The sequence below is a fragment of the Cryobacterium cheniae genome (assembly GCF_004403395.1).
Taxonomy (GTDB): domain Bacteria; phylum Actinomycetota; class Actinomycetes; order Actinomycetales; family Microbacteriaceae; genus Cryobacterium; species Cryobacterium cheniae.
In genome coordinates, this window is the sequence record NZ_SOGN01000026.1 from 1 (window position 1) to 56431 (window position 56431).

Sequence of the window (56431 nt, forward strand, 5' to 3'; positions counted from 1 at the left end):
CCGGCCACGCCGGGCACGCCGGCCACGCCGGCCACGCCGGCACCCGCCGCCTCCACGGGCGCGGGTTCGGGCCAGGGCGGTCTCGCCCGCACCGGAGTCGAGCTGGCACCCCTGGTGGCCGGTGGAACGCTGATGCTGCTCCTCGGCGGGCTGCTGCTCGCACGCCGTCGCCGCGCGGAATTCGGAGAATCGTAGCCGACACGCACAGCATTGCCGGCGGCGCCGGTACACCTCGCTAGCCTTGGGTCATGTCGACGATCAAACATCCGGTCGGCTCCCAGCCCAGCAAGGTGTACCGGCGCCGTCGTCTCGTGGTGGGCCTGGGCCTGCTCCTCGTGCTTGTCCTCCTCATCCTGATCGTCCTGAACATCGTGCGCCCGGCCGCCGGTGACGGCGAGCCGAGCGGCACGCCGACGGCTGAGGCCACGTCGGCGGCAGCGAAAGCCTCCGCCTCCGCACCGGCGGCCGACCCGCTCAAGTGCGACCCGGCATCCGTGCAGGTCGAAGCGACCACCGACAAGGTCAACTACGAGCCGGGGGCTCAGCCGATGCTCTCACTCAGCGTCACCAACATCGGCGACGAACCGTGCGTGCTGAACGCGGGCACGGCGACGCAGGTCTTCACGGTGTCGAGCGGTCCGGATGTCTACTGGACGTCGACCGACTGCCAGCAGGAGGCGAGCGACGCCGACATCATCCTGCAACCGGGCAAACCCCTGAGTTCCGGGGCGGCGATCGCGTGGGACCGCACCCGCTCGGGCCCGGAGACCTGCGGCGACGCCACCCGCGATGCGGCGCCGGCCGGGGGAGCGGCCTACAACCTGAGCGTCACCGTCGACGGCATCGATTCGGCCACCCCGAAGCAGTTCTTCCTCTCCTGAGGGTGGTCGAGACCCCGACGTTCGCTCGTGGCGCGCCGTCCGGAGGCCCGGTGTGTCGAGACCGCGCCGGGTCAACTGGTTGAATGGAAGCCGTGACTGACGCGACTCCACCGACGAATTCCCCGGCCCTCGCCGCCGCTCTGGCCGCACAGGATGTGGTCGCCGTGGCCTATGCCCTCCGCAATGAGGTGATGATCGTTCCGCAACTGGTCGTCAACGGCAAGGCGGAACAGGTGCGTGTCTTCGGCCGTGAGGGCACCGAACGACGGATGCTGCTGCTCTTCTCTTCGGCCGAGAACTACGCCCGCATGGTGCCCGACGAGGTCGATCCGCAGGTCATGGTCGGTGACGCGCAGTGGCTCCGCGAGTTCCTCACCGTGCACCAGCAGGTGCTCGAAATGGTGTTCTTCGACATCGCCGGTCCCCACGTGATGCAGGCCGCACCGGCAGACCTGATGCGCGCCCTCGGCCCGCTGCCCGGCGAGGCAGAGCCCGGCCAGTAGCCGCCCGACCGGGCGCACGCGGCTAAAACGCGCGGTCGAGCTCGGAGTCCCATGAGGACTGGCCGGTCGCGATCGCCGCGGCCACCGCGGTGCCGATCGCCCCGGCCTCGGCATCGAGGCGGATGGTGAAGCCGAGACGGGCGGCCTCGGCCGCGCGCAGCTTGGCCGCGGACACCGGCCGCACCTCGCCCGCGAGGCTGATCTCACCGAATGCCACTGCCCCCTGGGCGATGGGCTTGTCCTTGAACGCCGACGCGATGGCGAGGGCAATGGCGAGGTCGGCGGCCGGCTCCGTGAGACGGATGCCGCCTACGGTCGACACGTAGACATCCATGCTGCCCAGCCCCGACAGGCTCGCCCGGCGCTCCAGCACGGCGAGGAGCATCGCCACCCGTGAGGAGTCCACCCCGTTGGTGACACGGCGGGGGTTCGGGGCCTGGGTCTTGATCACGAGAGCCTGCACTTCGACCGGCATCGCCCGCCGGCCCTCGAGTGCCACCGTGACGCAGGTGCCGGACACGGGGGTGGAGCCGCGGCTGAGGAACAGTGCGCTGGGGTCGGGCACCTCGGCGATGCCGTCGCCGGTCATCTCGAAGCAGCCCACCTCGTCGGTCGAGCCGAACCGATTTTTCAGCGCGCGCACGAAGCGCAGCGCCGTCTGCCGGTCGCCCTCGAACTGGCACACCACGTCGACGAGGTGTTCGAGCAGTCGGGGCCCGGCGATCGAGCCGTCTTTGGTGACGTGCCCGACGAGCAGGATGGGCAGGTTGCGGTCTTTGGCGACCCGGATCAGCGTGGAGGCCACCTCTCGGACCTGGCTGGGCATGCCTGCGAGGCCATCGGAGAGTGAGCTGGCCACCGTCTGCACCGAGTCGACGATGACGAGGTTGGGTTGCACGGCGTCGATCTGGCCGAGGATGGTGGCCAGGTCGGTCTCGGCGGCGATGTAGAGCTCGGGCTGCAGGGCCCCGGTGCGCTCGGCGCGCAGGCGCACCTGGCTGACCGACTCCTCGGCGCTGACGTAGAGCACGCGCGACTTGGCGGCCGCAGCCTTGGAGGCCACCTCGAGCAGCAGCGTCGACTTGCCGACGCCGGGCTCACCGCTGAGCAGGATGACCGAACCCGGCACGATTCCGCCGCCCAGCACCCGGTCGAACTCGGCGATGCCGGTGGGCCAGTGCGAAACGGCCGTGGTGTCGACGTGCGTGATCGGGCGGGCGATGCCCGCGCCGCTGACGCTGGCCGGCTTGAGCGCGCGCGCCAGGCTCGCCTTCTCGGTGGTGTCCACCACGGTGCCCCACTGCTGGCATTCGCCGCAGCGGCCCGCCCATTTCAGGGTGGTCCAGCCACACTCGGTGCAGCGGAAGGAGGAAACGGGTCTGGCCATTCTGCGAGCCTAGCTCGGGCCGCCGACACCACCCGTTTCCGGGGTGCCGATGACCGGCGCCGGCGCCGGTTCCGGAGCGGGGGAGGACAGGCCGGCAGGCGCGGACGAGCGCAGGATGGGAGCGGAGGAGGCCAGATCGGCAGGCGCGGCGGCGGCGGCGTCGGCAGGCGCGGCGGGCCGGATGCCCCGCACCAGATGGGTGCTCAGCGCCGGCAGAAACGCATCGGCCCAGGCCCGGTAGCCGCGGTTATTGGGGTGGAACAGGTCGCCCGCGACATGCGTGGCGACGCTGCGCAGCCCGAGCCGCTTCGTCGTGGCGTGCAGCGGCACCACGGTCAGCCGGTGCTCCGCGGCCACCTGGCGGATGATGCGGTTGGCGACGGCGACCATCCGTTCGTTGCGGGGCAGGTGGAAACAGGGCAGCTCGGCCACCAGCGCGTGCGGGGGCAGTGCCTGGAAGATCTGCCGGATCCCGGACTCGAAGACGACGGCGTCCCAGAGGGCGATGTCGTTGGCTCCGATCGCGACCGTGACGATGTCGGGAGTGAGCTTGACGAAATTGGGCAGCTGGTCGCGCACGGCCAGCTCGACCGTCGCGCCCGACACGCTCAGGTTCACCACGCGCACCGAGCGGCCGGTGGCCAGACGGATGTGATCGGTCAGGATTCCGACATACCCGCGGTGCGGGGAACTCGCCCCGATGCCCTGCGCGGCGCTGTCTCCGATGACGACGTAAAGCAGCTCGCCCTTGTCTTTGGCGCGGGTGCGCCACCAGAGCGAGTGCACCGGCAGGGTCTCATTGAGCATCACCGAGCTCTCGGCGATACGACGCTGAAAGCCCCGGTAGTTGAATAGGGCGGCGGCGCCGATACCGGCCGCCGTGGCCAGGGCGCCGGCTGTCAGGGCGAGGGAACGGGGCCAGTGGGTCGCGGTTATCACCCGGTGAGAATACCGCTCCGCGCTGGGTTCCCGCTGGTCAGGGGGCGTTCAGGGCTATTCAGGCACGGATGTCCGCATCGCGATTCGCGCAAGGCCCCCGATCTCAACTAAACTCTCCCTCGGTACCGTGTCCGAGCGGCCGAAGGTGCAACTCTCGAAAAGTTGTGTGGGGGAGACTCCACCGTGGGTTCAAATCCCACCGGTACCGCCACAGGGTTGTTCTTGGAACTGGCTGATTCTGTTCCTAGAACTCGTTCCAAAACGAATGGCCTCCGAGATTTCGGAGGCCATTCGTTGTTTCCGGGGCTGTTTTCGTTGTGGGGACGGGCGGTTTCCCCTCGGAAGTACTCGGGACTGTCGCCGAAGCGAGAATTCGCGACTCTGATCCTGTGGTTGACCGTTTTTCAGCGCTACGGATTGCCCGGGCTTGCTTTGGTTTGCTATGTCAGGCAGACCCTTGCGGCTAGGTTCGCAAGGGTACCGAGAGTTCTGCGCCGTCGGGGGAACCGGGGAGTAGCTTGAGCGGCCAATTCGCCTTGTAGTTGGAATGGCCTTCGCGGTCGCGGCGTCTCGCTGTCTTTCTGACGGGGCCCATGCCCTTGAGCGCGGCGGACGTCCGTTGCGCTACCGGTTCTGCGCGATCGGTCAGGAACTTGATGATTTTTCTGATGTTGCCGGAGACCAGCAGCATCGTGGCCAGGACTTGTTGGGCAGCGAAGCCGCGGATGCGACGGCGCGAGGAGATGTCAAGCGATTCATGTCCGGCGTCCTTCACGTATCCGTGGTAGCTCTCATCAGTGTTGCGACCGATGCGGTAGGCGTCGGACCATTCCACGGACGACTATGGATCCTGCGTGGAGGGCTGCCGCGCTGAGCGTGAGTGCACCGCCGTGCGCGAGGCCGCCGGATTCGGCGTCGGTCTTACGGCAGGACGGTGATCCGTCCCTCCGTCGTCGCGTTGACGACGCCGAGCGACTTTGCGTGGGCCATGATCGCCTCGGCGTCGCTTGGCGCTCCCGAAGCTGGGACCAGCACTGATCCTCCCGAGAACCCGGCCACGCCGTCGCCGCCACCGACGACGTAGTTTGTTACCGCCACCGAGTACGTGGATGCGACGTCGATCGGTTCCCCGGCGACCCGGACGTCGCTTACGCGTGAGCCGACGGCAGCACTGGGGGAGTAGGAGTAGGAAATCCCCGACACCTGGGGGAAGCCGCCTCCCAGAATGTCCACGTGTCCAACGCCCTGCTCGAGTGCTGCGACGATTCCGGCCCCGGACGCCTGCACCACCATGACTTTGTTATCGAAGGGTGCGATGGAGTACGCGTCCCGCGTGGTGAAGTCCGGCCCTGGTGCCTCTGCGCGCAGGCCACCACCATTCATCCACCCGATCTGGGTGCCGTGGTACGCGCGGAAGGCATCCGCTACCCAGTTGCCGAGAGCTGTTTCCTGGCGGCGGGCGGCGTTATCAGGGTTGAGCAGCGGGGTCTGGACAGTGGCGAGGACCGTGGAGAGGTTGGCCGCCATATCGGCCTCGTAGAATTTCTCGAGCTGGCGCAGACTCGGGTCCGGGGTGACCGTGTGGTCCACCTCGATCACGGACGGGGTGACGATGTACTCGCCGCCCTCTTTGGTGATGTCGAGCCGGATGAGCGAGCCGATGTTCCCCTCGGGCGCCATCAGAGGGACTCTGCCGGAGTAGGAGATGACGGACTCGTACTCAGCCATCTCCTCGCCGAAGATGGCATCGATCTCCGGTACGGCCTGCGCCAGCACCCGGTTGTCGTCCATCGAGTGCTGAGTCACTGCCACCACGACGTCCACCTTCTCTGTCGCTGTCATGTCGGCCACGGCGGCCCGTGCGGCTTCGACGGGATCGGTCTCGTCGAGTTGGTCGCTGGCCAAGGTCGTATCGATGGCGTCGGTCAGGCCGATGAAGCCCACTCGCACCTTGCCGATGCGTTGGACCTCCCACGTGCCTCCCGCCACGAACGGCTCGCCCTCAGCGTCGACCAGGTTGGAGGTGATCCACGGAAACTCCGACGCGGCAACGAGCTCGCGGGCGTTATCGATCCCGAAGTCGAAGTCGTGCTGGCCGAAGTTGGCGAGGTCTACGCCGATCTTGTTGAAGGCGTCGACCATCGGGAACCCCTTGTAAAGCCCGCCGAAGAGCGTGCCTCCGGCCAGGTCGCCGCCGAAGACGACGGATGTCGCCGGGTTGTCTTCACGCACCGTGTCGATCGCAGTGGAGAGACGGGCGACACCGCCGCGGTCCTGTCCGCCGGAGAGTACCGGGCCGATCTCGTGGGCGTCGTTGAAATACAGCAGGGTCGCGGAATTCGACGCGCGCGGGTTGTCGGCATCTGCGGCCTGATCGGGCGGGGCGGCCTGGGCCTGGGCCGGTGCAGACGCCGACAGCACTATCGCAAGGGCCGGAATGGACAGGAGCCGGATCAGTGGGCGAGGCAAGGTGTGGTCCCTTCGAATTCGGAGCGTGCGTACCCGACCAAGGTCCCCGCAGGGTGTTAACGTGACCTGTCCTGCCAAGGTCATTTCAGCGTTCTACTGATTAACAACTGACTGCACACTTTCGAGCGCGGCGGCTTCCAAAATAGCGGAACTCCTGATGGTCCGGTCGTTACTACACGGTGCAAGAACGGTGACGCCGACCGCGGACTTTCAACGACGCTTCAAACCACAAGAGCCACAGGAAGCGCATCGGAATCGACGAAGCAGGAGATCAAGGCGTGATCGTCGAGAAGTTGGAAGACGCCCCTGCGCTTCAAGAGGCAGTTCTCACGCCGTATCACGTTCTGACTATCGTGATCGAGCAGACCCCAGTCGCAAAAATCATCACCAGCGGATCTGGACAAAACTGGGATAAGCAATGGGTCGGTGCCACCGCGTAACCCCTGTCAGCCTCAAAAGTCCCCTATGGCCTGCTGAGCACCTTGAGCGGCCATTTCGCCTTGTAGTTGGAGTGACCGTCGCGGTCCCGGCGTCGAGTGGTCGCCCGTACCGGGCCCATGCCCGTTGGTGCGGTCGGTTTGCCTTGTGTTGCCTGCGTGGCATGGTAGGCAAGGAACTCAGGCCGACCTCTGATGCGTTGCCACTCGCGTTCACGGAGTTCTCCCGCCCGTGAACAGATACGCAATCATGGGTACGCTCGATGAGGCGCGTGTGCGGAACTAGTTCACGCGCCGCGCGGCGGGCAATGTCCCGTCGCGCTCGGCTCGAACGTGAAGGAAACACCGTGTCTGATCACGCAAGAATCAAGGGCCACACCGTGACCCGCACCGTGCACATCGAGGCCTCGCGCACGCGCGTCTGGAAGGCACTGACCGACCCCGAGGTGATGGTCCAGTGGTTCGGAGACGGTGTGGTGTTCGCCGCGCTCGAGCCCGGTGCTACTGGCAGCATCGACTGGGATGATTACGGCAGCTTCCCGATCGAAATCACCGAGGTGGTGCCCGACGGCTCGTTCGGTTTCCGTTGGTCGGGCATCCCCGCCGAAGAACTCGACGAGTACTCGACGCACGTGCGCTTCACCATCGCCGATGCTGGTACCGGGACGGATGTCACGGTGATCGAATCGGGCTTCGACACACTCCCCGGCGGCACCCGCTACCGTCGCGAACGTCTTGAGCAGAACCGCGAGGGCTGGGACGTCGAACTCGACGAACTCGCGCTCCTACTCGAGGGTGTCACCCAGTAGTTCACGATTACGGGGGAGTCGCTCGACGAGTGGGCCAGCCTGACTCAGGGCATCAGGGATTCAACGGCCGTCTTCAATTCCGGGTCCGACGTGAACGTTTGCGGCAGCGGCACGCGAACCACCGGGCGCAGGAACCGTCCAGTAAGAACCTGGTGAAGTGCGTTCCTTCTGGATTCCCGAAATGACCCCGACGCAGATGCGTTCCTTCACCCACGCTCCCGCACGCCCGGACAACTGGAGCCTCTTTGGAACGTCGTCCTTGCCCACGTGTTGAATGAATCCACTGCGTCGTCCGAGACTGAGGCATCGAATGAAGAAACCGATGGACAGTGCGGTGTACGGCTCGGAGCGAAGGTAGGCCAACGCGGTGACGGCGGCATGGCCGCCCATCGGAGCAGCTACCGCGCACCCCATGCGCAGATGATTCCCCGCGCCGCCTTGCACGCTGACGGAGTCTCCGGCTCCGATGATGTTGGGATACTCCTGGTGCTGCAGAGTTTCCGAGACCAGCAGCCTCCCCGCGGCATCCACAGCCAGAGCGCTCTCGCACGCCAGCGCGGGCACCGTGAAGGACCCGGCCCAGATCGTCAGGTCGCTTCGAATCTTCCGCCCGCCTTCAAGCCCCACGAAGCCCACGCCCACGTGAACAACGCGCTCGTTCTCGGTGACCTTCACGTTGAGGGACGCCAATTTCCTCTTGACGTACTTCCGGCCTCGCTGCGGCATCGAACTCAGCAACTGTCCCGCTGAAAGAAGACTTATGTCCAGCTGAGGGTTCTGTTCCGAAAGTTCCGATGCCACTTCCACTCCAGTGGCACCGCCGCCGACGATAACAATTCGATTGCCCGGTTCAAGTTTCCGAACGACTTCCCGCACCGCAAAAGCGCCCGCGTGAGTTCCCACCGAATGGGAGAAGGCGCCTCCCGGGACCGACGGGGGAGCGCCGCTGCCGACGGCGTAAATCAGGACGTCGTACGCCAGGTCGATTGAGCCTTCGGATGCTGCGATCACGATGCTGTTCCGAAGCGGCAGGATTCGGGCGACTTCACCCACGATGACATCGACGTCACGGTGGAGAACGTGGTCCAGGGGGATAGCGGCAGCGTCCGTGGTTCCGGCTGCCAGTTGGTGGAGTCGGATCCGGTCGATGAAAACCGCCCGCGGGTTGACCATCACTATGCTCACGCCGAGTCGTTCAGCCGCTGTGAGCGATGCTTGCAGGCGGTTGGCTGCCAACACGCCGGCATACCCGGCCCCGATAATGGCAACTGTTTTGGTGGTATTCATGTCGTCCTATCTTTGGCGGCGGATGCCGGGATGAGCGGGGTAGTGCGCCGACAGTCCCGGCCCTTATCGCGCGGCTGCGAGCGGAGTGGCGGGAGTGGCGGGAGTGGCGAGGATGCTCACCGGCTTGAAGCCCTTGGCGATGAGCCACACGGCGAGAGACAACTCCCACGCGAATACCGGAAGCGCTACGACGAGGCCGAGGGTGGAGAACTGGCCATAGAGGCCGAGCATCACGGCGATCGCGGAGAGGCTGATCAACGACCCGCCGACGAGCCCGAGCACGGCGATGCCACGGGGCACCAGGCGGGACGTGTACATGAGCCAAGCGAGGAACAGTGAAGCGGCACCGAGGGCGAAGTTCGGTCCGAGCAGGTAAGTCCAGTCGCGCAGGGCCACGAGCGTGGAGCCGATGGTGGAGAGTGTGGCGGGGTCGGCGTCCAGGCTTCCAGCGAACTGCTGGCGAAGCGAAACAATTGTCAGAAGGCTCAGAGTCCCGACCAGGATGATCGCTGCCTCCAGCACGCGGGCGGCGACGAACGCCAGCGCTAACCCCTCATGTTGCCGCTTCAGAATCGGGTACAGCGTGACGGCGGTCCCGACGGCGGCAATCACCAGGAGCAGTTCGAAGAGCAGGCCGAGGAGGATCGAGCCATCCGGGCCGGCGCCGGTGATGTAATCGCCGACATCTCGGATCGGACTGTAGAGGGAGGCTCCTACAATTGCGCCCACTTCGGTGAGCAGGAAGAACACACCGGCGATGACGGCGGTCGGTCTGTATAAGTTCATGACGTTCCCTTCGGATTGGAGTGGGTGGTAAGCAGTCGGAATGAAGTGTACGACGTACGCCTCTTCGTGGCAGTGTAGGGTGTACCCCGTACACTTGTCAATAAATGACGGTCTGCGGCATTGGAAGGACTCATTGGGCCAGCAAACTGAAGTCCCGAGGCGGGTGCGGTTGAACCGCGAGCGTGTGCTCGAGGCGGCCGTCACCCTTGCGGATGAGATCGGCATCGATGCGCTGAGCATGCGTCGACTCGCACAGGAGTTGGGCGTCGTGCCCATGGCGCTGTACAAACACGTCGCCGACAAGGAGGACCTGCTCGATGGAATGGTCGAGGACATCGTTCGAGAGATCGACCCTCCCGCTCTCGACACCGGCTGGCAGGACGCCATCCGGCGACGTGTGTTGTCTGCCAGGAGCGCCCTCCAACGTCATCGCTGGGCACGCCAGGCCATCGAGTCGCGGATAAAACCGACGCCCGCCGTGTTGGAATACCAGGACTCGTTCGCTGGCATCTTCCTGGCCGGTGGGTTCACCCCCGACCTGGCCCACCACGTGATGCACGCGCTCGGCGGCCGGATGTGGGGATTCACACAGGAGCTGTTCGATGGTTCAGCCAATCCGAAAGCCGATGCCCAACCGCTGGCGAGCCCCGACGCTCAGGCGGAGCTGTTCGCGCACATGGCCGCGCTCTACCCAAACATCGTGACGATCGCCAGAGCGACACCGCACGACAACGACTCTGTTGTCGGACGCGGCTGCGATGACCAATTCGAGTTCGAGTTCGCGCTCGATCTGCTGCTGGACGGATTTGAACAACTTCATCGGCGGGGATGGACGTCCGCGCGATAGCTCGATGGTGCGGGCGACGCCCGAGCCGACGTCGGCAAAGGTCAACTCGTTCCACGATGAATGGCCGCCGAGATTTCGGAAACCATTCATCGTTTTCCGGGGCAGGCAACGAGAGCTTGTGGCGCCCGGTCCGCCCGCCGAACCGTGAGTTCGGCCCCCTTTCCGTGAGTTTTCAGGGGCGTTACTCACAGTTCGGCGAATCTTCAGGTCGCCGCGGGGCGGGAGCGACCGCTGGCGGGCGCCTAAACGTGGCCGCCTGCACACGGGCGCCTAGACGCGAGCGCGCTGCAGGGACTGGGTGATGCGGCTGGCTTCCTCGAGTAGCAGCTGGCCGAGCATCTCGCGTCGATCCGGCGTGAAACGACGCTCAATTCCGGTCAGTGACAGCGCCCAGCCGGGCTGGCCGGACCGGTCGAAGATCGCCGCGCCCATGCCCCAGCTGCCCTCCAGGATGAGCCCCGGGTTGACCGAATAGCCGGTGATCCGGATCTGCTCCAGATTGGCCCGGATGGCCTGGGGCGAGTGGTTCTCGCCCCAGCGTTCGACGAAGGCGGCGTCCTGCACGAGGAGCTGCTCGATCTCGGGCTCCGGCAGGTAGGCGAGAATGGCCAGCCCCGCCGACGCGACCCCGAGCGGCAGACGGAGCCCCTCGTGCAGCACGAAGGACCGAATCGGAAAACTGCCCTCCTCGCGCAGCAGACAGACGGTTTCCGCGCCGCGCCGGATGGAGAGGAACGCGCTTTCGCCGGTCTCCTCCGTGAGTCGGAGCAGGCTCGGCCGCGCCAACTCCTCGATCGGGTAGCGGTGTGCGGCGACTGTGCCCATCACGAAGATCTCCGGCCCGTAGTGCCAGGTGTGCCGGACCGGGTCATGGTCGAGCAGGCCCGCGGCGGCCAGAGAACTCAGCAGCCGGTGCACGGTAGGGCGGGTCAGCCCGGAATCCCGCACGATCTCGGCCAGGGGAGTCCCGGCGGGATTGCGCCCCACGAGCTGCAGGATGCGGGCGATCCGGGTGACCACCTGGGCTCCCTGCACGGGCACGGACTGATGACGTGTGATGCCGGTCATGGGCGACTCCTGTCCATAATGTGGATGAAAGCAAGACTAGTGTTCATGCCGTGGATACCCAATGAATCAGGCCTGATCGCCGTGATTGACAGCTCCGCGGGAAGCCACCTAACATGACGGACAGATGTCCTGTCCACAAAATGGATAAATTCACGGATGCTCAACGAGGAGAATTCCATGACCAAGGTCCGGTCCAGCGCAAGCGAAGCTCTCGGCGACGTCCTCCGCGACGGCATGACACTGGCCGTCGGGGGCTTCGGTCTCAGCGGCATCCCGGCCGACCTGATCGACGCCGTGCGGGCATCCGGTGTGAAAGATCTCACCGTGGTGTCCAACAACATGGGCGTCGACGGCAAGGGCCTCGGCGTGCTGCTCGAGGCCGGGCAGGTGCGACGCGTGATCGCCTCCTATGTGGGCGAGAACAAGCTCTTCGCCGAGCAACTGCTCGACGGCCGGCTCGAGGTGGAGTTCAGCCCGCAGGGCACCCTGGCGGAGCGGCTGCGCGCCGGCGGGGCCGGCATCCCCGCGTTCTACACGAAAACCGGCGTGGGAACCCTGATCGCCGAGGGCAAGCCGCTGGCCGATTTCGACGGGGAGACCTACCTGCAGGAACGGGCGATCATCGCGGATGTCTCCCTCGTGCACGCCTATCGGGCCGACACCGAGGGCAATCTCGTCTACCGCTACACCGCCCGCAACTTCAACCCGGTGGTGGCGACCGCCGGCCGCGTGACGATCGCCGAGGCGGAGGTGATCGTGCCGCGTGGCGAGATCGATCCGCACGACGTGGTGACGCCAGGGGTGTTCGTGCAGCGGCTGGTGCAGGCCTCGAATCGGATCAAGGACATCGAGCAGCGCACGGTGCGCCCGCGCCCCGCGGCCGTGCCGTCCTGACGGTCCCGCGCCTCCGAAACCCACCGACTTCACCGACGACCCACCGACTGCAAGGAGTCAGACCATGGCATGGACGCGCGATGAGATGGCCGCGATCGCGGCCGAGGAACTGAGCGACGGCGACTACGTGAACCTGGGCATCGGCATCCCGACGCTCGTCGCGAACAACCTGCCGGAGGGCGTGCAGGTGACGCTGCAGAGCGAGAACGGGCTGCTCGGCATGGGCCCGTTCCCGTTCGAGGGCGAGGAGGATGCCGACCTCATCAACGCCGGCAAGCAGACCGTCACGGTGCAGCCCGGCGGTTCGATCTTCGACTCCTCGGCCTCGTTCGGCATGATTCGCGGCGGTCACATCCAGGTGGCCATTCTCGGCGCCATGCAGGTCTCGGGCCGGGGCGACCTGGCCAACTGGACCATCCCGGGAAAGATGGTCAAGGGGATGGGCGGCGCGATGGACCTCGTCGCCGGAACGCCCCGCGTGATCGTGCTCACCGAGCACACGGCGCGGGACGGCTCGGCGAAAATCGTCGACGAGTGCACCCTCCCTCTGACCGGTCTGAAGGTCGTCGACCGGATCATCTCCGACATTGCCGTCTTCGATGTGACGGATGCCGGACTCCTGCTGCGGCGGCTGGCTCCCGGCGTCACCGTCGAGGAGGTCCGGGCCACGACAGAGCCGGACTTCACCGTCACCGTCGACGTCGACCTGAACGCCGACCTGAACGGGGCGACCGCCTGAGCCGGACCGGCACGGAGTTCCGCTCCTGAAAGGCCCCAGGCGCGCGTTACCCCGCGTGAGCGCGGGCGAAGGCGGATGCCGCGGCAACCTGCTCCGGCGTCGGGCGCACCCCGGTATAGCGCTCGAATTGTTCCGCCGCCTGGAGCGCGATGACCTCGGCTCCCGTGATCACGGTTTTCCCTGCCGCACGCGCGGCGAGGATGAGCGGCGTCTCGGCGGGCAATGCCACAACGTCGAACACGGTGGTCGCGTCGGCGATCGTCTCAGCGGAATAGGACAGGTCGTTCGCCTCGGCCCCGCCCGTCATCCCGATCGGGGTGACGTTGACGAGCAGCGGCGCGGTGAGACCGGCCGGCTCGGCCGCCCAACGGTAGCCGAGCTCGGCGGCGAGCGCCTGCCCCCTGGCTTCGTTCCGGGCGATCAGGGTGCCGTGCTCGAACCCGGAATCGCGAAAGGCGGCGGCGACGGCCTTCGCCATCCCGCCGCTGCCGCGAAGCAGGAACGGGGTGGCCGGATCGATGCCGCGCGCTCGAATCAGATCGGCGGCGGCGATGTAGTCGGTGTTCGAGGCCCGCAGACATCCGTCGTCGTTGACGATCGTGTTGATCGACGCGATGGCGCTCGCCGAGGCGTCCATTTCGTCCACCAGCGCGATGACGTCTTCCTTGAAGGGCATCGAGACGGAGCAGCCACGGATGCCCAGCGCACGCACCCCGCCGATCGCGGCGGCGAGATTCGTCGTGGTGAACGCCTTGTAGACGAAATCGAGCCCCAGCTCCGCGTAGAGGTAGTTGTGGAAGCGCGTGCCGAAATTGCTGGGCCGGGCGGCGAGGGAAATGCACATGCGGGTGTCTTTGTTGAGCAGGGGTTGCAGGGTCATGGTTTCCAGCTTAGGAGCGCGAACGGGAACCCCTGCAACCCTGAACTCCTGCGGGGCCGCTCACGCCCACAGGCTGATGCCGAGCTGGAGGCGCGCGTCGCGGCCCAGCACAGCCTGCCCCATCAGCGGGATGGGGACCGGCAGCTGCCACTGCCCGTCGGCGGACTTTCCTGGTGCCCAGTCGAGCTCGTTGGGCAGTTCTGCCTGTTCGGCGATCCGGCCGACCAGGGTGCTGTTCCACTCCCAGGTCACGCTTCTGGCCGCGCCGTTGTCGTTCACCTCGACGTCGACGATGAGCGTGTCCTGCCAGTCCGCGATCTGCTCGAGATGGTCCCCGAATCCGAGGATGCCGCCCGTTTCCTTGAGCGAGATGATCTTGAGGTCGAGGGCGTAGCGGCATTTGCGCACGTTCTTCGGCTGCAGGAAGATCGTCAGCAGCGGCAACGGTGACATGGGCCCGGAAATGCCCTTCTCCGTGGCGTTCAAATCAATCGGGCAATAGTGATCGGCCGTTTGCTCATGAATCAACACGGGCACGCCACGGATGGCCAGCCTGGCCTCGCCCTGCCAGATACGGTCCTTGCGATCGAGCTCCAGCCCGTGCAGGCCGACCTCCACCCGCAACCCGCCGAACAGGAAGCGGGAGAGATTCTGGTACGTTTCCTCGGAATTGACCAGGCCGTATCGACCCGAGTGGGAGCGGTGGATGTAAGCCCGTGCGGCCCCGTAAACGTAGGCGTTGCGGACCGCGACCAGGCCATCGCTCTGCACGCCCATGACCGCGGACGACAGCCCGGCGGCCACGGAATAGTCCCGCGAATTCGTGCCGACGATGCTCAGGATGCGGGAGGGTGGGAAAGTGCCCACCATGCGCCTGGGGTCCCACCGGCCCGTCTTCGGGTCGGTCTCCCGGGCGAAGTCGTGGCCGTCCGGAAGCATGTATTCCTGCATGTGCCGGGGGGCGAAGATATCGCTGCCCAGCGGGCCGAACCGGTCCATGATCCAGCCGCCGATCGGCCCACCCAGCTCGGGGGAGATGCCTCCATGCGGGGTTCCGATCGTGCAGAGCTTCGACACGGCTTCGGCGGGGTCGGCCAGTTCGCGCTGCAGGGCGGTGCGGCAGATCAGCCCACCCATGGAGTGGGCCACGAGGTAGACCGGTGGTGCGCCGCGGGTCTTGGCCCGCACCAGGTCGATGAAATCGACGAGCCCCTTGGCCGCGCGGCCGATGTCGTACGATTGCGGCTCGACGCCGAATGTGCCCGCCGCGGCGTCGTAGAACCGGTAGATCCAGACGGAGTCCGGTTCCAGCGAGCCAGGATCGGCATTGATCAGGACGTTCTGCTGGCTGCCGGCCACTTCGATCCGGTACTGCTGGTCCTTGACCAGTCGCAGCAGCGGACCCTCGTACTGATAGAACCTCGGCTGCCCGCCGGCCCCCACCCGCACATGGGTCGAGCCCTCGTTGAAACCGTAGAACGGATCATCTGCCGCGTCGTCCATGGCATTCTGGCCGCCGGCAAAACCACGCACATAGATGACGGGGTAGCGCTCGCTCATCGGGTCTCCATTCATGTCACGCTTTGCGGCAGGGCCCAGTGCCGGTCAGGGTGACACGACCGGAGGCGGACGGCAAGAGTGCGACGGTTCTGCGCCAGACAACAACCGCACTGCGCGCTGGGACAAACGGGCCGGGCATCCGCTGGATAGGTTCAGAGAACTACCGGACTCAAAGTGGAGGACCCATGGACACCTACGACAATCTCCTTGCGACGATCACGCCGGCTTCGGGCCCGACGAGAGAAATCCTCGATCCCGCAACGGGAGCGGTGGTGGGCCTGGCCCCCGTGGACACCGCCCGGGACCTCGACCGCGCGGTCACCGCCGCCGGGGCGGCTCAGCCGGCCTGGGCGGCCCTGGGCCACGCGGCGCGCAGCGACATCCTGAACCGAGTGGCGGATGCGATCGACGCCGCTGCCGAGCCGCTCGCCGAACTGCTCTCCCGCGAACAGGGCAAGCCGCTGAACGGGCCGAACGCCCGTTTCGAGGTCGGTGCGTCATCCGCCTGGCTGCGTGCCACTGCGGCGACGCCGCTCGAGGCCGAGGTGGTCGTCGACGACGGCCAGGTCCACGCCGAGGTGCACTATCGCCCGATCGGCGTCGTCGCCGCGATCGGCCCCTGGAACTGGCCCATGATGATCGCGGTCTGGCAGATCGCGCCGGCGCTGCGGATGGGCAACGCTGTCGTGGTCAAGCCCTCGGAGCACACCCCGCTCAGCGTGCTGGGCCTCGTCGCGGTGATGAACCAGGTGCTGCCGGCCGGCCTGTTGACGGTGGTGTCGGGCGACCGCGAAATCGGTGCGCGCCTGTCCACCCACCCGGGTGTGGGCAAGGTGATGTTCACCGGTTCGACCGCCACCGGCAAGGCGATCATCCGAAGTTCCGCCGACACCGTCAAGCGACTCACCCTGGAGCTCGGCGGGAACGACGCCGGCATCGTATTGCCCGACGTCGACCCGAAGGCCATCGCCCAGGACTTGTTCTGGGGCGCTTTCATCAACACCGGACAGACCTGTGCCGCACTGAAGCGCCTCTACGTGCACGACGACGTCTACGACGCTGTCTGCGAGGAACTCACCGCCGTCGCCGCTGCCATGCCGATGGGGAATGGGCTCGACGAGAAAAACGTTCTGGGTCCGCTGCAGAACCAGGCGCAGTTCGACATCGTGTCCCGCCTCGTCGAATCGGCGAAGGAGTCCGGCGCCCGCGTGCTGATCGGGGGGAACCCCGACCGCGACCAGCCGGGTTACTTCTACCCGACCACTCTCATCGCCGACATCGACGGCGCCAACCCGCTCGTCGTCGAGGAGCAGTTCGGGCCGGCGCTGCCGATCATTCGGTACACCGACCTCGACGCGGTGATCCGGGAGGCGAACAGCCTGGATGTCGGCCTCGGCGGTTCGGTGTGGTCGGCCGATCTCGGAAAAGCCCGGGAAGTCGCGGCCCGTCTCGAGACCGGCACTGTCTGGATCAACGGGCACGGCGGCGTGCACCCGATGATTCCGTTCGGCGGCTCCAAGCAGTCGGGCTACGGCCTGGAATTCGGCGTTGAAGGTCTCAAGGCGCTCGGGGTGCCCCAGGTGATCAACGGCTGACCGGCCGCGCCCCTCGACCATCGCCGTTCACCGCACCGAGTGCGGTGAACGGCGATGGTCGTCGTGTCCCGCTAACCCCTGACCGAACCGCGTCGGTAGAGTATTCGAGGGGTGAAAGACGATGGATGCTGAGCCGCGCGAGACCGCGAGCACGACGATCGGTCTACTCCTGCGCCATGTGCGGGAGCGGGGCGGGGACGGAGCCGTCACCGAGGTGCTCGCCCGGTCGGGCGTGCACCAGGATGCCGCGACTCTCCAGAACACGTCAACGTGGGTCAGCTACGCCACTCGCATTCGGTTGTTCGAGGCGGCAACCATGGTGCTCGGCGACCCGAGCACCATGTTCACGGTGGGCACCGGCGCGGTCCGGGGCGACATCCATCCTGTGCTCGTGCAGCTGCTGAGCACGTTCGCCTCACCCGGGGCCATCTTCCGCCAGATGCCGCGGATGGTGCCGAAGTTCACCACGACGTCCACGGTCGATGCTCTCCAGATCGGCAAGACCCGGGCGACCGTGCGCTACCGCCTCCACGACGGCTATCGCCCGTCCCGACTCGACTGCCAATACGCCCAGGGGCTGTTATCGTCCGTGCCGGCCATCTTCGGCCTCGCCCCCGCCCTGATCAGCCACCCGCAGTGCCAGTCGGACGGCTACCCGGCGTGCGAATACGTGCTGACCTGGTCGACGCGGGCGCACTGGTGGTCGTGGCGCACGCGGAGCCGCTGGGTGGAGTCATCCCTCGGCGCTTTGCGCGACAAGGTGCGGGAAGTCCAGCTGGCCGCCGCTGACCTCGTCAATAGCGACGACGTCGACGAGGTGCTCGCACGGATCGTCGATCGAGCCGCCGCCGCGGTGCTCGCGCCGGCATACCTGCTCATCGTCGAACCAGCCGCGGGCGGCAGGCCGCTGGTGCGCCACCGCGGACTCAGCGAGGAAGACGCCGACGATCTCGTGGCACGGATGCTGCGCGGCGAGCCATTGGACGAACGCGCGCTGGTCGTCGACATCGCTTCCAACCGCAAAATCCACGGGCACCTGGCCGCCGTCTTCGCGGACGGACACACCGCGATGTTCGGAGATCGGGCCCTGCTCGCGGCCTACGCCGGACACGCCGCGGCAGCCCTCGACCTGTTCACGGCGCTCGAGGAGTCCCGCCGGGAGGGGCTCCGCACGGCCGCACTACTCAGCCTCGCCCACCGACTGGCGACCAGCGACAGCGTGGAGGCGATCGCGGACGTCGTCGCGTCGGCACTGGCGACGATCGTCGGCAGCGACGCGGCAGCCGTGCTCCTGTGGGATGCCGACCTCGGTGAGCTCCGGCCTGCCTCGGCTGTCGGCTTCCAACCGGCCGAGCGGGAACTGTTCCTGAGCACGACACTGACTGTGGAGCAGACCCCGGAGCTTCTCGGCGTTCTCAGACGGCAGGAACGCATTCTGATCGCCTCCGACGACGCCAGTCCGGCCCTGGCGGAGCTGCTGCGCTCCATCGGTTCACACAACGTTGTCGCCGTGCCCCTTCTTGCCGGGGATGTGCTGATGGGCGTCGCGACGGCCAGCTGGGTCGACCCCGTGGCAGCCGATGTCCTGGCCGAGGCCATCACCCTGGTCGAAGGTGTCAGTCATCAGGGTGAAACGGCCATGCAGAAGGCCCGGCTGCTCGAGACCGTGAGGCATCAATCCCAGCACGATACCCTGACGGGCTTGCCCAACCGGGCCCTGTTCGCGCTACTGCTCGACACCGCGTTGGCAGAGTGCCGGCCGCACGGCCGCACGGCGGTCCTGTTCTGCGACCTCGACAATTTCAAACGTGTCAATGACCGGCTGGGCCACCGTGCCGGGGACGAGCTGCTGCGGCAGGTCGCGGCTCGCCTGCGCGCCGAGATCCGAACCAGCGATACCATCGGCCGTCTCGGCGGCGACGAGTTCGCCGTGCTGGTCACCGATCTCGACGGGGAGGACTCGGCCGTCGAGCTGGCCCGCCGCGTCGTCGACTGCCTGAATCCGCCCTTCCACCTGGCCGGCCAGAACGTGCGCATCTCCGCCAGCGTGGGAGTGGCGTCGCACCGGGGGCCGGGAGGCCGCGGCGAGCAGCTCCTCGACGCGGCCGACGCCGGGATGTACGACGCGAAGAGAACGGGACGGAATCAGATCGCCGGCACCGGCACCGTGGCACAGGGGAGCATACCGCCGGGCATCGAATCGCCGGAGGGCACCGACCCGTCGCTGCTGGTGGAACTGGCCCGCGCGGTGGAGTCGAACCAGATGAGGCTGTACTACCAGCCGGTCGTGGACATCTCCCGGTTCGGTGACGAGACGGTGGTCGGTGCGGAAGCCCTCATCCGGTGGGAGCACCCGCGACTTGGTGTTTTGGCCCCGGGCGTGTTCCTGCCGCTCGCGCAGGAACGGGGTCTCATCACCGAGCTGGACCTGTGGGTGATTGCGACCGCCTGCCGGGACGTGGCCGCGTGGCCGCAGCTGGGCGTCCGGCCTCTGCGCGTGGCGGTCAACCTCGACGCCGCGACCCTCCTCGACCGCAGACTCGTGCCCACGGTTCGCGCGGCACTCAACCGCAACGGCCTCGCACCGGAGCGGCTCACCCTCGAGGTGGTTGAGAGCAGGTCGCTCATCGACCTGCCCGGCATCGTCGAGCGCCTCGTGGAGCTGCGGCGCCTGGGCATCCGCATTTCCCTCGACGATTTCGGCACCGGCTTCTCGACCCTGACCTGGCTCAACACCCTGCCCGTCGACCAGATCAAGATCGACCGCAGTTTCATCACGGATCTCCCGGACGCCACCGCCGTCTCCCTCGTTGAGGGGATCCTGGCGCTGGCTTCCAAACTCGACGTGGAGGTGATCGCCGAGGGGGTGGAGACCACGGAGCAGCTCGACAGTCTCCGCAGCAGCGGCGTCGTGCTCGCCCAGGGCTACCTGCTGGGCCGACCGAGCGCGACCTGGGACGCGGTGGCCGGGAGCCCCGTTGGCGGCGGCGCGGAGCCTAGTCAGCCCGGTCCGGCCGAGCCCAGCCCGGACCGGCGCACTCACCGTTCACTGCGATGACCGGCCACCGGCGAGCGGCGAGTGCCGCACGTCAGATGGCGGCCCACCCGCCGTCGACGGGCAGGATCACGCCGTTGACGTTGCTCGCGTCGGCGCTCGCCAGCCAGGTGATTGAGGCTGCCAGCTCCTCGGACTCCGCGAACGACGGGATGATCGACAGGAGCGGTCCGAGGCGTTCCTGGGCCCAGGCCGACTTGAACGGTGCCTCGATGTTGGTCTTCACCGCTCCCGGCGCCACGGCGTTGGCCCGGATTCCCTTCGGCCCGTAAACGACGGCGACGCTCTTGGTCAGTCCGTTGACCGCGTGCTTGGAAGCGGAGTAGGCGACACCCGAAGCGGATGCCCGCAGGCTGGCCTCCGACGACACGTTCACGATCGCGCCGTGGCCGGCCTCGATCATGCCCGGCAGGACCGCGCGGGTGAGTCGCATGATCGAGGTGAGGTTCACCGCGAACACGCGCTCCCAGGTGGCGTCGTCGACTTCGGCCAACGGCAGGAATGAGTCCATGATGCCGGCCACATTCGCGAGCACGTCGACCGCTCCGCCGGCCGCTGCGAGCAGCGCCTGCGAGGTCTCCTCCAGCGCCACGTCGCCCACGAGGGTGACGATGCCGAGGTCCGGGAAGTCGGCGATCAGCTGGTCCAGCCGATCCTGGGAGATATCGCTCGCGATGACCCTGGCTCCCTCGCTGGCGAAACGGATGGCCGTGGCGCGCCCGATCCCGGACCCCGCGCCGGTCACAATGGCCGTCTGGCCCCGGAAACGGTTCGGGATGAATGCGGTTGTCATGGAGTGCTCCTCTGTGAACGCGCGGCCGCCGGAATGCGGCACCTGTCACTCACTAGTAGCACTCGCTGCCCCAACCTGCCATGGCGGAGGCTGCGGGCCAGGTCAGTCGATCCGGGCCACGGTGACCGCGATCCCGGCCACGTCCGGGTTCCCGTGCTGGCCGAGCTGCTCCGTGATCGCGTTGTGCACACGGCGGCTCACGTCGATGGCCGCGTAGGGGGCGGTGACGCCGATCTTGACCGCGATCTCCAGGCCGCCCTTCTTCTCGTCGACCGCGACGGGGCTGTTCGATTTCGGCCGGCCGGTCACGGCTTCAACGGTGGTGGCGATCACCGAAGCGACCACGGTCGCCACGAGCGGCGCCGCCGAGTACAGTGCGTCCACGCCGGGGACGGCCCGCACCGCCTCGTCGAGTTGGTCGGTCAGCGCGGACGACAACCCGGCGTCGGACGTCACCGGCCCCGGTGCAGTGGCGTCACTCATCGCTGCTCGCTTTCACCGGCGCAGGTGCCGGGACTTGGTACAGGTCACGGATGGTGATGTCGACGGCTTCGACCGCGAGTTCCGTGTGCTGGCTCAGCGCGGCGTAGACCGACTCCCGGAGCTGATCGGCGAGCGACGGAATGATCTCGCCTTCCAGAACCGTGGCATCCACGCGCACGATGACGGGTGCGCCCGGCACGCTGACATCGCCGTCCAGGTGGCATCGTCCGACGATGATGTTCGGCACGCTGTCACCGGCGGCACGCAGGATGCCACGCACCGCACCTTCGGTCACGATCAGGCGAGCGGAGGGTGAGGGATGGCTGATCGGGATATCGCGGCCTGCGCGCGCCTCGAGATTGATGTGCTGCAGAATCGAGTTGACCCAGCTGTCCTCGCGCTCGGATTCGCGTTCCACGTCCTTTTTGAGCAGGGCACGGTGCGTGTTCCGGAGCCGCTGCATGCCGCGCAGGGCGATCTGGCACTCGGGGGAGCCGTCGATGCTCGGGTCGGCCGGGGTTCGGTCCCGGTCGAGGTAGTCGCTCAGCTCTTCGAAGGTGTGGCCGGCGAGCGCGTCGGAGGAGGTCATCGCCATTCCTCCATCTCTTGGAGCAAGGTTTTCCGGGCACGGGCGAGGAGGCCGCGAACAGTCGAGACGGGAAGCTCCAGTTCCTCCGCGATTTCGCCGTAGCTGCATTCCGCGAGCTCTCGCAGCATCCAGCAGCGGCGCTGGTCTTCGGGTATATCGGCGAGGGCACGCGTCAGCGCTTCCGTTTGGGACTCCGCCTCGGCCAGTCTATCCGGCGAATGACGCTCCGGGGTCGGTGCGTCGGTGAGGTCGATATTGACATGCGGGCGCCGGGCACGGATCCGGTCGACGCTCTTCCGGCTCACGATCCGCATCAACCAGCTCTTCACGGCGGCGCCGTTGTCAAGGGTGGGCAGCTGCTGCCACGCGGTGATGAAGGACTCCTGCACGACGTCGTCCATCTCATCATTCGATCCGAGGACCCGGCTGGCATACACCCGCATCAGCGGGCCGTAGCGACGAACGAGTACCTCGAACGCCCGCACGTCCCCGTCCGCGGCGCGATCGGCCAGGACCTGGTCGGAGAAGGACTCCAACGGTGACGCGAGCGGGGCCCGGGTCGTTGGCATAGCTCCTCCGCCCTTCCGCCCGCCGTGTCCAAAAAAACATCTGATAAACCACGCGTGACAAATATGGCACAAACCACGTCCTATTGACGACAGCCTCTGTCAGCCCCGTACCCGAAGGATGCCCGATGTTCTACTCGCCCGCCGTCGACGAAACCGTACCCACCGGCTCCGTCCCGCCCACGTTCGATGCACTTCTCGTCGGTCCGACCGATGATGATGGCGGCTCCGGGGCATCGATGGATACGCCCGCGTACGTCTGGCGCACGCGCGCCTGGCTTCCCCCCACGAAGCACCAGCGGGGGACGGTGTGAAGAAGGCTCGCGAAGACGCCCAGGGTGCTTTCAGACACTGATCGTCAGATCCAGTCGTTGCGTTTGAAGAGCACGTAGAGCAGCACCGACAGGCCGATGATCAGCGCCGCCGAACTGTAGTAGCCCAACGGTTGGGCGAAACCGGGGTACGGCACGTTCTGGCCGTAGAAGCCCGTGACGGCCGTCGGCACGGCGATGATGGCCGCGTACCCGGTGACCTTCTTCGTGATCACGTTGAGCCGGTTGCCCTGGATCGCGAGGTTGGCTTCGAGGATGCTGGTGGCCAGGTCGCGCAGGCTCTCGGTCCACTCCATGGCCCGCAGCACGTGGTCGTACACGTCCTGGAAGTACGGTCCCATCTCGTCCTGGAGCAAATGCAGGTCCCGGCGCAGGAGCGTGTTGACGACCTCGCGCATGGGAAGGATGATCCGCCGCAGCGTCACCAGGCTCTTCCGCAGGACGAAGGAGCGCCGCTGGACCTGCTCCTGGTCGGTGTTGGGCAGGAAGAGTTGATCCTCGAGGTCCTCGATCTCGTCGTCGAGGGCCTCGACCGCCTCGAAATAGCCGTCGACGAGGTAGTCGAGCAGGCCGTGCAGAAGGTAGGAGACGCCGTTGCTCGCCAGGTCGGGGGTGGAATCCCAGCGGGTCACGACCGCATCCAGGTCGAACTTTCCATCGGCGTGCACGGTTACCAGCGCCCGGTCGGTGATGAAGGCCGCGATTTCGTTCGTGGTCACCTGCGCCGTGGATCGCTCGATGTCGATGGAGTACGCGGACAGGAACAGGTGGTCCGCATAGCGGTCGAGCTTGGGGCGCTGACGCAGCGTCAAGGCGTCTTCGACCGCCAGTTCGTGCAGGTCGAGCTCCTTGGCCAGCAGGGCCAGGTCGCTCTCGCCGGGATCGGGGAGGTCCACCCAGACGACGCTGTTGGGCAGAGCGAGATGCTCCGACACATCGGCCAGGGGAAAGTCCTCATCGACGAGGATTCCGTCGCGGTAACAGCGGGTTCGTGTGCGCACACCTCAGTCAAGCGCGCGAGACGGGCTGCGCCCGCAGGGGCGCGCCGGATCAGCGGTTCGAGTGTCCCCAGTCGGCGACGGATGCGACCGTGTCGAGCACCTGCGTGCGTCCGGCATCCGTCAACTCGATCCGGATGCTCGGGGCGTCCAGCGTCGTGGCCACCGTGAGCCGGGCGCTGGCGTCTGCACCGGTCCAGAGGAGTTCGAGCCGGTCGGTGGCGAGGTGGGCCCAGGAGAAGTCTCCGTCGAAGGCCGGGTGAGTGCTGCGGATGCGGGCCAGGCCGAGCTGCGCGCGCGTCACGTCGGTGGTGAGGGCCCGTTCGATCTCGTCCGCCGTGTAGACGTGGCGGTTCACGTCCCGGCCGTTGCCGGTACGCCCGAACAGTTCAGTGTCGTCGAGGCCGCCGAACAGCCCCACGTAGTACACCTGCGGTCGGCCGGGCAGGAAATGCTGCACGGCGCGGGCCAGCAGATAAGGCAACTCCTCTCCGCCGAGGACACTGTAGAAGGTCGCGTTGATCTGGTGCGGAAGGGTGAACCACTCCGGAATGACGGAGGCGATCGCGGAGTGACCGTGCGTGGCGCGCTCCGCCCGGGCGAAGATGTCGACCATCTCGGTCTGGGTCAGCAGGCCCGGCCTGTCGCCGATCGGACCGGCGTCGATGATGCCGATGCCGTCGTGGGTGTCGAGCACCGTGATGGCGTTCGCGGGGCGGATCTGGAACCAGTCCGCGAGGCGGTCGACGGTTCCGGTGCCGAGCGAGTGCAGCAGCAGCGGCGCCAGAGCGAAGTCGTAGACGCGGTCGACCAGCGGGGCGATCGCGAGCTGCTGGCTGAAGTGCGCGTGCACCTCGACGAGCACCTCGAGGTTCTCCTCGTGGGCCATGGCCACCACCGTGCGGGCGAACTCGAGGGTCTGCTCGGTCATGAAACTGTCGGTACCGGGGGTCTTCACGGCGTAACCGACGGCGTCGAGCCGCACCGTCGAGACGCCGCCGCCGGCCAGCGTCTGCAGCACCCGCCGCAGGTAGGCGAGGGCGGCGGGATGATTGACGTCCAGGTCGACCTGGGTGGGCATGAACGTCGTCCAGACAAGGTGGCGGCTTTCGGCGGCACCCTGGTACGCCGTGAACGGGAGTCCGGGCCGCGGCCGGTAGAACGCCGTGATGTCCTTCTCGGTGCCGCCGTTCGGGAACACGGTGTCGAAGGTGAGGAACATGCCCTCGTAGTCGGAGGCGGTGCCGCGGGCCAACCAGTCGAGGAACTCGACCGAAGAGGACGAAACATGGTTGACGATCAGGTCCGCGGTGAGCCCGCGCGTGCCGGCGAGGCTGCGCATGTCGTCCCAGGTGCCCAGGCGGGAATCGACCGCCGAGTGGTCGATCGGGTCGAAGCCGGCATCCGCGCCGTCGAAGGGGACGTAGAACGGCAGGACGTGCACGCTGCCGAAGGCCCGCAGCGGGCCGTCGAGAAGGGTCTGCAGGTCGTGGATGGTGCCGCCGAGGCGATCGGCATAGACGAGCAGCTCGATTTTGGTCATGTTCAACTCCGGTTCGACTCGGCGCGGCAGGATCAGCGGCACCGATTCAGAAGTTACGGCACCCGGTGGGTCGGAGCAATTCCGTCACCGGTCCGGCCCGCACGTTCATCACCCGTCCACCACCCGTCCCGGCCGCGAGAGCGGGTGAATCGTCGTTTTGCGAGGTCGAAACCGACGTTTCCCCCGCTCTCGCGAGGCGGCACCTCGAAAGCAGGCGATCGCTCGGGAGACGATCCGATCTAGTGTCGCGAAGCGTCCTGGTCGCCGAGGTTCGTCCAGTGTTTCTCGGATCCGCAATCCTCGCACTGGAACCAGATCTCTTCATCCGCCAGGGTGTCGGTGGCCACGGCCCGGGTTCGCATTCGTCCGTCGCACGAGCGCCGCGGGCAGTGGGGATTGAAGTCCATGGGGGGAGCGCACTCTCTCGGCACAACCGCACCGTAACTATTCACTGTGACGGAGACACTACACGGATTTAGTGCCTGCGACCAGAGCCGCGTGGGTGGAGTTGCTCCCGGTGGAGCCACTCGCCGAGGCTCGTGAGGAGCAGGGGGAGGGTGTCCGTGGCCAGCCCGAACACCAGGGCCGGAACGCTGGGAGCGATCAGAACAAGAAGGGGGTGACCGGCCGGCCCGCGGCATCCGTTTGCACAGGTTCCGTGATAATTTCGCCAGATCATGCCAGAACTGCCTGCCGCATCCTCCCCGCCGACCGCGCCGCCGCGGCCGCTGCGACCGCTCTCCCGGGTCGAGGTCGCCGACATCGCGGTTCGCTTGTTCTCGGAGCACGGCTACGAGGCCACGAGCACCGTCGACATCGCCGAGGCGGCCGGGGTCTCGCGCAGCACCTTCTTCCGCCAGTTCCGGTCGAAGGACGATGTGATCTTCGCCGACCACGATGAACTGGCCGTGCTCATCGACACGTACTTCGCAGCTCCCCATGGCGATCCCTGGCTGGCCGTGTGCGAGGCGGCCTCCATGGTCTTCGAGCGGTTCCGAGAGCGACTCGAGATCGTGCGGATCCGGGATCGGGTCGTCCGGGATACCCCCGTGCTGCGGGACCGGGAAACCATCATGGCGATCCGGTACGAGCGGATGTTCGCCAGCTACCTGCGCAGCACCGTGCCGGACGTGCCGCCCCTGACCGCCATCCGGTTCGCGGCCGCCGTGACGGCCACCCACAACTTCGTGCTGCGGCGCCTGATCCGGGCGCCGGACAACGTCGGCCCGTTCTCGCTGGCCGCCGAACTCGCCGAGGTCCGTCGGCTCTTCCACCCGGATGCCGCGGTGCCGGGCCCCGAGGCACGGCCCGTGGGCGACGTGGTCGTGGCCGTTTTTCCGGCCGCAACCGACCCCACGGAAGTGGCTCGCGCCATCGAGGAGCGCCTTCGCGCCCAGGCGCGCTTCATCTGACACTGAGTATCAGTTGACCTGGGACTGAGTGTCAAGTACAACTTGTACAGAGCATTAGTCGACCGGCGCAGAGGGGCACCGTGCACAGCGCGCCTCGCTGGCCGCCGGCGGCGCCCCGTTCCACCCGGCCGGCGTGGCCGGCTTGTGACCAACGACTCCATCTTCCACGAAAGGGAAACCGTGCCCGACTACGACGTCTCCATGCCCCTCGACACCGACTACTACGGTGTGTTCGGCGATGTTCCCGCGGCCGACCGTGCCTTCTGGGACCGTGCGCGCACCTTCGCCACCGAGTCGCTGGAGGAACTGACGGAGGCCTGGGACAAGGCCGAGTACCCGCTGCACCTGGCCCGACGGCTGGGCGAGCTCGACCTCCTCACCGACGGTGTCGTCGGCCCCGGGCTGAGTCCCATGTCGCCGCTCGCGGCCGGGCTCGTCAACATGGAGATCTCCCGCGGGGACGGTTCGATGGGCACCGTGGTCGCGGTGCAGGGCGGGCTGGCCCTGCGCAGCATCGCGCTGTTCGGCAGCCCGGAGCAGCAGGATCGCTGGCTGGTGCCGCTGGCCCGTGCCGAGAAACTCGGCGCCTTCGCCCTGACCGAACCCGACCACGGCTCCGATTCGGTCGGCCTCGAGACCACCGCGCAGCGCGACGGGGACGAGTGGGTGCTCAACGGCGAGAAGAAGTGGATCGGCAACGGCTCGGTCGGCGACGTGACGGTGGTCTGGGCCCGCGACGACGACGGCAATGTGCGCGGCTTCCTGGTGGAACAGGACACCCCCGGGTATGTCGGAGTGACGATCACCGGGAAGGGATCCCTCCGCGCGATCCACCAGGCCCGGATCACCCTCACCGACGTGCGGATTCCGGCGGACGCCGTGCTGCCGGGCACCCGCACGTTCAAGGACGCCTCCGCGGTGCTCTTCGCCACCCGGCTCGGGGTGGCCTGGTCGGCCCTCGGCCATGCCACGGCGGTATTCGAGGCGGCTCTGAACTATTCGACCCAGCGCATCCAGTTCGGCAAGCCGCTCGCCGGTTTCCAGCTCGTGCAGGAGCGCCTGACCATGATGCTGTCCCGGCTCACGTCCATGCAGCTGCACTGTCTGCGCCTGGCCGAGCTCGACGCGGCCGGAACGTTGCGGCCGATCCAGGCGTCGTTGGCGAAGTACCACAACACCAGGGCGGCGCGGGAGATCGCGTCGATGGCCCGCGACATGCTCGGCGGCAACGGCATCCTGCTCGAAAACCACGTCATCCAGCACCTTGCCGACATCGAATCGCTGCACACCTATGAGGGAACCGAGAGCGTGCAGTCGCTCCTGATCGGGAGGGACCTCACCGGAATCGGCGCCTTCCGCTGACCCGAACGGCGTCGCTCGCGTTGCGATCGCATTAACTCCGTGACCAATGCTCGACTTATGGCTGCCAGTCCACGTACGCTGACCCACAATCAAGAGCCTGAACGTACGGGAGTCGAACGGGCAGCACCGCGCAGCACTGCAGGGGACGGAACGTGCGCCTGAACAGAAACACAGACAGATGACCCACCAGAACCTGACCGATGACCAGCTACTGCTCGAAACGGATTACACCAGTTACGCCAGCTCGTGCCGCGACCCGCACATCACCCCGACGAACGATCTGGTGGAATGCCGGCGCCAGAACGGCCACGACGACACGCACGCAACCCGGGCCGGCCTCCGTGCCGTCCGCTGGGCGGCTCCGGAGCCGCACGCGGCCTGACCGGGTGACTCGCAATCGAGCGGTGGGGTCGCTCAGGGCCTCGGACTCGAAAGGTGCGGCGGTCGGACGAAGTCGGGCACGAGCCCGGTCTCCGGGTGGCTCAGGACTCGGCTAAACGGGGGGGACTCCGCTACCCCGTAGGCTGAACAGGGCACGCTCGATGGACCTCCGACGTGCTCACGCTTGATCAGCTGAGCTCGACGAAAAAAGGCAGAACATGACGCAAAACATTTCCGCACTCCCTCGCATCCGCGCGATGATTCGAAGCGACGGCACGGGGGAGCTGGTCATCGACGGTGTCAGCTCGCACATCTCCGCCGATGACGAGGCCGGCGTGCGCGAGGAAATCATCAACCGGGTCACGGATGCCGCGCGCGCGATCGACCGCGCTGTGCGCCTGACCGCGGAAGACGAGCAGGGCAAGTCGCCGTTGATCGTGCACCCGAACGGGGACGTGGAAGACGATGGGGCCTTCATCCCGACCCCCGTTGAACCGGAACGGGAACCGGAGTCGGCCTCGGAGTCGGAGTCGGAGTCGGCCGAGCCTCACGACGCAGACGCGGTCGCCGCCGTGGTCTCCAAAACGGAGGTCGTCGAGTTGGTCGCGCTCGTCGTTTCCTCGGACCAGAAGGCCCCGGATCTCGACACCGCAGTGCTCCAGGCCGCCGTGCTCGATGAGGACGCCCTCGAGGGTGCGGTCGACGAGGACATGCTGGACGAGGCCGAGCTCGATGCCGGCATGCTCGAAGGCGCCGTGCTCGATGGCGAAGTCCTCCCGATCGAACCGGCCTCGGCGGCAACGGTCGGCCTCGTTCCGGTCACCACGTTCGACGGCCTTGTGCTCGATCTCGACGCCGACGATGAGGATGACCGGGAGCGCGACCTCGCGGCCGCGCCCTACTCCGCTCCCCGCTCCGCGACGCAGTTCATCCGCCGGGCTCCGGTGCCGGGCGGGACTCCTCCCAAGGTGGACACCGACACGTCACTGACCGACCAGCCGCTGTCCGCCGGTGTGACGGACGACGTCTCGGTCGCCCCCGCCGCGCTCGACGGCAACGGTCCGAACCTCTCCGACTTCATGAATTCCCGTCCGCCGCTCGTGGCCGGACCTGCCCTCCTGGGCTGGCAGGGCACGGTTCGGCGCCTGACCGGCGGACTCGTCTCTCCGGCGCCCGGCGCCGGCGAGATGTCACACCGCGCGGCGGTCGCGTCGGTCCAGCGCAGCCTGGTCGGCCCGCGCACAATCGTCGTGCTCAACCCGAAGGGCGGCGCACACAAGACCACCGCCACTCTGCTCATCGCCGCGACCTTCGGCATCCATCGCGGCGGTTACACGCTCGCCTGGGACAACAACGAGACCATGGGCACGCTCGGGGTGCGGGCGCAGACCGCTGTGCACACCAACACCGCGGTCGACCTGCTCCGCGACCTCGACAACTTCGCCTACTCGAGCTCCGCACGGGTGGGCGACCTCGACAACTACGTGCGCAATCAGGGCGACGCCCGATTCGACGCCCTCGCCTCCGACCTCGACCCGGCAGGGGCTGCCAGCATCGATGACGTGGCCTTCGGCAAACTGCATGCCGCGCTCAGCCGGTTCTACCGAGTACTGATCATCGACACCGGTAACAACATGCGGGCGTCCAACTGGGAGGCGGCCGTCGAGGCGGCCGACCAGCTCGTCGTCGTCTCCACCATCCGCGAGGACACCGCGTACGGCGCGGCCTCGCTGCTGGACGGCCTGCGCCAGAAGGGCCATGCCGACAAGGTCGCGCAGGCGGTCACGATCCTGGCGTCGCCGGCCAAGACGGCCGATCGTCAGCTGTCCGTCCGACTGCACGACCACTTCAGCCAGCTGACCCGCACCGTGGTGGACGTGCCGTACGACGCCGCACTCGTGGCCGGGGGGTCGCTGAACTTCGATGCTCTGGCGCCGCGCACTCGCGAAGCCTGGCTCGTCGCCACGGCGGCGATCGCCGAGGGCTTGTGACCCGGGTTGTGACCCGTCACTGACCCGCCGCCGACCCGGTGCTGACCGGGCGGCCTGCCGGCCCAACCCATCCGGTGCGGGCCGGGACTCAGGCGGTATTGATCTCGGTGGGGCATACTGGCGAGGGCCCGACGGGCGCCCGCCGACTCAGATGCTGCCGATCCAATCACCTGTGCCCATCGAATCCTGTCGTATCGACCACTTAATCGGATCACTGCCGAAGAGAAAGATCAGCGTGCGTAAACTTCCTGCCCTCATCTCCATTGCCACTGTCGCCGTGCTCGCCCTCGCCGGGTGCAGCACGTCTCCCTCCGACGAAACCGGCGCCGCGGGCGTCGCCTGTGTCGACTCCGGCAAGGCGTCGGAGGCCGTGAAGGTCACCGGCAAGGCCAGCGCGGAGCCGAAAGTGAAGTTCGAGTCGCCGCTGACCACGGAGGCCACCGAGGTCTCCGTCGTCAAGGAGGGCAAGGGTGACCGGGTCGCCACCGATGACATCGTTGAGCTGGGGTTCTCCGTGTACAACGCGAACAGCGGCGAGAAGATGAACGCCGGCGGCTTCGGAGACGACCTCGGCGCCCCCATCACCCTGGCCAAGGATTCGAGCGTTTTCCCGGCGCTCCTGAAGGGGGTCGCCTGCGCGACCTACGGATCGCGGGTCGCGGTCGTGGCGCCGCCGGCTGACGCGTTCGGCGAGACCGGCAACGAAGAGCTCAAGGTCGGGGCGAAAGACAACATCATCTTTGTCGTCGACGTCAAGGGCGAAATCCCTCCCCGTGCGAACGGCGAGGACCAGAAGCCGGAAGACGGCTTTCCGACCGTCGAGCTGGCCAAGGACGGCGCCCCGACCATGACGATCCCGGCCGCCGACGCTCCGACCGAGCTGAAGACCGCGGTCCTCAAGAAGGGCGACGGCGCGAAGGTTGCCGCCGAAGACACGGTGGTCATGCACTACTCGGGTGTCGTCTGGTCCACCGGTACGGTCTTCGACCAGACCTGGGGTAAGAGCGGTCCGACCCCGATCTCCCTGGCCGCCGTCGTTCCCGGCTTCGGCCAGGGTCTCGTCGGCCAGACGATCGGCTCCCAGGTCATGATCGTGATTCCGCCGGAACTCGGCTACGGTGCCGAGGGTCAGCCCGACGCGGGCATTTCAGGCACCGACACGCTTGTCTTCGTCGTCGATATCCTCGCTGCCGGCTAACCGGCAGCGGTCCGGCACCCCGCGCCGGTAGCGTTCGCGCCCCGGCCGGGCGGTTCAGCTGCGCTCGAACCGTCCGGACTTGCGGGTGAGACGGATGCGGTACAGCACCGCCTCCTGGCCGGAACCGTCGGTTGCGTGGTTCGCCGGATGCGGGGCCGGAGCGTGCGCGCGCACCGGCCCCGGCCCCGGCTTCGGGACGGCACCCGAGGCAGGCCTCGAGTCCGGAAGCGGCCGAAAGGGCAGCGGAGTGCCGTCCGGCCCGAGATGGGGCACGGCGGTGGCGCTGGACGTGGCGCTGGAGCCGTAGCCGGCGCCGGCGGTGGCGAGCAGCGGGGCGAACCGGGCGACCAGAAGCTCCCGGCTCGCCGAGGCATCCGTGCCGCGGAGTTCCTCGAAGGTGCCCCAGGCAACCACGGTCCGCCAGTTCCCCAGGTCGTCGACATGCTCGACCTCGAAGCAGACCGACGGGTTATCCCGCATCATCGCCACTTTGCGCCCGCTGCCGGAATGACCGTAGACATGTTCTCCGTCGTAGGCGTACGAGACCGGCACGATGTAGGTCTGGCCGCCGGCGTGGCAGCCGATCCGGCCGATCACCGCATCATGCAGCACGCCGTCGATTTCCTGGTCGTTCAGTTCACCCAGCATGGGCCCAGTGTGGCCCCGGCCCGGATGCCGCACCAGTAGCTCAGCGGTTCGGCCCGAGGCCACGATGCGCTCCAGGATCCACGAGGCCAGGGTGGCGGTGATCACCCCGACGAGCGTGACGCCGCCCAGCATCAGGGCGACGGCCACCAGCCGGCCGGTGCCGGTGACCGGGAAATAGTCGCCGTAGCCCACCGTCGAGATAGTCACGAACGCCCACCAGACGGAATCACCCACGGTGGTGATGTTCGCGCGGGGGGCCGACCGTTCCGCGTCGAGCACGGCCAGCGAGCCCATCCAGATGAGCAGGCTGGATGCCGCGGCCAGGTAGAGGCCGACCCGGGAGCGCACGGCCTGGCCGGGCGTGCGCTGGAAGATCGGCAGCAGCGTGACCAGCCGCAGCAGGCGCAGCGGCCGCAGGACCGGCAGGAACACCACCACCAGGTCGAAGAGGTGCGTGATGAACCAGTGCCGGCGCTCGGGCGCCAGGTAGAGGTTGACCAGGTAGTCGACCGCGAAGACCAGCCAGGCCGCTACCAGGACGACCAATGTGAGCAGATTGCGGGGACCGTCGAGGTCGGCCAGCACCCGCCACGAGTAGCTGATCAGGAAGAGCACCGAGGCCGCGAGCAGCGGCCACTGCACGATCTTCTCCCAACGCGCCTGGTCCATGAGCACACCATAGTCAGGCGCTCGCCGGTGCGCGATCAGGCAAAGTGGTTGTCTGTTCGGCCGGGGGGTCGTTAAAATGTTGTGTTCGTGGTTCCACTCATTTCCCCTCGACCAGGCAGGGATATTCCCATGACCATCATTGAGGCCACCGGTCTGACCAAGGTGTACCGGTCCAAGTCCGGGCCGGTACACGCGCTCGCCGGGATGGACCTGTCCGTGCCGCGGGGGACCGTGAAGGCGCTGCTCGGCCCGAACGGTGCCGGCAAGACGACCGTCGTCAAGATGCTGACCACGCTGATCCGGCCGGACTCCGGCACCGCGTTCGTCGACGGGATCGACGTCGTCGCCGACCCCAAGGGCGTGCGGCGCATCATCGGCGTCTCGGGCCAGTACGCGGCCGTCGACGAGAACCTGACCGGATTCGAGAACCTCGAGATGGTCGGTCGGCTCTACCATCTGGGCGCCGCCGAATCCCGGCGTCGGGCCCAGGAGCTGATCGATCTCTTCGAACTGACCGCAGCCGGCAACCGTCCGGTCAAAGGCTTCTCCGGCGGGATGCGCCGCCGGATCGACCTGGCCGGGGCGCTGGTGATCAACCCGAAGGTGTTGTTCCTCGACGAACCCACCACGGGGCTGGACCCGCGCAGCCGGATTGCGCTCTGGGCCGTGATCAAGCGCCTGGTCGCCGGCGGCACCACCGTGTTGCTGACGACCCAGTACCTCGAGGAGGCCGACCAGCTCGCGGACGATATCGTCGTGATCGACGACGGCCGGGTGATCGCCGAAGGCACGTCCGACCAGCTCAAGGCGCAGATCGGCGGCCACCGGCTCGAGGTGGCCCTGGTCGAGGCCGGTGACGGCGCGGCGGCCCGGGAGATCCTCGCCCGCTACGGGGCGGGGGAGCCGGCGACCACCAGCGACGGCCGCGGTCTCGAGGTCGCGGTGATCGACGGGCCACGGGCGTTGCAACAGGTGCTGGCGGCCCTGGGCGCAGCGGACATCCGGCTGCACGACGCCGGCATGCGCCGCCCCACACTCGACGACGTGTTCCTGAAACTGACCGGCCACAAGGCCGACATGGCGGCGGACAAGGCCGCCGACGCGGAACTGGAGAAGGCGAAATGACCGCCGCAGCCACCCTCCCCACCTGGAACCCGCTCTCCCTCTGGTACTCCGACGGGTGGACCGTCACCAAGCGCAACCTGATCAAGATCAAGCGCTCACCGGACATGCTCGTCTTCGCGGTGGTCCAGCCGATCATGTTCGTGCTGCTGTTCAGCCAGGTCTACGCCGGCGCGATCAGCGTGCAGGGAACCGACTACGTGCAGTTCCTGATGGCGGGGATCTTCGCCCAGACCGTCGTGTTCGGGTCGACCTTCTCCGGCTCGGCGATGGCCCAGGACCTCAAGGAAGGCATCATCGACCGTTTTCGCAGCCTCCCCATGAGCTCCTCCGCCGTTCTGATCGGACGTACCAACAGCGACCTGGTTCTGAACACGATCTCCATGGTGATCATGATGCTGACCGGGCTGCTCGTGGGCTGGCGGGTGAACTCGAGTGTGTCGGAGTTCTTCGCCGGCGTCGGACTGCTGCTGCTGTTCAGCTATTCCTTCAGCTGGGTGATGGCATTGCTTGGAATGAGCGTGAAAACCCCCGAGGTGATCAACAACGCGTCGTTCCTGATCCTCTTCCCGCTGACCTTCATCTCCAACGCTTTCGTGCCCAGCGACACCCTGCCCACCCCGCTGCGGGTGTTCGCGGAGTGGAACCCGGTATCGTCGCTGGTGCAGGCGGCGCGGGAACTGTTCGGCAACGAGGGCACCGCCCCGGTGCCGGACATCTGGACCATGCAGAACCCGATCACCACGGTGTTGATCGGCATCACGGTCATGCTCGTCGTGTTCGTTCCGCTGTGCGTGCGCAAGTTCGCGTCCATCAGTTCCCGCTAGTGAAACTAGTGAACCCAGTGAAACCAGTGAACCCAGTGAACCCAGTGAAGAGGGCCCATGAGTGACGAAGTCCCGTTCCGCACCGACCGGCGCACCGGGCAGCTGCGCGCTCCCCGCAACACCGCGCCCGTCGGGGCCGGCCCCTGGGACGTGAAGCGCGTTCACCCGTCGCTGTATGGGCCCGCCAACCGGGACTGGGAGCTGATCGAGGTGCCCGCCCAACGCTTCATCGCCCTCGACGGGGCCGGCGACCCGAACACGGCCCCGGCCTATGCCGAGGCCGTCGGGGCTCTCTACGCGGTCGCGTACGCGGTCAAATTCGCGGCCAAGCGCGCGCTCGGCCGGGACCTGGTCGTCGCGCCGCTCGAAGGCCTCTGGTACTCGGACGACGCATCCGTTTTCACGGCCGGTGAGAAGTCGAAGTGGAAGTGGACTCTTCTGATGAGCCAGCCGGACTGGGTGACGGATGCCTTCATCGCCGAGGCCATCGCCGGGGCGCTGGCGAAGAAGAAGCTGCCCGCGCTCGCCCGGGTGCGGGTGGAGACCCTCGTGGAAGGGCTCTCGGCGCAGTTGCTCCACCTCGGGCCGTACGACGACGAGGGCCCAGCGCTCGCCCGCCTGCACGGGGAGTTCCTGGCCGGCAACGGGTTGCGGATGAACGGCCGGCACCACGAGGTCTACCTCGGCGACCCGCGCCGCGCCGCGCCCGCGAAGCTGAAGACGGTGCTGAGACAGCCGGTCGCCTACTCCTGATGCCGGCCGAGCTCGGCCTGGATCAGGAGGGCGAGTTCCCGCAGCAGCACGGTGTCGACCTCGCCGGTGCTCCGGGGTTCCGGGTCGAACACGCACAGGACACCGATGCGCTCGCCGGAGTCGGCCTCGATCGGGAAACCCGCGTAGAAGCGGGTCTGTCCCTGGCTGAGCAGGGGCGGGCGTGCGGTGAACCGGTCGTCCAGAACCACGTCGGAGACCACGAACGCACCGGCCCCGCTCACGGCGAGTGCCGTGATGGAACCGGCCATGGGGTAGACGCGGGGCGTGAAGCCCAGGCTCACCATGTCCCAGAGCCGGTCGCCGTCGATGAAGGTGAGGGCGGCCGAGCGGGTGCCGTAGGCGCTCCTGGCCAGGGCGACGATCTGGTCGCAGCGCACCTCGGTGTCGGCGTCGAGCATGCCCAGGCGGTCGACCGCGCGGCGAGGATCCGGCGAGAGCTGTTCGGCGCCCCGCGCCACCGCGCGACCCTCGGCGGTTCCCCGGGCGGTGCCGAGGTGTTCGGCGTTCAGCGGAGGCGCCATCTCGTCGGCCAGAAGATCGGCCCACTCCGCGTAGTGCGCGGCCGTGCGCACCCGCCCCGGCGTCGAGGGGAGGCGCGCCGTCATCGGCACGAAGTGGCTCTGCTCCTGCCCCGCGCAGATCGCCGCACTGGCCTCGTTCAGGCTGCGGGCGTGCTTCTCCGCCACCGAGCCGAGCCCGGAGTCGAAGGCCGCGATGGACCGGATCGGCTGCACGCCGAGCACGAAGATCCGGGTGGTGAGCGAGGACTCACGTCGGATCCGGTCGAGCAGGGCCGACAACTCGCGCTGCCAGACCAGGCCTGACAGGAGGGCGACGGCGTCGGACGGGCCGATGCTCACGACGACCGCGTCATACCGCCAGAGGCCGAGCCCGTCGAGTTCGGCCTGGGAGGTGCGGATGGTGACCAGCGGGTTCGGGATGACGTCGACATCCGTGCCCCGCCCGGTTCGAGTCGACAACGCCCGGGCCAGGGATCCCGGCAGGGCCACGTTGTGGCTGAGCACGCCCCAGCCGACGGCGGGGCCGCTGCCGAAGATGAGCACGCGGTCGCTGTCGGTGCCCGGGGAATGCGCCTGGGGGGTGTCCCGGGGCCGCGGGATGCCGTCGTACTCGCGGGTCACCGCCGCCGACCAGGCCCGCATCAGCGGCATCAGTGCCCACCGCAGGAGTTGCGGCACGGACGCTACCTGCCCCCGCGGCGCTTGCCCGCACGGGGACTGGGGGTGTTCCGGGTGCGCCCGGGGGCGCTGGTGGCCTTCTTCGCCACCGCCGGCTTGGACTTCGCCGCCGCGACCCGCACGGCCTTCGCCGCCGCCTTGGCCTTGTCGGTCTTCTTCTCTTTCTTGACCTTCTCGGCGCCGGCGGGCAGCGAGTCGACCCGCGAGCTGTCCTTCGTGCGGCCGCGCACGATGCCGATGAACTCCTCGACGTCTTCCGTGGTTTCGCTGGAAAGCCAGGCAAGGGACACCTGGCTTTCGGCGACGTCCTCGACCGGGCGAGAGACGACATCCTTGCGGCCGTACAGGCGGGCGATCGAGTGGGGGACGATCAGGATGCCGACCCCGGCAGCGACCTGCGCCATCGCGTCGTCGAGGTCCCGCATGGCCGGCAGGGGGCGGCGGGTGCCGTCCCTGACCTCCGTGGCCACGAGGCGCCATTCGGGCACGTCGTCGGGGTCCTGCAGCAGGTGCTCGTCAGCCAGGTCGGCCACCAGCACGCTGTCGGCGTCGGCGATGAAATGGTCTTTGGCGGCCACGACCACCGGGATCTCCCGGTAGAGGGCGATCAGGCTGAGGTCGGTTTCATCGACGGGCAGGCGCACCAGGCTGACCTGGGCGCGGCCGTCGCGGAGCACGGCGTCCTGGTCGGACGGATCCGTGCGGAACACCTCGAGTGGCTGGTCGGGGCGTCGATCGGCCCAGGTGCGGGTCCACTTGGTGGGGGTCACACCGGCGACGAAGGCAATGGAAAAGGTCACCGGCATCCTTTCTCGTGATGGCGCTGCGAACGTCGATCCGCGGGGAGCGGCGGTCTCTCAGGCTATGCGGGTGCTCTCAGGCTATACGCTTGACTGATGAGCGAGAAGAAGACCCAGACCATGAAGCCCGCCACGGCGGCCCAGAAGCTCGGGATTCTGCTCGAAGCAGCCCCGGAAGAATTCCAGAACGCGCCCGTGTCGCGTGACGAGCTGGCCGCGCTTGAAGCGAACCCGCCGGCCTGGCTGGTCGAACTGCGGGCGAACGGCCCGCACCCCAAGCAGGTCGTCGCCGCCAAGCTCGGCGTCTCGATCTCCGGCCTCGTGCGGGGCGCCGTGACAGAGCCGCTCACCTCCGCCGAGATCCAGGCCCTGCTGCAGCAGCCGCCGGCGTGGCTCGTGACCGAGCGCGCCACCCAGTACGAGGTGCGCGAGGAGCAGATCCGGGTCAAGGACCGCGACGCCGAGCGCGCCCGCAAGATCGCCCACGTCGCCCGTCAGGCAGCCCAGAACGAGAAGGCCGGTCGCGGCCGCTAGCTGGTTCTACCGCCGCCGCCCGGCATCCTCGTCGCTCCCGTCGAATTCGTTCGGGGGTCGGATGCCCGGGCGCAGGGACTCCTAGGATTCGTACTGCGCGCGCAGGAACGTGACGATCTCGCCGAGTTCGGCCTGCGAGATGGAATGGCCCATACCCTCGTAGATGCGCTCGATGAGCGCGGAATGCTCGGGCAGCCAGGCCTGGGTGCGGTCGACGGCATCCTGCGGGATGACCGGGTCGGCCGTGCCGCGGCCCCAGAAGACCGGCAGGCGCCGTTCGGCAAGGCGCTCGTCACCCGGGTGCTCGCTGCGCCCGACGAAACCGGACAACTGCACCGCGAACGCGAACCGTTCGGGTGCCTGCCGCAGCAGCTGCAGCGCCATCGCCCCGCCCTGCGAGAATCCGAGCAGTCCGATGGACGAGGGCTGCTCGGGCAGGCCATCCAGCCATTCGAGCACCCCGGCGGCGGCGGCATCCAGTGCGTCGGCGCTCGGCGATCCCGGGTTGACCTTGGCACCGGCGGCCCCGATCGGGAACCAGGCCCAGCCCGGACCGGCCGGCAGCGGGGCTCGCAGCGCGGCGATCACCGGATGCAGCGGCAGGTGCGGCGCCAGCGAGAAGAGGTCTCCCTCGTGCGATCCGTAGCCGTGGAGGATGAGCAGCAGCGGCCGCCCGGCGCGGTCGGCGACCGACGCACTCCACAGCACCGCGGCCGGGTCGATGGGCTCGGCACGCGCGGCGGGGGTGCCGGCGTTGCTGCCAGTGCTGCCAATGCTGGCGGTGGCGCCGGTGGCGCCTGTGGCGCCGGTTTCGGTGGTGCTGCTGGTTTCGCTGCTGTCGGCGCCGGCGGGGTCGATGTCGTTCGTGCCCATGGGGTCCTCCTGTTCGAGGTCGACACCGGGAAACGCCGACGGGTCAATCTTTCCACTCCTAGGGAGGCGGCGGCATCCGCGGCATCAGTCGTGGCCCGTGCATAACTCCTGCAATTTGCGGTGAGACGCCCGAAAGGCGCCCGGAATTCCGGGAAATCGTGCCGCTGCTTCGCCGAATTGCAGGAGTTATGCACTCGGGCGGGCCTGCACTCCCGACCCGGGCGGGAGCATCAGGGGGCAGTCTGTGGCCAATTCAGGAGATTCCTGGAGCGGATGCCTCGCCCCCACATGTTTCTGCGGCGTTCCGCGGGGCGGCGGCACCAGCGGCGCGTTTCTCCTGAGTCAGCCCCACCTCACCCGTCTCACCTCACCCGCCTCACCTCACCCGCCCCACCTCACCAGTGCACCGCCCTCGGCGTCGCGCAGCGCGAGCAGACCGTCGACCAGAGGCTCCAGCTCGAGCCGGTTCACCGCCGTGAGCGTCGCCCCCTGCTCGGCCGGCCAGCCCTGCAGGCCGAAGACCGATCCGAGCACGGCACCGCAGATCGCCGCGATCGTGTCGGTGTCCCCGCCCACGCTCGCGGCGACGCGGAGGGTCTCCCAGGGGTCCTCCGCGACGGCCGCGAGGGCGATCGCGGCCACCACGGACTCCTGCGAGGCGACGGATGTCCCGATCAGCCGCTCCACCGCGACCCCCCTGCGCCGCCTCGGTGAGCCCCGCCAGGTGGCCGGTCACCCACCAGAGGCGTGCGGCGATCGACCCGCCCGCTCGCCAGTATCCGCGCCGTTCGCCGGCCTGGGCGGCGTCGATCGCCGCGTCGACGGCCTCGGCGGGGTGGCGCCGGCGACGCCCGCGCTCACGGCGCCGACCACGGCTGCGGCACCGCCGATCCCGAGGCCGGTGTTGTGGGTGACCATGCTGGCCTGGGCCACCCGGTCGATGAACCCGGCGAGGGGAGCGAGACCGCAGGCGATCCCCACGGGGGTGATGCGCATGGCCGCGCCGTTAGTCGAGCCGAAGCGGGCGGACTCCCAGGACGACACGCCGGACCGCAGTCGCTCCAGGGCCGCCGCGGTCGAGGGTCCGAGCAGGTCGAGGGAGCCGCCCGCGTCCGCGCCCGCCCGCCCGACCCGCAGCGGACGCCGACACTGCAGCGAACGCCCATGGCGCATCCGGGCGCCGGGTACGACAGAATAGCTTCATGAGCGTGCGCACCCCTGACCCCGATCCGGACTGGACGCCTGGCCCCGAGGGCGCGCAGCCGCCCCACACCAACCCGGGCTGGCTGAGCGACGTCGAGCTGGCCGAAGTGCGGCGCCGGCTGCCGATCCTCTACATCGAGGCGGTGCCCGTGCGCGTCGACGGCCTCGGTCAGGTGGTCGAGGTCGGCGTGCTCCTGCGTGCCCGGACGACCGGAGAGATGACCCGGATGCTCGTGTCCGGTCGCGTGCTCTACGGCGAGACCCTGCGCGACGCCCTCTTCCGCCACCTGGAGAAAGACCTCGGCCCGATGGCGTTCCCACAGCTGCCGATGAGCCCCGTGCCCTTCACGGTGGCCGAATATTTCCCGATGCCGGGCATCACCGCATTCACGGATGACCGCCAGCACGCCGTCTCGATGGCCTACGTCGTTCCCGTCACCGGCACCTGCGACCCGCGCCAGGACGCCCTCGAACTCACCTGGATGACGCCGAAGGAGGCTGCCTCCGATGCGGTGGCAGCCGAGATGGAGGGTGGCCGCGGGGCCCTGCTGCGGATGGCACTCGCCTCGGTCGGCCAGCTGCGCTAGCGGTCCGTCGGCCCCGGGCGCAACCGGGCCGCCGCACGAGCGCGGCCTGCTGCTATTCGGCCGCTGCGCGGGGCCTGCTGCTCGTCAGCCGCTGCTATTCGGTCGTGACGAGTGACAGCCGTCGGGCGAGCGAGCGCGGTCGCACCAGGCGCACCTCGTGGAGCTGTTCGCCGAGCACTTCCTGATCCTGCTCGTGTCCGTCGGGGGCGTAGCCGTTGCGCTTGTAGAACGAGTGCGCACGCGGGTTGTCCTCGGCGACCCAGAGGTAGGACGGACCCTCGTCGACGACCGCGTCGAAGAGCTGCTGTCCGATGCCGGTGCCGTGGTAGGCGTCGAGCAGATAGATGAAGTACAGCTCCATCGGTGTCGGCTTGTCGTCGTCGCGGGACGGCCCGCTGCCGGCGAATCCGACGATCTCGCCGTCAACGAGGGCCGCGACCTGGCGGTGGTTCGGTCCCTGCGCGCTGTACCGGCGCCACATTGCCGCCAGGCGGGCGGGTTGCAGCTGCTCCAGGGCGGCCTTACTGAGCAATTGGTCGTAGGTTTCGTGCCAGCAGGTGGCGTGCACGCGGCCGAGACTGTCGGCATCCGCTTCAGCGACGGGACGAAGGACTGCTGTGGTGACCATGACCCGAGACTAGCTCAGCGGCGCGGCTCCGAATGACACGTCCGGATCACGTCCTGGTCACACCCGCAAATGCCCGGTGACCCCCGGTCGGGGCCGCCTTGGCGCACCTCTTCGTGCACAACTCCTGCAAATTCGGTCCATCTGCGAGGCGAGGCCCGTCATTACGCGGATCTTCCCGTGCAGCTTCACGATTTGCAGGAGTTATGCACGGGAACGCACCGTGACTGACGGCGAAAGAGGCCGCGGCACCGCAAAACGGGCCGGCCTCCGGAGAGACCGACCCGTTCAACTAGCGAACAAACTGGCAGACAGCGCCGAGCGACTAGCCCTGGGCGCGACGCGGTGCGGAGCGGCGTGCGCCGCCGGTGGCACCGGCGCCGCGCACGAGACCGCCGACCTGGAGGCCGCCGGAGCGCCCGCCCTGAGCCGGACGGCCCTGACCGTTGCCCGATCCCTGGCTGCGACCGGATGCCGCGGGGCGGCCCGAGCGCTCCGGGCGCGCTCCGCCTGTGGGTGCCACGGCATCGCTGCCGCGGTGTCCGCGGTTGCCGCGAGTGGCGCCGGCGCGGGCACCGCCGTCGCGGGGGCCGGAGTCGCGCTCGTCGCGGTTGACGCGCTTGCGCTGGGCGTTGGCGCCCTGTGAGCGGCCGCCCTGGGACTGGCCGTGCGGCTGCTCCACGCGGGGGAGCGGCTTGACGTAGGCGGCGACATCGCCGACGAGGGCGTCCACGGCGGGGGAGCCCGCGGTCACGCGCTGCGGGGTCACCTTGATGGCGGCCTTGCGCAGCAGCGCATCGGTGTCGCGGCGCTGTTCGGGGAGCACCAGGGTGACGACGTCGCCGGCGCTGCCGGCGCGGGCGGTTCGGCCCGAACGGTGCAGGTACGCCTTGTGCTCGGCGGGCGGGTCGACGTGGATGACGAGTTCGATGTCGTCGACGTGCACGCCGCGGGCCGCGACATCCGTGGCGACGAGCACCTTGACATCGCCGGCGCTGAACGCGGCGAGGTTGCGGTCACGGGCCACCTGCGAGAGGTTGCCGTGCAGGTCGACGGAGGGGATCCCGGCGTCGGTGAGCGACTTGGCGAGCTTCTTGGCCTGGTGCTTGGTGCGCATGAAGAGGATGCGGCGGCCGGAACCGCTCGCGAGCTTCTCGACGAGCGCCTTCTTCGATTCGACGCCGTCGATCTCGAACACGTGGTGGGTCATCGCGGAGACGTGGCTGTTGGCCTCGTCGACCGAGTGCATGACCTCGTTGTGCAGGAAGCGGCGCACGATCTTGTCCACGCCGTTGTCGAGCGTGGCCGAGAACAGCAGGCGCTGGCCGCTGCTGGGGGTCTTGTCCATGATGCGCGTGACGACGGGCAGGAAGCCCAGGTCGGCCATGTGGTCGGCCTCGTCGAGCACGGTGATCTCGACGGCGTCGAGGCTGATGAAGCCCTGCTTCATCAGGTCCTCGAGGCGGCCGGGGCAGGCCACGACGATGTCGACGCCGGCCTTGAGCGCGGAAACCTGACGTCCCTGCGAGACGCCACCGAAGATCGTGGTGGTGTTGAGGCCGTACGCCTCGGCCAACGGCGTGAGCGCGTTGGTGATCTGCGTGGCCAGCTCGCGGGTCGGGGCGAGGATGAGGCCGAGCGGGCGGCCCGGACGACGTCGGCCGCCGGCGAGCTTGCCGCCGAGGCGCGACACCATCGGCAGGGCGAACGCGAGGGTCTTGCCGGAGCCGGTCTTGCCGCGGCCGAGTACGTCGCGGCCGTTCAGGGTGTCGGGCAGCGTGTCCACCTGGATCGGGAACGGGCTGTCGATGCCCTGCTCCGTCAGGATCGCAACGAGCGGGGCGGGCACGCCGAGCGCGCTAAAGGAAGTTTCAGACAAAGTGGTGCCTTTCGGGCATCAGATTCCCCAGGCATCCGTTCCGCGCGGGCGGCAACTCGGAGCCTCAGAGGATTCACATGGCGAAGGTGCCGATGGGCACATCCGTTCGCCGTAAGAAGGTTTGATTCGAAAAAGCGGGCCGGCCCGGGTGGGCTGCCGCAATAAGAAGAGGGCGTTCTACGACGCAGCAAGCGCAACTACGCACTCGCAAGCTTCCATCCTAGCGGATGCTGTCAAGCCTCCGGAGCGCGGGACCTCCCGGCGGGCGCCGTGGGGTGGCGCTCCTCGCCGGGGGCCAGCTCGCCGACGGGCACCTCCGAGGCCACGGTATTGCCGGCCTGGGGGAGCGGGCAGGCCCACATCGGGTCGTACGCGCAGGACGGGTTGTAGGCGAAATTGAAGTCCAGGATGATGCTGTCGTCGTCGGCCCCCGCGCCCAGGTCGGCGCCCTTGACCGTGTCAAGGAGGTAGCGGCCGCCGCCGTAGGTTCCGCCGGGTTTGCCGGCCAGACCGTCGCGCAGGGGCAGGAACAGCCCGCCGCCGTAGCAGGAGAGCCGCCACAGGTCGATCGGGCCCAGGTAGGGCAGCCGGACGGTGCCGACGAGGTCGAACGGAATCTTCCCGTCCCCGGTGTCGACCGCGATGCGCACCGGATGCTCCGCCCGGTGGACCGCGACCTCGAACCGCCAGTCCGGGTCGTAGGCGGCGACCGGGAGTCCGGTGAACCCGGCCCGGTCGTCGGGCATCAACGGTGACGCCGAATGCCCGCCGAACAGGTCGTCCCGGCCACTCCGCCACAGTTCATGGCCGGCAGCCGGGTCGTGCGCGCTGAGCTGCCGCACACCGGCGTAGAGCCCGAAAACGCGCCTCCGCCAGTCCGCCACCTGCAGGGCGCCGAGGGTGGTGCTCACGAGGTCACGTCGGATTCGCTGGACTCGGCGGAGGTCCCGTCGCCGGAACCGGAACCGGCGGCACCGGTGTCGGCACCGGCGTCGGAACCGGACTCGGCGGGCCGCACGGGCTCGTCCACGCCGAGGTCGAGGCTCCAGTTCGGCGCGAGGCGCTTGAGCTGGTGCAGCCGCCACTGCCAGAGCGCCCAGAACACGGGCCAGCTCGCCAGGGTGAGCGCGCCGGTGCGGAAGATCAGCTGGTCCCGGAAGAGCGTCTTGCCGGTGCCGGTGCCGGCCGGGTCGGGAGACACGGCCATCCGGTGGTCCCAGAGGGTGACCGAGGCGAGCGGCCCCGAGACGCCGCGACCGGTGTCGCGCAGGATGCGCACGCCATCCTTCCGGGTGGTCGCCATGGTCAGGCGGATCACCTGGTCGCCCATCGGCACCAGGCCGAGCGCGGTCAGGCTGACCGGATGCTCACCCGGCTCCCAGATGGTGGGGAAGCCATCCATCTCGAGCGATTCGACGCTCACCACGGGCGAGCTCACCTCGCGGAACACGGCGGGACTCCGCAGGGCGCGCCAGGCGGCATCGGGGGAACAGTCGAGGATCTCTTTCAGAAGAACACGCATGACCCCAGTCTGTGGTGCCGGGGCATGCAGTACAACTAAGAGGGTGGCAATTCGATACTGGCTCGGTGTTGCCTCACGCGAACACGTGCTGCGCGCCGTGGCGGTGGGGCTCGTGCAGGCCAGCCACGGGGCCCGGGCGGCGCTCGAACAGATGGGCGAATCCGACGGGATGGTCTACTACTCCCCGAAGACGCAGATCGACGGGCGCGTGCTGCGCGAGTTCACCGCGATCGGGCGCATCGCCCCCGGAATCGTGCACCAGGGCGAGTCCGCCGCCCCGAGTTCGTACCGTCCATGGCGCCGACGCATCGACTACGAGACGGATGCCGTGGCCGCCTCGATCCGCCCGCTCCTGACGGTTCTCGAGTTCACCCGCAGCGACCCCGACTGGGGATACCAGCTGCGCCGGGGGCTGCTCGAGATCTCCCGGCACGACTTCGAGGTGATCCGGCGCCAGATGCGCCGGGAGTAGGCTCGGCCGTTCTGCGCCCGTTCTGCGCCCGTTCTGCGCCCGTTCTGCCCGCGCGCTCGCCCGTTCTGTGCCGAGTTCGGCACTTGCGGTCGACTTCGCCCCGCAGACCAGTCGAACTCGACCGGAGGTGTCGACGTCAGTGAGGGCGGCGTCGGCGCGGGGTACCGTCCGCGCCGAGGCGCCCTGTCCCTGCGGTGATTGTGGGCGGGATCGGCGATTTTCGAGGGGGGACTGCCGGGTTCGGCGCCGGGGCGGGGCACATCCGTTCGGTACACTGACGGAATGACTGGCGAGTTCTGGTGGGTGCCTTCGGCCGTCGTTTTCGGCGGGGCGGCAGCGATCGTCGTGGTGATCGGGATGATCATGCGGCGTCGCGCCCGGGCGCGCGCCCGCGTCGACCTGGCCCTGGCCGCAGAGCGCACCCGGGCCTCCGCGATCGCCCTGGTGCGCGCGGATGACGTGATCGAGGCTGCCACCGACGAACTCGGCTTCGCGGTCGCCCAGTTCGGGGAGAACGCCACCAGCGAGTTCGCCGCCTCGCTCGACGCCTCGCGGCGACAGGTGCGCGACGCGTTCCTGCTGCAGCAGAAGCTCGACGACAGCGTGCCCGACACCGAGGGCGAGCGCCGCCGCTGGACCGAGCAGATCATCACGCTCGCCGACGAGGCCGTCAAACGCCTCGGCGCCGAGACCCGCGTCTTCGACTCCCGGCGCGGCATCGAACGGGATGCCCCGATGCTGCTCGAGAAGTTGCGCCGCCGCCTCGACCGCGTCGCCGACCGTGTCGCGGCCGGCACCGCCAGCCTCGCCCGGCTGAGCCGCACGTATGCCGCGCCCGCCCTGGCCCCGATCAGCGGCAACGTCGCCCGCGCCGAATCGGCCCTGGACGACGCCCGCCGGGCGGCGGATGCCGCGGCCGCCAGGCTCGCCCACGAAGCCACCGACCCCGTGGGCGACCAGTTGCTCGCGGCCGAGCAGGCCCTGCACCGCGCCGGCACCCTCCTCGACGCGATCGAACAGGGCGAAGACCAACTGCACGTCGGCTTCGTTTCCCTGGCCCGCGCGCTCGACGCGGCGGACGCCGAGCTGGCCGAGGTGCGCGCCCTGCGCGACACCCACGAGGAGACCGCGGCGCGCGGCGAACTGAACCGTGTCATCGCGGAAGCCGACCGGGTGGTGGGTGAGCTGCGGCATCCGTCGCGCCTGAGCGACCCGGCCGCCGACCAGGCCCGGCTGCGCACGGCGATGGACGGTCTCGACATGATCCGTTCCGAGGCCCGGAACCGCCAGCTGCGGCTCGAGAACGCCCGCGGCGCGCTGACCGGCGCGCTTCTGGCCGCGCGCAGCCAGATCACCGTGACGCGCGACTTCATCACCGCGAACCCCGGCCGGGTGGGCGCCGCGGCGCGCACCCGCCTCGCCGAGGCCGAACGACGGCTGAGCCTGGCGTCGTCCGAGGCCGACCCGGTCTCCGCCCTGGACACCGCCCGCGCAGCGATGACCCACGCCACGGATGCCGACGCGCTCGCCCGCTTCGACGCCCGGTAGCGGCACCGCTACAGATGACCATGACCGGCGCCGCACCCCAGCAGAAGTACCAGGTTCGTTTCGACGTCGGGCTGGCCGGATTCCGGGCTCTGGCCGACGCGGCCGACGTGGTCATCCTCGCCGATGCGCTGCCATCGGCCGGGTCCGCGCCCGTTCTCCCGACTGCGCTGCGGGACCACCAGGTCGTCGCCGCGAGCCTCGCCGACCGCGAGAACGTGGCGGACTGGGTGCTCGCCCGGCAGGCGGAGAAGGGGGACCGGTTCTCCGTGGCCGTGATCGCCGTGGGCGAGCGACGCCACGGCGGCGGCGCCCGGTTCGCGGTGGAGGACTTCCTGGCCGCCGGTGCCGTGATCGACGCCCTCGCGGCCCGCGGCATCGACCACTGCTCGCCGGAAGCGGCCGCGGCCGCCGCCGGGTTCGCCGGACTCCAGCAGGCCGTTCGGCACCTGGTCACCGCGTCCGAAACCGCCCAGGCCCTCGTTGCCGCGGGACGAGCCGCCGAGGTGCAGGCCGCGGTGCGTCTCGACACCCCGGCAACGCCAGCCCCGGCGACGCAGGCCCGGGCGACGGATGCCTCGACCCCCTCCCCGGGAATCCCCCGACTGCGGGAATTCGCCTTTCCGGCCTGAGGTTGCACCCGGCACGGCCCGCTGTGGCCGACCCCTCGAATCCATCACTGAAGGAGCAACTCCCATGAAGGCAGTACTCAACGGCACCGTCATCGCCGAGGCACCCCAGGCCGACCTGCTCAAAATCGAGGGCAACTGGTACTTCCCGCCGTCGAGCGTGAACTCCGAGTTCCTCGTCAAGAGCCCCACGTCGTACACCTGCTCCTGGAAGGGCGAGTGCCAATACTTCAGCGTCCAGGACGGCGAGACCCTGCTTCCGGACCGTGCCTTCAGCTACCCGACCCCGCCGGCGGCCTCCTTCGACCGTGTCGGCCAGGACTACAGCAACTACGTCGCCTTCTGGAAAGAGGTCCGGGTCACCGACTAGCTGTACGTGGTCGAGCCTGTCGAGACCAAGCTTGTCGAGACCGAGCCTGTCGACCCAGGTGATCCAGCGTTGGTCGAGCCAGACGAGCCTGTCGAGGCTGTCTAGCCTGTCGAGACCAAGAGACACCGGCAGAGTCAGACGCCCGCCGCCGCGGCGGCCTGACGCCGGGCCGCGGCGGTGATCTCCCGCCGTGTCCACCGGATCAGATGCGCCTTGTCGAATCCGCGCACGCAGAGCCCGCAGGCGAATGCCCGGGCCGGTTGCCGGTAGCGGTAATGCACGTGCCCGGCCGGGCAGGTGCCGACCCACGGCGCGAGCTCGTCGGCGATCTCGCCGTCGTGCGTGCTCTTGCCGTCGTAGCCGAGGTTCCGCGCGATCAGCTTCCACTTCGGCCCATGGCCGGCGCGCGGGCCGGCCAGGGCGTGCGCGACCTCGTGCAGCAGGATCTGGTGCACCTCGTCGTCTTCGTAGCGCGCCGCCAGGTAGCGGGACACGGTGATGCGCCGCACCGTGAAGTTGCAGAGCCCGGCTCGCTTCTTCGCGTTGTCGAATGCGAAGGTCCAGCTGGGGTCGAGGTGCAGTGTGATCAGGGCGTCGGCCCAGTGCCGCACCCGGTCGAGGTCGGCCATCAGGGCGCCACGCTCACCTGGTAGAGACGGTCGTCGCCGGGGGAAGGTGTGCCGCGGCCATCCGTATTATTGCTCACGAACCACAGTGTGCCATCGGGCCCCGACACCACATCGCGCAGCCGCCCGAAGCTGTTCACAAACCAGTCGTCGACCTCGCCTGAGGAGGGATCGATGCGCCAGAGCCGCTCGCCGCGGAGCGCCGCCATGAAGATGGTGTCGTTGACGATGGCGAGGCCGCTCGGGCTGGCCTCACTCGTGGCCCACTGCTGCGCCGGGTCGAGGTAGGCGGGGTCTCTGCCCTGCCCCAGGCCCTCGACGATCGGCCAGCCGTAGTTGCCGCCCGGGGTGATCCGGTTGAGCTCGTCCCAGGTGTTCTGCCCGAACTCGCTGGCCCAGAGCTGGCCGCTGGAATCCCAGGCGATCCCCTGCGGGTTGCGGTGGCCGTAGGAGTAGACGAGGGTGCCGAACGGGTTGTCGGCGGGCACGGCGCCGGTCGGCGTCATCCGCAGGATCTTTCCGCCGAGAGAGCCCAGATCCTGGGCAGTGTCCGGGTTCCCGGCGTCGCCGGCGGTGGCGTAGAGCAGGCCGTCGGGGCCGAAACCGAGTCGGCCGCCGTTGTGGTTCCCGGCCTTCGGGATGCCGCCCTGCACCGGTTCGGACGGGCCGAGGGTGTGGCTTCCGACCGTGCCGAGCAGCGGCATCCGCACGATCTTGTTGTCGTCGGCGGATGTGACATAGGCGTACACCCAGCCGGCTCCGCCCGGTGCGGCAGGGTCGGCCAGCGCGGCGAGGCCGAGCAGCCCGCCCTCGCCGCCCGGGCTTGCCTCCGCGACCCGGCCCGCTTCCCGCAGGCTGCCGTCGGGCAGGAGTTCGCGCACGAGCGTCGAGTCGCGTTCGCCGATCAGGGTGCCGGCGTTCGGCAGGCGCAGGATCGACCAGGGGGCCTCCAGCCCGGACGCGATGACGACCGGGTCGCCGACCGGCCGCACCGCTGGCCCGGCGGTCCCAGTCGGCGCGGATGTCCCGGGTGCAGCCGTGTCGGACGGAACCGGCCGAGCGGGGGTCGAGGTCTCCGCCGACGGCTCGGGTGCGGTCGCCGTGCACGCGCTGAGCAGCAGGAGCCCGCACAGCGCCAGCACCCCGGCCGCGCCGCTGCGCGTTCGCATTTGCCCGTTCATGCTCCACCTCCGTCGCTCCGGCACACTGACCGGTGCTGGTTCCAGCATGCCCGGATTCCATCCTCGCGGTGGGCAGCCCCTCCCGTGCATAACTCCTGCAATTTCTAGCGACCGAGCGGGTGATGCCCGGAATTCCGGGCCTGCCGCGACCACCTCGGTGCGATTTGCAGGAGTTATGCACACACCACGCGGATGTCTGGTAGCCGGCAGCAGCAGCAGCAGCAGCCACCCAGCCGGCAGGACCCAGCCAGCAGCGGCAGCGAGCCGGTGCGGCGCCGAAGCGCTACTGACGGAGGCGGGCCTGTCGGCGCTCCGCGATGAAGGACTCGACCACGGCAACCGCGACGAGCGCGCTCTCGAGCAGGGCGGGCGTGGCTCCGGCCTGCTCGCGCAGCGTCACCGAGGCCTTGAAATCGGTCAGGGCGGCGTCGAGATCGCCCTGTTCGAAGTACACCTTGCCGCGGCTCTCCCGGGCGAACGACGCCACGCTGGCCCATTCGTGCGTCTCGGACTCGAGCACGCAGTGGGTCAGTTCGGTCACCGCTTCGTCGAGCTTGCCCCGGAACTGCTGCACCTGGGCGCGACGGATGCGGCTGAAGGCGAGTTCCTCCCGCGACCCGGTGAATCGGGACTGGCGCAGTGCCGCGTTCGCCATGTCCCAGGCCTCGTCGAGCCGACCGGTCAGGCGCAGCAGCACGACCTTCTCATTGAGGGCGGAGAGGCTGCGCAGCTCGCCGAGCTCGTCGAGGCGCAGCTCAGCAGCGGATAGGTCGACTTTCTCACGCAGGGTGACGGCGTCATAGCCAGTGATGATGGGCAGGGTGTGGTCCTGAGGCGAAGGCGGCGCATGCCGCGGAGAAAACGTGGTCCCGTCCAGCGTAGCCCCGGCCGGGCGGGGTGGCCCCCGATCGGCGGCGATCCGTCGCCATCCGCCGGGATCTGCCAGCATGCGGCGCTGTGCCTGCAGCTGACTCAGGAGCTGTCTCTGCGGCTGACTCAGGAGATTCGGGCGCGGGTGCACTTCCCGCCGCGTGAAACCGGATGACCGCAGCACCGTGGCCCCGGAACTCCTTAGTCGGCCACACCCGATCCCACGGACACGCCGCCTGCGCGCCCCGTCCGCCGAGCGCCCGGCGCGCAACCCCCGCCGGCTCAGCTGCCGAGCTGGAACATCGTGCGGCCGGGCAGCGGCGAGGGGGTCGCCGTCGCATCCGTCGTCACCAGTGCGGTCGCCATGAACTGTGTGAGCTCGGCGCCCTCGACCACCTTCGACGGATGCGGCCCGCCCGCCAGTAGCCGCTGCACCCAGCTCAGGTCGAGGGGGGTGTGCGCGGCGACGAAGACGATGTTGCCGAACCGGCGCCCCTTGAGCACCTGGGTCTCCGCGAGGGCGAGCACGTGCCCGAAGACGGCGGACAGCGTCGCGGCCTGCGAACGGGCGAACGGCAGTCCGGGCCCGTCGGCGACGTTCACGACCAGCACCCCGCGCGGCGACAGCAGGGGGGCGGTCAGCTCGTAGAACTCGCGGCTGGTCACATGGGCCGGGGTGCGGGCCCCGGAGAAGATGTCCACGACGACGAGGTCCACCGCGCCGGTCAGTCCGGCCGGCAGTTTGGCCAGCACCTCGCGGGCGTCACCGTGCCGCACGCGCAGCTGCGCCCGCTTGTCCCATGGCAGCTCGCCGCGCACGAAGTCGATCAGGTCGCTTTCCAGCTCTACGACCTGCTGGCGGGAGCCCGGCCGGGTGGCCTCCACATACCGGGGGAGGGTCAGCGCGCCGGCGCCCAGGTGCACCGCCGTGATCGGCTCACGCACCTCGCCGATCAGGTCGATCACATGCCCGATCCGCTGCACGTACTCGAAGAACAGCTCGCCCGGGTCGTCCATGTTCACATTCGACTGCGGCGTGCCGTCCACGATCAGGTTGAAGCTGCCCGGGGTGAACCGGTCGGGCTCGATCACGGCGTGGTGGCCGCTCAGCTTCAAGGTGATCGACGGATGGTGCGCTGCAGGCCTGCTCATCTCTCAAGTCTGCGCCCTCTCCAGCGCCGGCCGCGCCGGACTTATACCTGAGAATTTCCGGGACGTCAAGATTCGAGTGGACATGGCGAGCCAATCGGGCCTATAGTTGAACATTGCGCTCCCAGACTAAACTCTGCCTTCATATTGCGGTCGGCTTTGCGTGCTCAAGCCACCTTGACGCATACCTCGGCCCAGAATTTCAGAACACTGGAAATTCAGAACTCGAGGGTCTGAGGAGTTCGTACTCGGTATTCCTTACTAACAGTGACTAGACCTGACGGGGTCCACGGAGGTTATTTCCTTGGCTGCTGCGCGCAACGCAACCACCAACTCACCCAAGAACGGACGTGCCGCCGGCCGTCTTTCGTTCGCGAAGATCACCGACAATCTGACTGTTCCGGATCTGCTTGCTTTGCAGACCGAGAGCTTCGACTGGCTCGTCGGTAACGACAACTGGAAACAGCGTGTCGCAGAAGGCCAGGCGGCCGGTCGACAGGACCTGCCGACTCGCACCGGGCTCGACGAGATCTTCGAAGAGATCTCACCCATCGAGGACCTCGGCGAAACGATGCAGCTGTCGTTCACCAACCCGGAGCTCGAGCCGGAGAAGTACACCATTGACGAGTGCAAGGAAAAGGGCAAGACCTACTCCGCACCGCTCTATGTGAACGCTGAGTTCATGAACCACCTCACCGGTGAGATCAAGACCCAGACCGTGTTCATGGGTGACTTCCCGCTGATGACCCCCAAGGGCACCTTCGTGATCAACGGCACCGAGCGTGTCGTCGTGTCGCAGCTGGTCCGCTCCCCGGGCGTCTACTTCGACCGCCAGCAGGAGAAGACCTCCGACAAGGACATCTACTCCGCTCGCGTCATCCCGAGCCGTGGTGCCTGGCTCGAATTCGAGATCGACAAGCGTGACCAGGTCGGCGTTCGCATCGACCGCAAGCGCAAGCAGTCCGTCACCGTCTTCCTCAAGGCCCTCGGCCTCACGAGCGAAGAGATCCTCGAAGAGTTCAAGGGCTTCGCGTCCATCGAGCTCACCCTCGAGAAGGACAACATCCTCACCAAGGAAGAAGCCCTCAAGGACATCTACCGCAAGCTGCGCCCGGGCGAGCAGGTTGCCGCCGAGGCCGCGCGGGCGCTCCTCGACAACTTCTTCTTCAACTCCAAGCGCTACGACCTGGCCAAGGTCGGTCGTTACAAGATCAACCGCAAGCTCGGCCTCGAGGCGCCGCTCAGCGACTCCGTGCTGACGCTCAAGGACATCCTGGCCACGATCAAGTACCTGGTTGCGCTGCACGACAACCAGACCACGATCGCCGGGATCCGCGACGGCAAGCCGACCGACATCCGCATCGACATCGACGACATCGACCACTTCGGTAACCGTCGCATCCGTGCCGTCGGCGAGCTCATCCAGAACCAGGTCCGCACCGGCCTGTCCCGGATGGAGCGCGTCGTTCGCGAGCGCATGACCACGCAGGACATCGAAGCGATCACCCCGCAGACCCTGATCAACGTGCGTCCCGTCGTCGCCGCGATCAAGGAGTTCTTCGGTACCTCGCAGCTGTCGCAGTTCATGGACCAGAACAACCCGCTCGCCGGACTGACGCACAAGCGTCGACTGTCCGCGCTGGGCCCGGGTGGTCTGTCCCGTGACCGTGCCGGCGTCGAGGTGCGAGACGTTCACCCCTCGCACTACGGCCGTATGTGCCCCATTGAAACCCCGGAAGGCCCGAACATCGGCCTGATCGGTTCGCTCGCCTCGTTCGCCCGGATCAACGCCTTCGGTTTCATTGAGACCCCGTACCGCCGCGTCGTCGATGGCAAGGTCATGAACGACCAGATCGACTACCTCACCGCCAGCGAAGAAGACGAGTTCATCGTCGCCCAGGCGAACGCCCCCCTCACCAAGGACTGGCGCTTCGCCGAGGCCCGTGTTCTCGCCCGCAAGAAGGGTGGAGAGGTTGACCTCTTCCCCGCGGAAGACATCGGCTACATGGATGTCTCGCCTCGCCAGATGGTGTCCGTCGCCACCTCGCTGATCCCGTTCCTCGAGCACGACGATGCGAACCGCGCCCTGATGGGTGCCAACATGCAGCGTCAGGCCGTCCCGCTCCTGATGAGCGAGAGCCCGCTCGTCGGTACCGGCATGGAGGTCTTCGCGGCCATTGACGCCGGTGACGTGCTCACCGCCGACAAGGCCGGCGTGGTGATGGAGGTTTCGGCCGACGTCGTCACCATCCAGCTCGACGAGGGCGGCACGCAGGAGTACTACCTGCGCAAGTTCGCGCGCTCCAACCAGGGCACGAGCTACAACCACCGCGTCATCGTGCAGGCCGGCGAGCGGATCGAAGTCGGCGAAGTCATCGCCGACGGTCCCGCCACCGAAAACGGAGAGCTCGCTCTCGGCAAGAACCTGCTCGTCGCGTTCATGCCGTGGGAAGGCTACAACTTCGAGGACGCGATCATCCTGAGCCAGAACCTGGTCAAGGACGACACCCTCTCCTCGATTCACATCGAGGAATACGAGGTCGACGCTCGCGACACCAAGCTGGGCAAGGAAGAGATCACTCGCGACCTGCCCAACGTGTCGCCTGACCTGCTCGCCGACCTCGACGAGCGCGGCATCATCCGGATCGGTGCCGAGGTTCGCCCCGGCGACATCCTCGTCGGCAAGGTCACGCCCAAGGGCGAGACCGAGCTGTCCGCCGAGGAACGCCTGCTGCGCGCCATCTTCAACGAGAAGAGCCGCGAAGTTCGCGACACGAGCCTGAAGGTTCCCCACGGTGAGCGCGGCACCATCATCGGTGTCAAGGTCTTCGACTCGCAGGACGGCGACGACGAGCTCGGCTCGGGCGTCAACCAGCGCGTTGCCGTCTTCATCGCCCAGAAGCGCAAGATCACCGAGGGTGACAAGCTCGCCGGCCGTCACGGCAACAAGGGTGTCATTTCGCGCATCCTGCCGATCGAGGACATGCCGTTCCTCGCCGACGGAACCCCGGTCGACATCATCCTCAACCCGCTGGGCATCCCGGGCCGGATGAACTTCGGCCAGGTCCTGGAAACCCACCTGGGCTGGATCGCCAAGCAGGGCTGGCAGGTGGAAGGCAAGCCCAAGTGGGCCGGCCGTCTGCCCGAGGCCGCGCACAGTGCCGCTCCGAACACCAAGGTCGCGACCCCGGTGTTCGACGGCGCGCTCGAGGTTGAGATCGAGGGTCTCCTCGACTCCACGACCCCGACCCGCGACGGCGACCGCCTGATCGACCACACCGGTAAGACCCAGCTGTTCGACGGCCGCTCCGGTGAGCCGTTCCCGAACCCGGTCTCCGTGGGCTACATGTACATCCTGAAGCTCCACCACCTTGTCGATGACAAGATCCACGCCCGTTCCACCGGCCCCTACTCCATGATCACGCAGCAGCCGCTGGGTGGTAAGGCGCAGTTCGGCGGACAGCGTTTCGGTGAGATGGAGGTGTGGGCGCTCGAAGCATACGGAGCCGCTTACGCCCTGCAGGAACTCCTGACCATCAAGAGCGATGACATCCTCGGCCGCGTGAAGGTCTACGAGGCCATCGTCAAGGGCGAGAACATCCAGGAGCCGGGTATCCCCGAGAGCTTCAAGGTTCTGATCAAGGAAATGCAGTCGCTGTGCCTGAACGTCGAGGTGCTGTCGAGCGACGGCACCGCCGTCAGCCTGCGCGACACGGATGACGAGGTGTTCCGCGCTGCGGAAGAACTCGGCATCAACATTTCCACCCGGTTTGAGTCGTCCTCGATCGACGACATCTAGGCCCGGCCGATGACGAACACTTCGAATACTTTCCAAGGAGAGAAATTGCTCGACGTAACCACATTTGACGAGCTTCGCATTGGCCTTGCGACCGCCGACGACATCCGTCGCTGGTCCCATGGTGAGGTCAAGAAGCCCGAAACCATCAACTACCGCACGCTCAAGCCGGAAAAAGACGGCTTGTTCGGCGAGCAGATCTTCGGCCCGTCCCGGGACTGGGAATGCTCGTGCGGCAAGTACAAGCGAGTGCGCTTCAAAGGCATCGTCTGTGAGCGCTGTGGTGTAGAGGTCACGAAGTCGTCGGTGCGCCGTGAGCGCATGGGCCACATCGAGCTCGCCGCCCCGGTCACCCACATCTGGTACTTCAAGGGTGTCCCCTCGCGTCTCGGCTACCTGCTGGACATGGCTCCGAAGGACCTCGAAAAGGTCATCTACTTCGCCGCGTACATGGTCATCACGGTGGACGAAGACGGCCGCCACCAGGACATGCCGGGCCTTGAGAACGAGCTCCGCCTCGAGATCAAGACCATCGAGGGTCAGCGCGATTCCCGCATCGCCGACCGTCTGCAGCGCCTGGAAACCGACCTCGCCGCACTGGAGGCCGAAGGCGCCAAGAGCGACCAGAAGAAGCGCACCAAGGACGCCGCCGAGAAGGAGATGAGCCAGGTCCGCAAGTCTCTCGACGAGCAGATCGCTCACCTCGAGCGCGTGTGGGAGGACTTCCGCACCCTCAAGGTCGGCGAC

At 68.0% G+C, this 56431-nt stretch carries 54 protein-coding genes, 1 tRNA gene and 1 pseudogene (1 of these 56 cut by a window edge); 28 read left to right on the top strand and 28 right to left on the bottom strand.

What is annotated here, in order from left to right:
• From E3T23_RS04365 to E3T23_RS04375, 3 genes are all read left to right on the top strand, one after another.
• Positions 1–195 (top strand): LPXTG cell wall anchor domain-containing protein (locus tag E3T23_RS04365; RefSeq protein ID WP_134369193.1); only part of this gene is annotated, 195 nt, incomplete at its 5' end.
• A 53-nt stretch (positions 196–248) separates the two neighbouring features.
• Positions 249–881: a hypothetical protein gene (locus tag E3T23_RS04370; RefSeq protein WP_134369194.1), complete on the top strand. Its 633-nt coding sequence runs from the start codon at positions 249–251 to the stop codon at positions 879–881.
• A gap of 92 nt (positions 882–973) precedes the next feature.
• Positions 974–1384 carry a dehydrogenase gene (locus E3T23_RS04375; RefSeq protein WP_241977595.1) on the top strand — a complete coding sequence of 137 codons (411 nt, stop codon included), beginning with the start codon at positions 974–976 and terminating at the stop codon, positions 1382–1384.
• A gap of 22 nt (positions 1385–1406) precedes the next feature.
• Here the strand turns inward: E3T23_RS04375 and radA are convergent, their stop codons facing one another.
• On the bottom strand, positions 1407–2771 hold the full coding sequence (radA, locus tag E3T23_RS04380) for a DNA repair protein RadA (protein WP_134369196.1): 1365 nt from the start codon (positions 2769–2771) through the stop codon (positions 1407–1409).
• A 9-nt stretch (positions 2772–2780) separates the two neighbouring features.
• Positions 2781–3710, bottom strand: coding sequence for an SGNH/GDSL hydrolase family protein (locus E3T23_RS04385; protein ID WP_241977596.1), 930 nt, complete (start codon positions 3708–3710; stop codon positions 2781–2783).
• Between the two features lie 121 nt (positions 3711–3831).
• Between E3T23_RS04385 and E3T23_RS04390 the strand changes: the two genes are divergently transcribed.
• A tRNA-Ser gene (locus E3T23_RS04390) sits at positions 3832–3921 on the top strand.
• A 252-nt stretch (positions 3922–4173) separates the two neighbouring features.
• On the opposite strand, the gene E3T23_RS04395 is transcribed toward E3T23_RS04390, so the two are convergent.
• Together E3T23_RS04395 and E3T23_RS04400 are read right to left on the bottom strand one after the other, a co-directional pair.
• A complete protein-coding gene (locus E3T23_RS04395) occupies positions 4174–4545 on the bottom strand; it encodes a hypothetical protein (protein WP_134369197.1) in 372 nt (123 codons plus the stop codon).
• 86 nt (positions 4546–4631) lie between these two features.
• On the bottom strand, positions 4632–6179 hold the full coding sequence (locus E3T23_RS04400; RefSeq protein WP_134369198.1) for a bifunctional metallophosphatase/5'-nucleotidase: 1548 nt from the start codon (positions 6177–6179) through the stop codon (positions 4632–4634).
• 278 nt (positions 6180–6457) lie between these two features.
• On the opposite strand from E3T23_RS04400, the gene E3T23_RS15150 reads away from it, so the two are divergent.
• A complete protein-coding gene (locus E3T23_RS15150; RefSeq protein ID WP_166806199.1) occupies positions 6458–6619 on the top strand; it encodes a hypothetical protein in 162 nt (53 codons plus the stop codon).
• Between the two features lie 344 nt (positions 6620–6963).
• Positions 6964–7425, top strand: coding sequence for an SRPBCC domain-containing protein (locus E3T23_RS04405; protein ID WP_166806200.1), 462 nt, complete (start codon positions 6964–6966; stop codon positions 7423–7425).
• 60 nt (positions 7426–7485) lie between these two features.
• On the opposite strand, the gene E3T23_RS04410 is transcribed toward E3T23_RS04405, so the two are convergent.
• On the bottom strand, positions 7486–8712 hold the full coding sequence (locus E3T23_RS04410) for an NAD(P)/FAD-dependent oxidoreductase (protein WP_134369200.1): 1227 nt from the start codon (positions 8710–8712) through the stop codon (positions 7486–7488).
• 63 nt (positions 8713–8775) lie between these two features.
• Positions 8776–9498 (bottom strand): DUF4386 domain-containing protein, encoded by a 723-nt coding sequence (locus tag E3T23_RS04415; protein ID WP_134369201.1) that lies wholly within the window; start codon positions 9496–9498, stop codon positions 8776–8778.
• Between the two features lie 169 nt (positions 9499–9667).
• Between E3T23_RS04415 and E3T23_RS04420 the strand changes: the two genes are divergently transcribed.
• Entirely contained in the window at positions 9668–10345 is a 678-nt protein-coding gene (locus E3T23_RS04420) for a TetR/AcrR family transcriptional regulator C-terminal domain-containing protein (RefSeq protein WP_241977597.1), read from the top strand.
• Positions 10346–10615: 270 nt separating this feature from the next.
• Here the strand turns inward: E3T23_RS04420 and E3T23_RS04425 are convergent, their stop codons facing one another.
• Positions 10616–11413 carry an IclR family transcriptional regulator gene (locus E3T23_RS04425; protein WP_134369203.1) on the bottom strand — a complete coding sequence of 266 codons (798 nt, stop codon included), beginning with the start codon at positions 11411–11413 and terminating at the stop codon, positions 10616–10618.
• A 177-nt stretch (positions 11414–11590) separates the two neighbouring features.
• Here E3T23_RS04425 and E3T23_RS04430 point away from each other — a divergent pair, with 177 nt between their 5' ends.
• Together E3T23_RS04430 and E3T23_RS04435 are read left to right on the top strand one after the other, a co-directional pair.
• Positions 11591–12307 (top strand): CoA transferase subunit A, encoded by a 717-nt coding sequence (locus E3T23_RS04430; protein WP_134369204.1) that lies wholly within the window; start codon positions 11591–11593, stop codon positions 12305–12307.
• Positions 12308–12371: 64 nt separating this feature from the next.
• Positions 12372–13046, top strand: coding sequence for a CoA transferase subunit B (locus E3T23_RS04435; RefSeq protein ID WP_134369205.1), 675 nt, complete (start codon positions 12372–12374; stop codon positions 13044–13046).
• Between the two features lie 46 nt (positions 13047–13092).
• On the opposite strand, the gene E3T23_RS04440 is transcribed toward E3T23_RS04435, so the two are convergent.
• Positions 13093–13926 (bottom strand): shikimate 5-dehydrogenase, encoded by an 834-nt coding sequence (locus tag E3T23_RS04440; protein ID WP_134369206.1) that lies wholly within the window; start codon positions 13924–13926, stop codon positions 13093–13095.
• Positions 13927–13986: 60 nt separating this feature from the next.
• A complete protein-coding gene (locus E3T23_RS04445; RefSeq protein ID WP_198416178.1) occupies positions 13987–15486 on the bottom strand; it encodes a lipase family alpha/beta hydrolase in 1500 nt (499 codons plus the stop codon).
• A 185-nt stretch (positions 15487–15671) separates the two neighbouring features.
• On the opposite strand from E3T23_RS04445, the gene E3T23_RS04450 reads away from it, so the two are divergent.
• Together E3T23_RS04450 and E3T23_RS04455 are read left to right on the top strand one after the other, a co-directional pair.
• Positions 15672–17081, top strand: coding sequence for an aldehyde dehydrogenase family protein (locus tag E3T23_RS04450; protein WP_134369208.1), 1410 nt, complete (start codon positions 15672–15674; stop codon positions 17079–17081).
• 121 nt (positions 17082–17202) lie between these two features.
• Positions 17203–20139, top strand: coding sequence for a putative bifunctional diguanylate cyclase/phosphodiesterase (locus E3T23_RS04455; RefSeq protein WP_166806201.1), 2937 nt, complete (start codon positions 17203–17205; stop codon positions 20137–20139).
• Between the two features lie 31 nt (positions 20140–20170).
• Here the strand turns inward: E3T23_RS04455 and E3T23_RS04460 are convergent, their stop codons facing one another.
• The 4 genes from E3T23_RS04460 to E3T23_RS04475 form a co-directional block, all read right to left on the bottom strand.
• On the bottom strand, positions 20171–20929 hold the full coding sequence (locus E3T23_RS04460) for an SDR family NAD(P)-dependent oxidoreductase (protein ID WP_134369209.1): 759 nt from the start codon (positions 20927–20929) through the stop codon (positions 20171–20173).
• A gap of 102 nt (positions 20930–21031) precedes the next feature.
• Entirely contained in the window at positions 21032–21412 is a 381-nt protein-coding gene (locus E3T23_RS04465) for a hypothetical protein (protein ID WP_134369210.1), read from the bottom strand.
• Positions 21405–22001 carry an Asp23/Gls24 family envelope stress response protein gene (locus E3T23_RS04470; protein ID WP_134369211.1) on the bottom strand — a complete coding sequence of 199 codons (597 nt, stop codon included), beginning with the start codon at positions 21999–22001 and terminating at the stop codon, positions 21405–21407. The genes E3T23_RS04465 and E3T23_RS04470 overlap by 8 nt, the downstream gene beginning before the upstream one ends.
• Positions 21998–22570: an RNA polymerase sigma factor gene (locus E3T23_RS04475; RefSeq protein WP_134369212.1), complete on the bottom strand. Its 573-nt coding sequence runs from the start codon at positions 22568–22570 to the stop codon at positions 21998–22000. Before E3T23_RS04475 ends, E3T23_RS04470 begins: the two co-directional genes overlap by 4 nt.
• A 125-nt stretch (positions 22571–22695) precedes the next feature.
• Between E3T23_RS04475 and E3T23_RS04480 the strand changes: the two genes are divergently transcribed.
• Positions 22696–22881 carry a hypothetical protein gene (locus E3T23_RS04480; RefSeq protein WP_134369213.1) on the top strand — a complete coding sequence of 62 codons (186 nt, stop codon included), beginning with the start codon at positions 22696–22698 and terminating at the stop codon, positions 22879–22881.
• Between the two features lie 44 nt (positions 22882–22925).
• Here E3T23_RS04480 and E3T23_RS04485 read toward each other — a convergent pair whose 3' ends face one another.
• The gene (locus E3T23_RS04485) at positions 22926–23900 is read right to left on the bottom strand and encodes a magnesium transporter CorA family protein (RefSeq protein WP_134369214.1); all 975 of its coding nucleotides are present in this window, start codon (positions 23898–23900) and stop codon (positions 22926–22928) included.
• Between the two features lie 49 nt (positions 23901–23949).
• Complete coding sequence (locus E3T23_RS04490; RefSeq protein ID WP_134369215.1) at positions 23950–25440, bottom strand: alpha-amylase family glycosyl hydrolase; 1491 nt, start codon at positions 25438–25440, stop codon at positions 23950–23952.
• Between the two features lie 677 nt (positions 25441–26117).
• Here E3T23_RS04490 and E3T23_RS04495 point away from each other — a divergent pair.
• The 5 genes from E3T23_RS04495 (at position 26118) to E3T23_RS04515 (ending at position 31784) form a co-directional block, all read left to right on the top strand.
• Positions 26118–26852 carry a TetR/AcrR family transcriptional regulator gene (locus E3T23_RS04495; protein WP_134369216.1) on the top strand — a complete coding sequence of 245 codons (735 nt, stop codon included), beginning with the start codon at positions 26118–26120 and terminating at the stop codon, positions 26850–26852.
• Between the two features lie 201 nt (positions 26853–27053).
• On the top strand, positions 27054–28214 hold the full coding sequence (locus E3T23_RS04500; protein WP_134369320.1) for an acyl-CoA dehydrogenase family protein: 1161 nt from the start codon (positions 27054–27056) through the stop codon (positions 28212–28214).
• Between the two features lie 178 nt (positions 28215–28392).
• Complete coding sequence (locus E3T23_RS04505) at positions 28393–28596, top strand: hypothetical protein (protein WP_134369217.1); 204 nt, start codon at positions 28393–28395, stop codon at positions 28594–28596.
• A 217-nt stretch (positions 28597–28813) separates the two neighbouring features.
• Positions 28814–30586 (top strand): MinD/ParA family ATP-binding protein, encoded by a 1773-nt coding sequence (locus E3T23_RS04510; protein ID WP_134369218.1) that lies wholly within the window; start codon positions 28814–28816, stop codon positions 30584–30586.
• Between the two features lie 235 nt (positions 30587–30821).
• Complete coding sequence (locus E3T23_RS04515) at positions 30822–31784, top strand: FKBP-type peptidyl-prolyl cis-trans isomerase (RefSeq protein ID WP_166806202.1); 963 nt, start codon at positions 30822–30824, stop codon at positions 31782–31784.
• 54 nt (positions 31785–31838) lie between these two features.
• Here the strand turns inward: E3T23_RS04515 and E3T23_RS04520 are convergent, their stop codons facing one another.
• Positions 31839–33101 (bottom strand): pyridoxamine 5'-phosphate oxidase family protein, encoded by a 1263-nt coding sequence (locus E3T23_RS04520; protein ID WP_134369220.1) that lies wholly within the window; start codon positions 33099–33101, stop codon positions 31839–31841.
• Positions 33102–33230: 129 nt separating this feature from the next.
• Between E3T23_RS04520 and E3T23_RS04525 the strand changes: the two genes are divergently transcribed.
• Genes E3T23_RS04525 through E3T23_RS04535 form a run of 3 tightly spaced genes read left to right on the top strand, consistent with a single transcriptional unit; the run spans position 33231 to position 35803 of the window.
• Positions 33231–34226 (top strand): ATP-binding cassette domain-containing protein, encoded by a 996-nt coding sequence (locus E3T23_RS04525; RefSeq protein ID WP_134369221.1) that lies wholly within the window; start codon positions 33231–33233, stop codon positions 34224–34226.
• On the top strand, positions 34223–35050 hold the full coding sequence (locus E3T23_RS04530) for an ABC transporter permease (protein ID WP_134369222.1): 828 nt from the start codon (positions 34223–34225) through the stop codon (positions 35048–35050). The genes E3T23_RS04525 and E3T23_RS04530 overlap by 4 nt, the downstream gene beginning before the upstream one ends.
• A 57-nt stretch (positions 35051–35107) precedes the next feature.
• Complete coding sequence (locus tag E3T23_RS04535; protein WP_134369223.1) at positions 35108–35803, top strand: GyrI-like domain-containing protein; 696 nt, start codon at positions 35108–35110, stop codon at positions 35801–35803.
• Here the strand turns inward: E3T23_RS04535 and E3T23_RS04540 are convergent.
• Positions 35794–37023: a GAF domain-containing protein gene (locus E3T23_RS04540; protein ID WP_134369224.1), complete on the bottom strand. Its 1230-nt coding sequence runs from the start codon at positions 37021–37023 to the stop codon at positions 35794–35796. The genes E3T23_RS04535 and E3T23_RS04540 overlap by 10 nt on opposite strands.
• A gap of 5 nt (positions 37024–37028) precedes the next feature.
• Positions 37029–37823, bottom strand: coding sequence for a LysR substrate-binding domain-containing protein (locus E3T23_RS04545; protein ID WP_198416179.1), 795 nt, complete (start codon positions 37821–37823; stop codon positions 37029–37031).
• 96 nt (positions 37824–37919) lie between these two features.
• Here E3T23_RS04545 and E3T23_RS04550 point away from each other — a divergent pair, with 96 nt between their 5' ends.
• Positions 37920–38357 carry a DUF5997 family protein gene (locus E3T23_RS04550; RefSeq protein ID WP_174843837.1) on the top strand — a complete coding sequence of 146 codons (438 nt, stop codon included), beginning with the start codon at positions 37920–37922 and terminating at the stop codon, positions 38355–38357.
• Between the two features lie 81 nt (positions 38358–38438).
• On the opposite strand, the gene E3T23_RS04555 is transcribed toward E3T23_RS04550, so the two are convergent.
• A complete protein-coding gene (locus E3T23_RS04555) occupies positions 38439–39230 on the bottom strand; it encodes an alpha/beta hydrolase (RefSeq protein WP_134369227.1) in 792 nt (263 codons plus the stop codon).
• A 381-nt stretch (positions 39231–39611) separates the two neighbouring features.
• A pseudogene (locus tag E3T23_RS04560) lies at positions 39612–40403 on the bottom strand (ADP-ribosylglycohydrolase family protein).
• Positions 40404–40432: 29 nt separating this feature from the next.
• On the opposite strand from E3T23_RS04560, the gene E3T23_RS04565 reads away from it, so the two are divergent.
• Complete coding sequence (locus E3T23_RS04565; RefSeq protein WP_134369228.1) at positions 40433–41020, top strand: NUDIX hydrolase family protein; 588 nt, start codon at positions 40433–40435, stop codon at positions 41018–41020.
• 94 nt (positions 41021–41114) lie between these two features.
• Here the strand turns inward: E3T23_RS04565 and E3T23_RS04570 are convergent, their stop codons facing one another.
• The 4 genes from E3T23_RS04570 to E3T23_RS04585 form a co-directional block, all read right to left on the bottom strand.
• The gene (locus E3T23_RS04570) at positions 41115–41648 is read right to left on the bottom strand and encodes a GNAT family N-acetyltransferase (protein WP_134369229.1); all 534 of its coding nucleotides are present in this window, start codon (positions 41646–41648) and stop codon (positions 41115–41117) included.
• 322 nt (positions 41649–41970) lie between these two features.
• Positions 41971–43524, bottom strand: coding sequence for a DEAD/DEAH box helicase (locus E3T23_RS04575; protein ID WP_134369230.1), 1554 nt, complete (start codon positions 43522–43524; stop codon positions 41971–41973).
• 233 nt (positions 43525–43757) lie between these two features.
• Positions 43758–44435: a DUF1684 domain-containing protein gene (locus E3T23_RS04580; RefSeq protein WP_134369231.1), complete on the bottom strand. Its 678-nt coding sequence runs from the start codon at positions 44433–44435 to the stop codon at positions 43758–43760.
• Positions 44432–45046 carry a hypothetical protein gene (locus tag E3T23_RS04585; RefSeq protein ID WP_174843838.1) on the bottom strand — a complete coding sequence of 205 codons (615 nt, stop codon included), beginning with the start codon at positions 45044–45046 and terminating at the stop codon, positions 44432–44434. Before E3T23_RS04585 ends, E3T23_RS04580 begins: the two co-directional genes overlap by 4 nt.
• A gap of 43 nt (positions 45047–45089) precedes the next feature.
• Between E3T23_RS04585 and E3T23_RS04590 the strand changes: the two genes are divergently transcribed.
• The 4 genes from E3T23_RS04590 to E3T23_RS04605 all read left to right on the top strand — a co-directional run bounded on the left by E3T23_RS04590 (position 45090) and on the right by E3T23_RS04605 (position 48062).
• Complete coding sequence (locus E3T23_RS04590; RefSeq protein WP_241977598.1) at positions 45090–45518, top strand: EVE domain-containing protein; 429 nt, start codon at positions 45090–45092, stop codon at positions 45516–45518.
• Positions 45519–45800: 282 nt separating this feature from the next.
• Entirely contained in the window at positions 45801–47066 is a 1266-nt protein-coding gene (locus tag E3T23_RS04595; RefSeq protein ID WP_134369233.1) for a hypothetical protein, read from the top strand.
• A 20-nt stretch (positions 47067–47086) separates the two neighbouring features.
• Entirely contained in the window at positions 47087–47695 is a 609-nt protein-coding gene (locus E3T23_RS04600) for a 2-phosphosulfolactate phosphatase (RefSeq protein WP_166806203.1), read from the top strand.
• A gap of 64 nt (positions 47696–47759) precedes the next feature.
• A complete protein-coding gene (locus E3T23_RS04605) occupies positions 47760–48062 on the top strand; it encodes a DUF427 domain-containing protein (RefSeq protein ID WP_134369235.1) in 303 nt (100 codons plus the stop codon).
• Positions 48063–48196: 134 nt separating this feature from the next.
• On the opposite strand, the gene E3T23_RS04610 is transcribed toward E3T23_RS04605, so the two are convergent.
• The 4 genes from E3T23_RS04610 to E3T23_RS04625 form a co-directional block, all read right to left on the bottom strand.
• Positions 48197–48691: a SprT-like domain-containing protein gene (locus E3T23_RS04610; protein WP_134369236.1), complete on the bottom strand. Its 495-nt coding sequence runs from the start codon at positions 48689–48691 to the stop codon at positions 48197–48199.
• Entirely contained in the window at positions 48691–49857 is a 1167-nt protein-coding gene (locus E3T23_RS04615; protein WP_134369237.1) for a PQQ-dependent sugar dehydrogenase, read from the bottom strand. The genes E3T23_RS04610 and E3T23_RS04615 overlap by 1 nt, the downstream gene beginning before the upstream one ends.
• Before the next feature lie 295 nt (positions 49858–50152).
• The gene (locus E3T23_RS04620; RefSeq protein WP_241977599.1) at positions 50153–50818 is read right to left on the bottom strand and encodes a tetratricopeptide repeat protein; all 666 of its coding nucleotides are present in this window, start codon (positions 50816–50818) and stop codon (positions 50153–50155) included.
• Positions 50819–51021: 203 nt separating this feature from the next.
• A complete protein-coding gene (locus tag E3T23_RS04625; protein WP_134369238.1) occupies positions 51022–51891 on the bottom strand; it encodes a spermidine synthase in 870 nt (289 codons plus the stop codon).
• 301 nt (positions 51892–52192) lie between these two features.
• On the opposite strand from E3T23_RS04625, the gene rpoB reads away from it, so the two are divergent.
• Entirely contained in the window at positions 52193–55687 is a 3495-nt protein-coding gene (gene rpoB, locus E3T23_RS04630; protein WP_134369239.1) for a DNA-directed RNA polymerase subunit beta, read from the top strand.
• A gap of 45 nt (positions 55688–55732) precedes the next feature.
• Positions 55733–56431, top strand: the beginning of a protein-coding gene (locus tag E3T23_RS04635; protein WP_134369240.1) for a DNA-directed RNA polymerase subunit beta'. Its footprint extends 3198 nt past the window's final position; the window shows 699 of its 3897 coding nt (coding positions 1–699); its start codon is at positions 55733–55735; its stop codon lies off the right edge, out of view.

Bases quoted from the DNA above. Each gene is read 5' to 3' on its own strand.
- E3T23_RS04370 (WP_134369194.1), top strand. From the start codon at position 249: ATGTCGACGATCAAACATCCGGTCGGCTCCCAGCCCAGCAAGGTGTAC.
- radA (WP_134369196.1), bottom strand. From the start codon at position 2,771: ATGGCCAGACCCGTTTCCTCCTTCCGCTGCACCGAGTGTGGCTGGACC.
- E3T23_RS04410 (WP_134369200.1), bottom strand. From the start codon at position 8,712: ATGAATACCACCAAAACAGTTGCCATTATCGGGGCCGGGTATGCCGGC.
- E3T23_RS04415 (WP_134369201.1), bottom strand. From the start codon at position 9,498: ATGAACTTATACAGACCGACCGCCGTCATCGCCGGTGTGTTCTTCCTG.
- E3T23_RS04425 (WP_134369203.1), bottom strand. From the start codon at position 11,413: ATGACCGGCATCACACGTCATCAGTCCGTGCCCGTGCAGGGAGCCCAG.
- E3T23_RS04430 (WP_134369204.1), top strand. From the start codon at position 11,591: ATGACCAAGGTCCGGTCCAGCGCAAGCGAAGCTCTCGGCGACGTCCTC.
- E3T23_RS04435 (WP_134369205.1), top strand. From the start codon at position 12,372: ATGGCATGGACGCGCGATGAGATGGCCGCGATCGCGGCCGAGGAACTG.
- E3T23_RS04440 (WP_134369206.1), bottom strand. From the start codon at position 13,926: ATGACCCTGCAACCCCTGCTCAACAAAGACACCCGCATGTGCATTTCC.
- E3T23_RS04445 (WP_198416178.1), bottom strand. From the start codon at position 15,486: ATGAGCGAGCGCTACCCCGTCATCTATGTGCGTGGTTTTGCCGGCGGC.
- E3T23_RS04450 (WP_134369208.1), top strand. From the start codon at position 15,672: ATGGACACCTACGACAATCTCCTTGCGACGATCACGCCGGCTTCGGGC.
- E3T23_RS04455 (WP_166806201.1), top strand. From the start codon at position 17,203: ATGGATGCTGAGCCGCGCGAGACCGCGAGCACGACGATCGGTCTACTC.
- E3T23_RS04460 (WP_134369209.1), bottom strand. From the start codon at position 20,929: ATGACAACCGCATTCATCCCGAACCGTTTCCGGGGCCAGACGGCCATT.
- E3T23_RS04465 (WP_134369210.1), bottom strand. From the start codon at position 21,412: ATGAGTGACGCCACTGCACCGGGGCCGGTGACGTCCGACGCCGGGTTG.
- E3T23_RS04470 (WP_134369211.1), bottom strand. From the start codon at position 22,001: ATGACCTCCTCCGACGCGCTCGCCGGCCACACCTTCGAAGAGCTGAGC.
- E3T23_RS04475 (WP_134369212.1), bottom strand. From the start codon at position 22,570: ATGCCAACGACCCGGGCCCCGCTCGCGTCACCGTTGGAGTCCTTCTCC.
- E3T23_RS04480 (WP_134369213.1), top strand. From the start codon at position 22,696: ATGTTCTACTCGCCCGCCGTCGACGAAACCGTACCCACCGGCTCCGTC.
- E3T23_RS04490 (WP_134369215.1), bottom strand. From the start codon at position 25,440: ATGACCAAAATCGAGCTGCTCGTCTATGCCGATCGCCTCGGCGGCACC.
- E3T23_RS04495 (WP_134369216.1), top strand. From the start codon at position 26,118: ATGCCAGAACTGCCTGCCGCATCCTCCCCGCCGACCGCGCCGCCGCGG.
- E3T23_RS04500 (WP_134369320.1), top strand. From the start codon at position 27,054: ATGCCCCTCGACACCGACTACTACGGTGTGTTCGGCGATGTTCCCGCG.
- E3T23_RS04505 (WP_134369217.1), top strand. From the start codon at position 28,393: ATGACCCACCAGAACCTGACCGATGACCAGCTACTGCTCGAAACGGAT.
- E3T23_RS04510 (WP_134369218.1), top strand. From the start codon at position 28,814: ATGACGCAAAACATTTCCGCACTCCCTCGCATCCGCGCGATGATTCGA.
- E3T23_RS04520 (WP_134369220.1), bottom strand. From the start codon at position 33,101: ATGGACCAGGCGCGTTGGGAGAAGATCGTGCAGTGGCCGCTGCTCGCG.
- E3T23_RS04525 (WP_134369221.1), top strand. From the start codon at position 33,231: ATGACCATCATTGAGGCCACCGGTCTGACCAAGGTGTACCGGTCCAAG.
- E3T23_RS04530 (WP_134369222.1), top strand. From the start codon at position 34,223: ATGACCGCCGCAGCCACCCTCCCCACCTGGAACCCGCTCTCCCTCTGG.
- E3T23_RS04535 (WP_134369223.1), top strand. From the start codon at position 35,108: ATGAGTGACGAAGTCCCGTTCCGCACCGACCGGCGCACCGGGCAGCTG.
- E3T23_RS04550 (WP_174843837.1), top strand. From the start codon at position 37,920: ATGAGCGAGAAGAAGACCCAGACCATGAAGCCCGCCACGGCGGCCCAG.
- E3T23_RS04555 (WP_134369227.1), bottom strand. From the start codon at position 39,230: ATGGGCACGAACGACATCGACCCCGCCGGCGCCGACAGCAGCGAAACC.
- E3T23_RS04565 (WP_134369228.1), top strand. From the start codon at position 40,433: ATGAGCGTGCGCACCCCTGACCCCGATCCGGACTGGACGCCTGGCCCC.
- E3T23_RS04570 (WP_134369229.1), bottom strand. From the start codon at position 41,648: ATGGTCACCACAGCAGTCCTTCGTCCCGTCGCTGAAGCGGATGCCGAC.
- E3T23_RS04585 (WP_174843838.1), bottom strand. From the start codon at position 45,046: ATGCGTGTTCTTCTGAAAGAGATCCTCGACTGTTCCCCCGATGCCGCC.
- E3T23_RS04595 (WP_134369233.1), top strand. From the start codon at position 45,801: ATGACTGGCGAGTTCTGGTGGGTGCCTTCGGCCGTCGTTTTCGGCGGG.
- E3T23_RS04600 (WP_166806203.1), top strand. From the start codon at position 47,087: ATGACCGGCGCCGCACCCCAGCAGAAGTACCAGGTTCGTTTCGACGTC.
- E3T23_RS04605 (WP_134369235.1), top strand. From the start codon at position 47,760: ATGAAGGCAGTACTCAACGGCACCGTCATCGCCGAGGCACCCCAGGCC.
- E3T23_RS04610 (WP_134369236.1), bottom strand. From the start codon at position 48,691: ATGGCCGACCTCGACCGGGTGCGGCACTGGGCCGACGCCCTGATCACA.
- E3T23_RS04615 (WP_134369237.1), bottom strand. From the start codon at position 49,857: ATGCGAACGCGCAGCGGCGCGGCCGGGGTGCTGGCGCTGTGCGGGCTC.
- E3T23_RS04620 (WP_241977599.1), bottom strand. From the start codon at position 50,818: ATGCTGGCAGATCCCGGCGGATGGCGACGGATCGCCGCCGATCGGGGG.
- E3T23_RS04625 (WP_134369238.1), bottom strand. From the start codon at position 51,891: ATGAGCAGGCCTGCAGCGCACCATCCGTCGATCACCTTGAAGCTGAGC.